The 55423-nt window shown below is 69.5% G+C and carries 53 protein-coding genes, 1 tRNA gene and 1 pseudogene (1 of these 55 cut by a window edge); 13 read left to right on the top strand and 42 right to left on the bottom strand.

From position 1 onward, the window contains the following. Positions 1-16, top strand: partial view of an LOG family protein gene (locus Tther_RS01680; protein WP_143900226.1) — the 3' portion only. Its footprint begins 593 nt before the window's first position; only the last 16 of its 609 coding nucleotides appear in the window; its start codon lies off the left edge, out of view; its stop codon occupies positions 14-16. Between the two features lie 14 nt (positions 17-30). On the opposite strand, the gene Tther_RS01675 is transcribed toward Tther_RS01680, so the two are convergent. Together Tther_RS01675 and Tther_RS01670 are read right to left on the bottom strand one after the other, a co-directional pair. Further along, positions 31-369 (bottom strand): P-II family nitrogen regulator, encoded by a 339-nt coding sequence (locus Tther_RS01675; protein ID WP_143900224.1) that lies wholly within the window; start codon positions 367-369, stop codon positions 31-33. A gap of 129 nt (positions 370-498) precedes the next feature. After that, on the bottom strand, positions 499-2187 hold the full coding sequence (locus tag Tther_RS01670; RefSeq protein WP_143900222.1) for an NAD+ synthase: 1689 nt from the start codon (positions 2185-2187) through the stop codon (positions 499-501). Between the two features lie 10 nt (positions 2188-2197). Between Tther_RS01670 and Tther_RS01665 the strand changes: the two genes are divergently transcribed. Further along, on the top strand, positions 2198-3433 hold the full coding sequence (locus tag Tther_RS01665; protein WP_143900220.1) for a GNAT family N-acetyltransferase: 1236 nt from the start codon (positions 2198-2200) through the stop codon (positions 3431-3433). Here Tther_RS01665 and ppa read toward each other — a convergent pair. After that, entirely contained in the window at positions 3400-3948 is a 549-nt protein-coding gene (gene ppa / locus Tther_RS01660; protein ID WP_143900218.1) for an inorganic diphosphatase, read from the bottom strand. The two genes, Tther_RS01665 and ppa, sit on opposite strands and share 34 nt — an antisense overlap. 253 nt (positions 3949-4201) lie before the next feature. Between ppa and Tther_RS01655 the strand changes: the two genes are divergently transcribed. Beyond that, positions 4202-6256 carry a sodium-translocating pyrophosphatase gene (locus tag Tther_RS01655; protein ID WP_143900216.1) on the top strand — a complete coding sequence of 685 codons (2055 nt, stop codon included), beginning with the start codon at positions 4202-4204 and terminating at the stop codon, positions 6254-6256. Positions 6257-6259: 3 nt separating this feature from the next. On the opposite strand, the gene Tther_RS01650 is transcribed toward Tther_RS01655, so the two are convergent. After that, a complete protein-coding gene (locus tag Tther_RS01650; RefSeq protein ID WP_185974967.1) occupies positions 6260-6802 on the bottom strand; it encodes a TlpA family protein disulfide reductase in 543 nt (180 codons plus the stop codon). A 94-nt stretch (positions 6803-6896) separates the two neighbouring features. Between Tther_RS01650 and moaA the strand changes: the two genes are divergently transcribed. Genes moaA through moeA form a run of 3 tightly spaced genes read left to right on the top strand, consistent with a single transcriptional unit; the run spans position 6897 to position 10038 of the window. After that, positions 6897-8033, top strand: a complete 1137-nt coding sequence (moaA, locus tag Tther_RS01645; protein ID WP_143900212.1) for a GTP 3',8-cyclase MoaA — start codon at positions 6897-6899, stop codon at positions 8031-8033. Then, positions 8030-8707, top strand: coding sequence for a molybdenum cofactor guanylyltransferase MobA (gene mobA / locus Tther_RS01640; RefSeq protein WP_246098865.1), 678 nt, complete (start codon positions 8030-8032; stop codon positions 8705-8707). Before moaA ends, mobA begins: the two co-directional genes overlap by 4 nt. Positions 8708-8748: 41 nt before the next feature. Next, the gene (moeA, locus tag Tther_RS01635) at positions 8749-10038 is read left to right on the top strand and encodes a molybdopterin molybdotransferase MoeA (RefSeq protein ID WP_143900210.1); all 1290 of its coding nucleotides are present in this window, start codon (positions 8749-8751) and stop codon (positions 10036-10038) included. Positions 10039-10091: 53 nt separating this feature from the next. On the opposite strand, the gene Tther_RS01630 is transcribed toward moeA, so the two are convergent. Beyond that, complete coding sequence (locus Tther_RS01630; RefSeq protein ID WP_143900208.1) at positions 10092-10637, bottom strand: YggT family protein; 546 nt, start codon at positions 10635-10637, stop codon at positions 10092-10094. 53 nt (positions 10638-10690) lie between these two features. Beyond that, positions 10691-12970, bottom strand: coding sequence for a ribonuclease R (gene rnr, locus Tther_RS01625; protein ID WP_425472789.1), 2280 nt, complete (start codon positions 12968-12970; stop codon positions 10691-10693). Between the two features lie 56 nt (positions 12971-13026). Between rnr and Tther_RS01620 the strand changes: the two genes are divergently transcribed. Then, positions 13027-13111 (top strand) — tRNA-Leu (locus Tther_RS01620). A gap of 189 nt (positions 13112-13300) precedes the next feature. Here Tther_RS01620 and rimO read toward each other — a convergent pair. Then, positions 13301-14710: a 30S ribosomal protein S12 methylthiotransferase RimO gene (gene rimO / locus Tther_RS01615; protein ID WP_143900204.1), complete on the bottom strand. Its 1410-nt coding sequence runs from the start codon at positions 14708-14710 to the stop codon at positions 13301-13303. Positions 14711-14811: 101 nt separating this feature from the next. Then, positions 14812-15285 carry a polyhydroxyalkanoate synthesis repressor PhaR gene (gene phaR / locus Tther_RS01610; protein ID WP_425472790.1) on the bottom strand — a complete coding sequence of 158 codons (474 nt, stop codon included), beginning with the start codon at positions 15283-15285 and terminating at the stop codon, positions 14812-14814. Positions 15286-15479: 194 nt separating this feature from the next. Between phaR and Tther_RS01605 the strand changes: the two genes are divergently transcribed. Both Tther_RS01605 and Tther_RS01600 read left to right on the top strand, forming a co-directional pair. Continuing rightward, a complete protein-coding gene (locus Tther_RS01605) occupies positions 15480-16079 on the top strand; it encodes a chromate transporter (protein WP_143900200.1) in 600 nt (199 codons plus the stop codon). Then, the gene (locus Tther_RS01600) at positions 16076-16690 is read left to right on the top strand and encodes a chromate transporter (protein WP_143900198.1); all 615 of its coding nucleotides are present in this window, start codon (positions 16076-16078) and stop codon (positions 16688-16690) included. Before Tther_RS01605 ends, Tther_RS01600 begins: the two co-directional genes overlap by 4 nt. A gap of 26 nt (positions 16691-16716) precedes the next feature. Here the strand turns inward: Tther_RS01600 and rlmB are convergent, their stop codons facing one another. After that, positions 16717-17505 (bottom strand): 23S rRNA (guanosine(2251)-2'-O)-methyltransferase RlmB, encoded by a 789-nt coding sequence (gene rlmB / locus Tther_RS01595; protein WP_143900196.1) that lies wholly within the window; start codon positions 17503-17505, stop codon positions 16717-16719. Between the two features lie 9 nt (positions 17506-17514). Next, entirely contained in the window at positions 17515-18201 is a 687-nt protein-coding gene (locus Tther_RS01590; RefSeq protein WP_143900193.1) for an ABC transporter ATP-binding protein, read from the bottom strand. Positions 18202-18242: 41 nt separating this feature from the next. On the opposite strand from Tther_RS01590, the gene Tther_RS01585 reads away from it, so the two are divergent. Next, a complete protein-coding gene (locus Tther_RS01585; RefSeq protein WP_143900299.1) occupies positions 18243-18869 on the top strand; it encodes an arylesterase in 627 nt (208 codons plus the stop codon). Positions 18870-18937: 68 nt separating this feature from the next. Here the strand turns inward: Tther_RS01585 and Tther_RS01580 are convergent. The 20 genes and pseudogenes from Tther_RS01580 to Tther_RS01485 all read right to left on the bottom strand — a co-directional run bounded on the left by Tther_RS01580 (position 18938) and on the right by Tther_RS01485 (position 39287). Then, positions 18938-20119: pseudogene (locus tag Tther_RS01580) on the bottom strand (cystathionine beta-lyase). Positions 20120-20139: 20 nt separating this feature from the next. Next, the gene (locus tag Tther_RS01575; RefSeq protein WP_143900191.1) at positions 20140-20664 is read right to left on the bottom strand and encodes a phosphoribosyltransferase; all 525 of its coding nucleotides are present in this window, start codon (positions 20662-20664) and stop codon (positions 20140-20142) included. Between the two features lie 32 nt (positions 20665-20696). Further along, entirely contained in the window at positions 20697-22085 is a 1389-nt protein-coding gene (locus tag Tther_RS01570; protein ID WP_143900188.1) for an adenylosuccinate synthase, read from the bottom strand. A gap of 65 nt (positions 22086-22150) precedes the next feature. Beyond that, positions 22151-23329 (bottom strand): ATP phosphoribosyltransferase regulatory subunit, encoded by a 1179-nt coding sequence (locus Tther_RS01565; RefSeq protein WP_143900186.1) that lies wholly within the window; start codon positions 23327-23329, stop codon positions 22151-22153. A gap of 71 nt (positions 23330-23400) precedes the next feature. Further along, positions 23401-24300 (bottom strand): protease modulator HflC, encoded by a 900-nt coding sequence (gene hflC, locus Tther_RS01560; protein ID WP_143900184.1) that lies wholly within the window; start codon positions 24298-24300, stop codon positions 23401-23403. A 14-nt stretch (positions 24301-24314) separates the two neighbouring features. Further along, entirely contained in the window at positions 24315-25613 is a 1299-nt protein-coding gene (gene hflK / locus Tther_RS01555; protein ID WP_143900297.1) for an FtsH protease activity modulator HflK, read from the bottom strand. Positions 25614-25675: 62 nt separating this feature from the next. Next, positions 25676-26890, bottom strand: a complete 1215-nt coding sequence (hflX, locus tag Tther_RS01550) for a GTPase HflX (protein WP_246098863.1) — start codon at positions 26888-26890, stop codon at positions 25676-25678. Further along, on the bottom strand, positions 26887-27141 hold the full coding sequence (hfq, locus tag Tther_RS01545) for an RNA chaperone Hfq (RefSeq protein WP_143900182.1): 255 nt from the start codon (positions 27139-27141) through the stop codon (positions 26887-26889). The genes hflX and hfq overlap by 4 nt, the downstream gene beginning before the upstream one ends. A gap of 77 nt (positions 27142-27218) precedes the next feature. Beyond that, the gene (gene der / locus Tther_RS01540) at positions 27219-28559 is read right to left on the bottom strand and encodes a ribosome biogenesis GTPase Der (protein ID WP_143900180.1); all 1341 of its coding nucleotides are present in this window, start codon (positions 28557-28559) and stop codon (positions 27219-27221) included. Further along, complete coding sequence (bamB, locus tag Tther_RS01535; RefSeq protein WP_246098862.1) at positions 28556-29734, bottom strand: outer membrane protein assembly factor BamB; 1179 nt, start codon at positions 29732-29734, stop codon at positions 28556-28558. The genes der and bamB overlap by 4 nt, the downstream gene beginning before the upstream one ends. Continuing rightward, positions 29731-30396 carry a YfgM family protein gene (locus Tther_RS01530; protein ID WP_143900178.1) on the bottom strand — a complete coding sequence of 222 codons (666 nt, stop codon included), beginning with the start codon at positions 30394-30396 and terminating at the stop codon, positions 29731-29733. Before Tther_RS01530 ends, bamB begins: the two co-directional genes overlap by 4 nt. 124 nt (positions 30397-30520) lie before the next feature. Beyond that, a complete protein-coding gene (gene hisS, locus Tther_RS01525; protein WP_143900176.1) occupies positions 30521-31831 on the bottom strand; it encodes a histidine--tRNA ligase in 1311 nt (436 codons plus the stop codon). Between the two features lie 66 nt (positions 31832-31897). Next, a complete protein-coding gene (gene ispG / locus Tther_RS01520; RefSeq protein ID WP_143900174.1) occupies positions 31898-33196 on the bottom strand; it encodes a flavodoxin-dependent (E)-4-hydroxy-3-methylbut-2-enyl-diphosphate synthase in 1299 nt (432 codons plus the stop codon). A gap of 5 nt (positions 33197-33201) precedes the next feature. Further along, positions 33202-34131, bottom strand: a complete 930-nt coding sequence (locus Tther_RS01515) for a helix-turn-helix domain-containing protein (RefSeq protein ID WP_143900172.1) — start codon at positions 34129-34131, stop codon at positions 33202-33204. Then, positions 34124-34948, bottom strand: coding sequence for a type IV pilus biogenesis/stability protein PilW (gene pilW, locus Tther_RS01510; RefSeq protein ID WP_143900170.1), 825 nt, complete (start codon positions 34946-34948; stop codon positions 34124-34126). Before pilW ends, Tther_RS01515 begins: the two co-directional genes overlap by 8 nt. Then, positions 34945-36099, bottom strand: a complete 1155-nt coding sequence (gene rlmN / locus Tther_RS01505; RefSeq protein ID WP_143900168.1) for a dual-specificity RNA methyltransferase RlmN — start codon at positions 36097-36099, stop codon at positions 34945-34947. The genes pilW and rlmN overlap by 4 nt, the downstream gene beginning before the upstream one ends. Before the next feature lie 7 nt (positions 36100-36106). Continuing rightward, a complete protein-coding gene (gene ndk, locus Tther_RS01500; protein ID WP_143900166.1) occupies positions 36107-36532 on the bottom strand; it encodes a nucleoside-diphosphate kinase in 426 nt (141 codons plus the stop codon). 39 nt (positions 36533-36571) lie between these two features. Beyond that, complete coding sequence (rluB, locus tag Tther_RS01495; RefSeq protein WP_143900164.1) at positions 36572-37585, bottom strand: 23S rRNA pseudouridine(2605) synthase RluB; 1014 nt, start codon at positions 37583-37585, stop codon at positions 36572-36574. Next, complete coding sequence (gene scpB, locus Tther_RS01490; protein WP_143900162.1) at positions 37582-38208, bottom strand: SMC-Scp complex subunit ScpB; 627 nt, start codon at positions 38206-38208, stop codon at positions 37582-37584. Before scpB ends, rluB begins: the two co-directional genes overlap by 4 nt. Then, positions 38205-39287 carry an RluA family pseudouridine synthase gene (locus Tther_RS01485; protein ID WP_143900160.1) on the bottom strand — a complete coding sequence of 361 codons (1083 nt, stop codon included), beginning with the start codon at positions 39285-39287 and terminating at the stop codon, positions 38205-38207. The genes scpB and Tther_RS01485 overlap by 4 nt, the downstream gene beginning before the upstream one ends. Positions 39288-39323: 36 nt before the next feature. On the opposite strand from Tther_RS01485, the gene Tther_RS01480 reads away from it, so the two are divergent. After that, a complete protein-coding gene (locus Tther_RS01480) occupies positions 39324-40148 on the top strand; it encodes an outer membrane protein assembly factor BamD (RefSeq protein WP_143900158.1) in 825 nt (274 codons plus the stop codon). A gap of 148 nt (positions 40149-40296) precedes the next feature. Here the strand turns inward: Tther_RS01480 and rplI are convergent, their stop codons facing one another. From rplI to Tther_RS01455, 5 genes are all read right to left on the bottom strand, one after another. Continuing rightward, positions 40297-40749, bottom strand: coding sequence for a 50S ribosomal protein L9 (rplI, locus tag Tther_RS01475; protein WP_143900156.1), 453 nt, complete (start codon positions 40747-40749; stop codon positions 40297-40299). 14 nt (positions 40750-40763) lie between these two features. Further along, entirely contained in the window at positions 40764-41045 is a 282-nt protein-coding gene (gene rpsR / locus Tther_RS01470) for a 30S ribosomal protein S18 (RefSeq protein ID WP_143900154.1), read from the bottom strand. A 9-nt stretch (positions 41046-41054) separates the two neighbouring features. After that, positions 41055-41372, bottom strand: coding sequence for a primosomal replication protein N (gene priB, locus Tther_RS01465; protein ID WP_281280146.1), 318 nt, complete (start codon positions 41370-41372; stop codon positions 41055-41057). Beyond that, on the bottom strand, positions 41369-41731 hold the full coding sequence (rpsF, locus tag Tther_RS01460) for a 30S ribosomal protein S6 (protein ID WP_143900151.1): 363 nt from the start codon (positions 41729-41731) through the stop codon (positions 41369-41371). The genes priB and rpsF overlap by 4 nt, the downstream gene beginning before the upstream one ends. A gap of 63 nt (positions 41732-41794) precedes the next feature. Further along, positions 41795-43888, bottom strand: coding sequence for a sodium:solute symporter family protein (locus Tther_RS01455; protein ID WP_143900149.1), 2094 nt, complete (start codon positions 43886-43888; stop codon positions 41795-41797). Positions 43889-44001: 113 nt separating this feature from the next. Here Tther_RS01455 and Tther_RS01450 point away from each other — a divergent pair, with 113 nt between their 5' ends. Beyond that, positions 44002-45462 (top strand): putative nucleotidyltransferase substrate binding domain-containing protein, encoded by a 1461-nt coding sequence (locus tag Tther_RS01450; RefSeq protein WP_143900147.1) that lies wholly within the window; start codon positions 44002-44004, stop codon positions 45460-45462. A gap of 29 nt (positions 45463-45491) precedes the next feature. On the opposite strand, the gene Tther_RS01445 is transcribed toward Tther_RS01450, so the two are convergent. From Tther_RS01445 to ppsA, 6 genes are read right to left on the bottom strand one after another with little or no spacing between them, the layout of a single operon-like run. Continuing rightward, positions 45492-47705 carry a 3'-5' exonuclease gene (locus Tther_RS01445; protein WP_246098861.1) on the bottom strand — a complete coding sequence of 738 codons (2214 nt, stop codon included), beginning with the start codon at positions 47703-47705 and terminating at the stop codon, positions 45492-45494. Beyond that, positions 47702-48076 carry a response regulator transcription factor gene (locus Tther_RS01440; RefSeq protein WP_143900145.1) on the bottom strand — a complete coding sequence of 125 codons (375 nt, stop codon included), beginning with the start codon at positions 48074-48076 and terminating at the stop codon, positions 47702-47704. Before Tther_RS01440 ends, Tther_RS01445 begins: the two co-directional genes overlap by 4 nt. Beyond that, positions 48048-50420 carry an ATP-binding protein gene (locus Tther_RS01435; protein WP_246098860.1) on the bottom strand — a complete coding sequence of 791 codons (2373 nt, stop codon included), beginning with the start codon at positions 50418-50420 and terminating at the stop codon, positions 48048-48050. The genes Tther_RS01440 and Tther_RS01435 overlap by 29 nt, the downstream gene beginning before the upstream one ends. Then, positions 50387-50848: an SLC5/6 family protein gene (locus tag Tther_RS13400; protein ID WP_246098859.1), complete on the bottom strand. Its 462-nt coding sequence runs from the start codon at positions 50846-50848 to the stop codon at positions 50387-50389. Before Tther_RS13400 ends, Tther_RS01435 begins: the two co-directional genes overlap by 34 nt. Positions 50849-50870: 22 nt before the next feature. Beyond that, complete coding sequence (locus Tther_RS01430) at positions 50871-51080, bottom strand: hypothetical protein (RefSeq protein WP_143900143.1); 210 nt, start codon at positions 51078-51080, stop codon at positions 50871-50873. Positions 51081-51110: 30 nt separating this feature from the next. Next, on the bottom strand, positions 51111-53504 hold the full coding sequence (gene ppsA, locus Tther_RS01425) for a phosphoenolpyruvate synthase (RefSeq protein WP_143900140.1): 2394 nt from the start codon (positions 53502-53504) through the stop codon (positions 51111-51113). Between the two features lie 218 nt (positions 53505-53722). Here ppsA and ppsR point away from each other — a divergent pair, with 218 nt between their 5' ends. After that, positions 53723-54541 (top strand): posphoenolpyruvate synthetase regulatory kinase/phosphorylase PpsR, encoded by an 819-nt coding sequence (gene ppsR / locus Tther_RS01420; protein ID WP_143900138.1) that lies wholly within the window; start codon positions 53723-53725, stop codon positions 54539-54541. Between the two features lie 33 nt (positions 54542-54574). Here the strand turns inward: ppsR and Tther_RS01415 are convergent, their stop codons facing one another. Then, positions 54575-55195, bottom strand: a complete 621-nt coding sequence (locus tag Tther_RS01415; RefSeq protein ID WP_143900136.1) for a lytic transglycosylase domain-containing protein — start codon at positions 55193-55195, stop codon at positions 54575-54577. Positions 55196-55423: the final 228 nt, after the last annotated feature.

Here is a 55423-nt window from a genome sequence, read left to right as displayed (position 1 = left end):
CTGGCGGGCCGTCTGAATCGCGGCCGCCGCTCAGATCGCGGCGTCGTCTTCCTCGCCGGTGCGGATGCGGATGACCTTTGCCACCGGCGTGACAAAAATCTTGCCGTCGCCAATCTTGCCGGTGCGCGCCGCGCGCACGATCGCGTCGATGCAGCGCTCGACATCCTCATCGCGCACCACGACGTCGATGCGCACCTTGGGCAAAAAGTCCACCACGTATTCCGCACCGCGGTAGAGCTCGGTGTGGCCTTTTTGGCGGCCAAAGCCCTTGACCTCGGTCACCGTCAGGCCCGTCACGCCCTGCTCGGCCAACGCCTCGCGCACTTCTTCCAGCTTGAACGGCTTGATGACGGCGGTGATCTGCTTCATGCGTAGGAGCTCCGGGGTTGCAACGTCGTGGGTGGGTCGCGCCATGGGGGCGGCAGGGGCCCGGCGCCGCGCCACAGCCCAACGAATCTACCACATGGCGGCCGGGGTATGCACGGGTGCCCCCTGCGCTCAACCACGCCAGCGGTTGGTGTTGGGGTAGCGCCAGTCCTTGCCAAAGCTGCGGTGCGTCACGCGGATGCCCACCGGCGCTTGGCGGCGTTTGTATTCGTTGCTGCGGATGAGGCGCACCACCTGCTCCACCGCCGCGGCGGGGAACCCCTCGGCGATGATCTCGGCCGGGCTGCGGTCGTTTTCCATGTAGCGCTCGACGATGGCATCGAGCACCTCGTAGGGCGGCAGCGTGTCTTGGTCCTTTTGGTCCGGTCGCAGCTCGGCGCTGGGCGGCCGGGTGATGATGCGCTCGGGTATGGGCTCGCGCCCGCGCCCAAACGGATCGTGCGCATTGCGCCAGCGCGCCAGCCGCCAGACCCAGGTCTTGGCCACGTCTTTGATGACCGCAAAGCCACCGGCCATGTCGCCATACAAGGTGCAGTAGCCGGTGGCCATCTCGCTTTTGTTGCCGGTGGTCAGCACGATATCGCCCCATTTGTTGGACAGCGCCATCAGCAGCGTGCCCCGGATGCGCGCCTGCAGGTTTTCCTCGGTGGTGTCGGCCGGCCGGCCCTCGAACAACGGCGCGAGCGTGGCCAGGTAGCGCTCGAAGATCGGGCCGATGGCGATTTCGTCGTAGCGCACCCCCAGACGCGCCGCCATGTCACGCGCGTCCAGCCAGGAGATGTCGGCGGTGTAGGGCGAGGGCATCATGACCGCGCGCACGCGCTGCGGCCCCAGCGCATCGACCGCGATCGCCAGCACCAGCGCCGAATCGACGCCGCCGGACAGCCCGATGATCGCCCCCGGAAAACCGTTTTTCTCCACATAGTCGCGCGTGCCCAGCACCAGCGCATGCCACAGGTCCGACTCGGTGGAGGTTTCGGCGGCCAGCGGCCCGCGCGCGGCCCCGCCCGCTTGCCCGGCCTCCAGCTCGACGACCAGCAGGTCTTCCGCAAAACTCGGTGCGCGCGCGGCCAGCGCACCACGCCCGTCGAGCGCGAAGCTGCGCCCCTCGAAGACGATTTCGTCCTGCCCGCCCACCAGGTGGGCGTACACGAGCGGGCGGCCGGTTTCGAGCACGCGCGCGCGCATGGCCTGCTCGCGCTCGTCGCCTTTGCCAATGTGAAACGGCGAGGCGTTGATGACACACAGCACCTCCGCCCCCGCGGCCACCGTCTCGGCCGCGGGCTGGGTGTACCACGCGTCCTCACAAATCAGCAGGCCCAAGCGGTGCACGCGCGCGCCGTCGGCCACCTCGAACACGCAGGGCTGCTGGCCCGGGAGGAAGTAGCGCCGCTCGTCGAACACCTGGTAGTTGGGCAGCTCGCGCTTGGCGTAACGGTGGGTGATGCGGCCTTCGCACAGGACGCTGGCGGCGTTGAGGCAGGGCGTGCGCCCGACGCTGCGGCCGGCGGCGGCTGGCGCATGGGGGGCCGCAAGCGGCTGTCCCACCACGATGTGCAGGCCCTTGAGGTGTGCGGTCTGCGCCGCCACCGATTGCACGGCATCATCGCAGGCGGCAACGAACGCCGGCCGCAAAAACAGGTCTTCGGCCGCGTAGCCGCAAATGGCCAGCTCCGGCGTCAGCAACACATGCACGCCCTGGGCGTGGGCCGCGTGCGCCGCCTCGACGATGCGGCGGGCGTTGCCGTCGAGGTCACCCACCACGAAATTGCACTGTGCCACCCCGATTTTGATCGCCATGGATGCCCCAATGTCCCCGCAAAGCGCGGATTATGTCACCCGGGTCGTGCACGACCCGCACGCCGTGCCGGCCGACGCCTGGGACGCGCTGCTGCGCGCGCATCCAGCGGGCGCTGCCAGCGGCCCCTTCATGCGCCACGCCTACCTGGCGGCGCTGCACGACAGCGGTTGCGCCACCCCCGCCACCGGCTGGTCGCCGCATTGGGTCACGCTGTGGACACGCGGCGATGGCGCGCTGGCCGCTGCCGCACCGCTATACGTCAAAACCCATTCCTTTGGCGAGTACGTGTTCGATTGGGCCTGGGCGCAAGCCCACCACCGGCACGGGGTGCGCTACTACCCCAAAGGCGTGGTGGCCGTGCCCTTTACCCCGGTGGCGGGGCCGCGCCTGCTGGCGCGCGACGCCGACGCCCGCGCGGCGCTGGTCCACGCCCTCATCGCCCATGCCCGCGCCCAAGGGCTGTCGTCGCTGCACATCCTGCTGGGCCGTGACGCCGACTGGGCCGCCACCGACGCCAACCCGGCGCTGGTTCTGCTGCCGCGCGACACCGTGCAATTTCACTGGCACAACCGGCACCCGGTGCGCGGCACGCCGTTTGCCGACTGGGAGGACTTGCTGGCCAGCCTGAGCCAGGACAAGCGCAAAAAAATCCGACAGGAGCGCCGCAAGGTCGCTGCGGCGGGCGTTACCTTCGAAGCGCGCCGTGGCGCGGACATCACAGCCGCCGACTGGGCGTTTTTCACCCGCTGCTACACCCAGACCTACGTCGAGCACGGCAACCCGCCGTATTTGAACGAGGCGTTCTTTCGCCAGGTGGGGCAGGCCCTGCCGCAGCAGTGGCTGATGTTCATCGCCCGGGATGCCCAGGGCACGCGCATCGCGGCCAGTCTGGTGGCCCTCAGCGACGACGGTGCATCACCCGCGGCCGCCTACGGCCGCTATTGGGGTGCCCTGGCGCGCGTGGATTGCCTGCACTTCGAGGCCTGCTATTACCAGCCGCTGGCCTGGTGCGTGGCGCATGGCGTGCAGCGCTTCGAGGGCGGCGCGCAGGGCGAGCACAAGATGGCGCGCGCCCTGCTGCCCACGGTGGTGCACAGCCGCCACTGGCTGGCCCACCCGGCTTTTGCCGACGCCGTGGCCGATTACCTGGCGCGCGAGCGCGCCGCAACATCCGACTACCGCACGGCGCTGCAGGCGCACGCGCCGTTTCGTCAGGCGCCGTCCGCGCCCGACTGCGCGCGGTAGGCTTGGACGCCGGCCAGGATTTCCTGGCGGGCCTCCTCGACCGAACCCCAGCCCAGGACCTTGACCCACTTGCCGGGGTCGAGATCCTTGTAGTGCTCGAAGAAGTGCTCGATGGTCTTGAGGCGCACGGGGTTGAGGTCCTCGTACGTCTTCCAGCGCGAGTACAGCGGCAGCACTTTGTCGGTCGGCACCGCCAGCACCTTGCCATCGACGCCGCCTTCGTCCTCCATCTTGAGGATGCCCAGGGCACGGCACGGCACCACCACGCCCGGCGGCAGCGGCACGGGCGTGATGACCAGCACATCCACCGGGTCGCCGTCGCCGGCGATGGTCTTGGGCACGTACCCGTAGTTGGTCGGGTAGTGCATGGCGGTGTTCATGAAGCGGTCGACGAAGATGGCGCCAGAGGCCTTGTCCACTTCGTACTTGATCGGCTCGCCGTGCATCGAAATTTCGATGATGACGTTGAAGGCGTCGGGCACTTTGTCGCCCGCAGAGACTTGATCCAGAGACATGTCGATGCGCTGTAGTGGGTAAACCGTTGCAGTGTCGCCGATTTTACTGGCGCGAGGCTGACGGCCCGACGCAACACAGCCCCGGCCGGGGCGTGCATTTCGGCGCACCTTGCGCTACAGTGCACGCGTTGGCCAATCACCGCGTGCGCGCGCACCTGCGCCGTGTCCGCGGTGAGGAAGCAACGCAGCGGAAGCCGACGGCTCGGACTGCGTTGGCTTCCTCCAAGTCGAACCTTTTCGAGGAGACATTGGTATGGTTGGTCAATCCGCCCTACTCTTTGCCATCGTTTGCGCCTTGGTGGCCGTCGCGTACGGCGTCTGGGCGCGGGGATGGATCCTGGCGCAGGATCCGGGCAATGCCCGCATGCAGGAAATCGCCGCCGCCGTGCAAACCGGCGCAGCGGCCTACCTGGCGCGTCAATACAAAACGATTGCGCTGGTCGGGGTGGTGCTGGCGGTGCTGATAGGCGTCTTCATCGACAGCACCACGGCGCTGGGCTTCGTGGTGGGCGCGGTGCTCTCGGGCGCCTGCGGCTTCATCGGCATGAACGTCTCGGTGCGCGCCAATGTGCGCACGGCGCAGGCGGCCGCGCGCGGCATCGCGCCCGCGCTGGAGGTGGCCTTCCGCGGTGGCGCCATCACCGGCATGCTGGTCGTGGGCCTGGGCCTGCTGGGCGTGGCGGGTTTTTACTGGCTGCTGGTGGGCAACGGCCAGCTCACGCCGGATCGACCGCTGACCGCGCTGCTGCACCCGCTCATTGGGCTGGCGTTTGGCGCGTCGCTCATTTCCATCTTCGCGCGGCTGGGCGGGGGCATCTTCACCAAAGGGGCGGACGTGGGTGCCGACCTGGTCGGCAAAGTGGAAGCCGGCATCCCCGAGGACGACCCGCGCAACCCGGCCGTGATCGCCGACAACGTGGGCGACAACGTGGGCGACTGCGCGGGCATGGCGGCCGATTTGTTCGAAACCTACGCGGTCACCCTCATCGCCACCATCGTGCTGGGGGCGCTGCTGGTCAAGGCGGCGCCGGTGCAGGCCAGTCTGTACCCGCTGGCGCTGGGTGGGGTGTCGATTCTGGCCTCCATCGTCGGGGCGTTTTTCGTGCGCGCCACCCCGGGCATGAAGAACGTGATGCCGGCCCTGTACAAGGGCCTGATCGTCGCGGGGGCGCTGTCGGCCGTGGCGTTTTACGGCGTGACGGTGTGGCTGATCCCGGATGACGCCATCGTCGCCAGCGGCACGCAGTGGCGCCTGTGGGTGTCGGCCCTGGTCGGGCTGGCGCTGACCGCGGCCATGGTCTGGATCACCGAGTACTACACCGGCACCGACTATGCGCCGGTGCGCCACGTGGCCCAGGCGTCCACCACAGGGCATGCGACCAACATCATCGCCGGCATCGGTGTGAGCATGAAGTCCACCGCCTGGCCGGTGCTGGCGGTGTGCGTGGCCATCGTCGCGTCGTACGCGCTGGCGGGGCTGTACGGGGTGGCCGTGGCCGCCACCGCCATGCTGAGCATGGCCGGCATCATCGTCGCGCTGGACGCCTATGGCCCCATCACCGACAACGCTGGCGGCATCGCCGAAATGGCCGAACTGCCCTCCAGCGTGCGCGACGTCACCGATCCGCTGGACGCGGTGGGCAACACCACCAAGGCGGTCACCAAGGGGTATGCGATCGGCTCGGCCGGCCTGGCCGCGCTGGTGCTGTTTGCCGACTACACGCACAAGCTGGAAAGTGCCGGGCAGGCGCTGCGCTTTGATCTTTCGGATCCGATGGTGATCGTGGGCCTGTTCATCGGCGGCCTCATCCCCTACCTGTTTGGCGCGCTGGCCATGGAAGCGGTGGGCCGCGCCGCGGGCAGCGTGGTCGAGGAGGTGCGCCGGCAGTTTCGCGAGATTGCGGGCATCATGGACGGCAGCGCCAAGCCCGAGTACGGCCGCGCCGTGGACATGCTGACCACCGCCGCCATCAAGGAGATGATGCTGCCCAGCCTGTTGCCGGTGGCGGTGCCGATCGTGGTGGGCCTGGCGCTGGGGCCGGTGGCCCTGGGCGGGCTGCTCATGGGCACCATCATCACCGGCTTGTTCGTGGCCATCAGCATGTGCACCGGCGGTGGCGCCTGGGACAACGCCAAAAAATACATCGAAGACGGCCACCACGGCGGCAAGGGGTCGGATGCGCACAAAGCCGCCGTCACCGGCGATACCGTGGGTGACCCCTACAAAGATACCGCCGGCCCCGCCGTCAACCCGCTGATCAAGATCATCAACATCGTGGCGCTGCTGATCGTGCCGCTGTTGGTCTGAGGGTCAGAAAAACCGCGCGATCTCCTCGATGTCCTCGGCAAACAGCTGCCCCGCCTCGGCCATCGCGATGCGGCCGTCGCGCCCGCGCACGAGTGTGATGGGCAGCCCCTTGGGCTTGGGCATCGCGCGGTGCACGTCGCGCGTCACCCAGACGCAGTCGAACGCGTAGCGGCGCTGCTGCAAATAGCGCAGCGCCGCCTCGCGCGTGCGGTCGATCGACAGGGTCAGCAACCGCCACCCGGGGCGGCTCCGGTGGCGCTGCCAAAAGGCATCCAACAGCGGCGTGGTGACGGCGCAAAACGGACAGGTGCTGGCCCACCAGTACAGCACCAGCACCTCGCCCGGCGCGGGCTCGAAGCGCCGGCCGTCGATGAGCTCCATCGCCGGCACGGGCCAGGGCGTGCCCAGCGCCGGCAGCGGCGGCGCCTTGGCCTCGGCGGCCGCCGCATCCGCCGGTTGCGCCCATCCGCTTGGCGCCATGGCCGTGGTGGCGACCGTCGCGGTCCATGCCAGCCAGCGCCGGCGTGTGCAAGCATCCAACACCATGATCCCATCCCCTGCCCCGACACCGCAGGGTGCCCCCTGCAGGTAACAACCCCGACACCGATGCGGTAACCGCATGGCGATAATCTAGCGCACCATGGCTGAACGCGTCATTCCCCTGTTCGATCAGCGCGTCGCGGCGCTGGCCGCCCCCCGACCGCAGGCTGCCCAACCGCCCAGTGGACACGTTGCGGATACGCGCGGCCGCCCGTTGCGGGATTTGCGCATCAGCGTCACCGACCGCTGCAACTTTCGCTGCAGCTACTGCATGCCCAAAGAGGTGTTCGACAAGGACTACCCGTATTTGCCCCACAGCGAGCTGCTGACCTTCGAAGAAATCACGCGCGTGGCGCGGCTGTTTCTGGCCCATGGGGTGCGCAAAATCCGTCTGACCGGTGGCGAGCCGCTGCTGCGCAAGAACATCGAACGCCTCATCGAGCAGCTGGCCGCCTTGCGCACGGTGGACGGCACGCCACCCGAGCTGACCCTGACCACCAACGGCAGCCTGCTGGCGCGCAAGGCGCGCGCGCTGCGCGACGCCGGGCTGCAGCGCGTGACGGTCAGCCTCGACGGGTTGGATGACGCGGTGTTTCAGCGCATGAACGATGTTGGCTTTCCGGTGGCCGAGGTGCTCCGCGGCATCGAGGCCGCACAGGCGGCGGGTTTGGCCCCGATCAAGGTCAACATGGTGGTCAAACGCGGCACCAACGACGATCAAATCGTGCCCATGGCGCGGCACTTCCGCGGCAGCGGTGTGACGCTGCGTTTGATCGAATACATGGACGTGGGCAGCTCCAATGGCTGGTGCATGGACGAGGTGCTGCCCAGCGCCGAGGTGCTGGCGCGCTTGCAGGTGGCGTTTGCGCTCGTCCCGCTGGAGGCCAGTGCCCCCGGCGAGACGGCCGAGCGCTGGGGCTACGCCGGCTCCGACGGGCGGCACGACCCCGCGCTGGGCGAAATCGGCTTGATCAGCAGCGTGACCCGGGCCTTTTGCCGCGACTGCAACCGCGCGCGCCTGTCCACCGAGGGGCGGCTGTACCTGTGTCTGTTCGCCGAACGCGGCTACGACCTGCGCGCGCTGTTGCGCGGCGGCGCCAGCGACGCCGACATCGCCGCCTCCATCGCCGCCATCTGGCAGGGGCGCGCCGACCGCTACTCGGAGATCCGCGGCCAGCTCCCGCCAGAGACGCGGCAGCGCGCGCGCCGCATCGAGATGAGCTACATCGGGGGATGAGCGCGATGGGCGATCCGTTGCCGACCCACGACACGCCCCTGCCGGCGCCCGGTAGCGTCACGGGCGTGGTGCTCGCCGGCGGCCAGGGCAGCCGCATGGGGGGTGTGGACAAGGGCCTGCAACCCTTCCACGGCGTGCCGCTGGCCTTGCACGCGCTGATGCGCCTGCGCATGCAGCGCGGCGACTGGCTGGCGCACAGCATGATCAACGCCAACCGCAACCTGGGGGCGTACGAGAGCTTTGGCGTCCCGGTGTGGCCCGACACCCTGGGCGGCTACGCCGGCCCGCTGGCCGGGATGCTGACGGCACTGACGCACACCGAAACGCCCTTCCTGCTCACCGTCCCCTGCGACTCGCCGCGCTTTCCGCTCGACCTGGCGGACCGCCTGTGCCGCGCCCTGATCGAGGCACGCGCCGAGCTCGCCATGGCCGCCGGCCCCGAAAGCGACGGCCGGGTGCGCCCACAACCGGTGTTTTGCCTGCTCAGCACCCACCTGATCGAAAGCCTGGAGCGCTTCCTGCAAGCGGGTGGGCGCAAAATCGACGCCTGGACGGCACAGCACCGTGGCGTGGTGGTGCCGTTCGACCGCCCGGACGACGACCCGCTGGCCTTTGCCAACGCCAACACCTTGGCCGAGCTGCACGCCCTGCAACAGGACCGTGTCCCCGGCTAACCCCCGATCCGGCGCATCCCGGCATGCGCCAACTGCACCGCATGAAAACCCTCGACCAGATTGCCGCCGAACTGCAAGGCTACGACCCCAACGCCCTGCCCGCTGCGACCGTGGGCGCGTTTCTCGAGCGCCTCGTCGCCCCCCTGCGCGACGCCGAAGAGGTGGATGTGTTCGACGCACTCGATCGCGTGTTGGCGCAAGATGTGATCTCGCCGATGAGCGTTCCCCCACACGACAACGCCGCCATGGACGGCTACGCACTGCGTGGCAGCAGCCTGGCCGCCGCGGGCGAGACGGTGCTGCGCGTGGTGGGCACCTGCTACGCGGGTGAGGCTGGCTGGCGCGCCGACGTCCCACCCGATGGCTGCGTGCGCATCATGACCGGCGCCGTCATGCCACCGGGATTGGACACCGTGGTGCCCATCGAATTCGTCGCCCCGGCCGGGCCCGACCTGGTGCGCATCCCGGCCGGCGTGGTGCACGCGGGTGACAACCGCCGCCTGCGCGGCGAGGACCTGATGGCCGGTCAGCCCGCCCTGCGCGCGGGCCAGCGGCTGGGCCCCGCCGCGCTGGGCCTGATCGCCAGCCTCGGCATCGCGCGCGTGCCCGTGGTGCGCCGGCTGCGGGTGGCGTATTTTTCCACCGGCGACGAAATCCTGTCGCTGGGCGAGCCGCTGCGCGACGGGGCCATCTACGACAGCAACCGCTACACCATCTACGGGCTGCTGCGCCGCCTGGGGGTGGAGGTCCTCGATCTGGGCGTGGTGCGCGACGACCCGGCGGCGTTGGAAGCCGCTTTTCGGCAAGCGGCCGCGCAGGCCGACGCGGTGATCACCAGCGGCGGCGTGAGCATGGGCGAAGCCGATCACACCAAGGCCATGATGCGGCGTCTGGGTGACGTGGCGTTTTGGCGCATCGCCATGCGCCCGGGACGCCCGATGGCGGTGGGGCGTCTGGCCGATCCCGCGACGGGCCGCGACACGGTGCTGTTTGGCCTGCCCGGCAACCCGGTGGCGGTGATGGTGACGTTCCTGGCCTTCGTGCGTCCTGCCCTGCTGCGCATGATGGGCGCACGCGACACCACCGCGCTGCTGGTGCGGGCGCGCAGCGCCGAGGCGATGCGCAAAAAGCCCGGGCGCACCGAGTACCAGCGCGGTATCGTCACGCGCGCTGCGGACGGCAGCCTGCAGGTGCGCACCACCGGCCACCAGGGGTCGGGCGTGCTGCGCTCCATGGTGGAAGCCAACGCGCTGATCGTGCTGGGCCACGATCAGGGGTCGGTGGCCGTGGGCGACGAGGTGGACGTGATGCTGTTCGACGGCGTGATCTGACGGATCCGCATCCCGCGCCCTAGGGTGGTGCCGCCAGGAATGGGCCGCGCGCGTCAGCCCAGCAGCATCAGGCCGATCTGGATCAGCACGAGCAGCACGAGCACGGACAGATCGACACCGCCAACGGTGGGGATGACCCGGCGCACCGGCGCCAGCAGCGGGTCGAGCAGCCGGCCCAGGCTGCCAATCAGCGGCGAAAACGGCTGCACCCAGGTCAGCACCGCATACACCAGCAACAGCAGCATCAGGCCCTGCAACATCGTGCGCAGCAGCAGTTGCAGCGCCAACAGGGGCACGGTCAGCCAGTAGGCACTCTCGAGCCCCGGCAACGCGCCGCCCCAGACCAGGTGCAGCAGACCGGCGTGCGCCAACGCCAGCACCACCGCCGCCAAAAAACTGCCCCAGTCGGCGTTGGCCTGCGCCAGCGCACGCGGCAGCGTGCGGCGCAGCGGTTGCACGATCCAATCGGTCAGGGCGATGACGAACGGCCCCGGCTGGGCCGTCATGCGCAGGCGGCGCGTGTTCATCCAGCCGCGCAGCAGGGCAGCCCCCACCAAAAAGAAAAACAGCGTGTCGAGCAAGAACACCACGATGCGCATGACGACTCCCGCAGACGTCGGACGGCCATTGCCGCGGATAGGGCCTCGAGTCCTCAGCCGCGCGGCCGGCGACCGCGCCCTGACCCCGGCGATTGTGCCCCAGCCGCCTTGCCGGCGCCGCGCGTGGCCCTGGCGGGTGTGGCCTTGCCGGTGCCAGACTTGCCGCTGTTGGCCTTTGGGCCGGCGCGCTTGGCGCTGCGCAGGGACGATGCGGCCATGCCACGCCGTGCGGAGGGCTCCCCCGTGCCGGCGCCGCTCGGGCGCGCTTCGCCCGCCGCATCGTCGCGCACCAACCGAAAATCGATGCGCCGACCGTCGAGGTCCACCCGGCTGACCTGCACCGCCACCTTCGAGCCCAGGGTGTAGCGCACGCCGGTGCGCTCACCGCGCAGCTCCTGCCGGCGCTCGTCGTGGCGGAAATACTCGCCGCCCAGTTCGGTGATGTGCACCAGGCCCTCGACATAGAGGCTGTCGAGCGTGACGAAGAGCCCAAAACTGGTGACCGCGGTAACGGTGCCGGTGAATTCTTCACCCAGGTGCTCGCGCATGTACTTGCACTTGAGCCAGGCTTCCACGTCGCGGCTGGCCTCGTCGGCGCGGCGCTCGTTGGCGCTGCAGTGCAGACCGGCGGCTTCCCACCCCAACACCTCCTGCGATGGCCGCCCGCGCGAGCGCGTCATGGCTTCCGAGGTGCCGCGCTCCTGCAGGCGCTTGGCCAGCTTGGCCAGTGCCTCACCCGGCACGGGCAGCACCGGCAGGTGGTAGCGCCCGTCCTTGAGCAAGGCCTTGATCACGCGATGCACGAGCAAATCCGGGTAGCGCCGGATGGGGCTGGTGAAGTGGGTGTAGGCTTCGTAGGCCAGCCCGAAGTGGCCCACGTTGTGCGGCGAATACATGGCCTGCTGCATCGAACGCAGCAGCATCTGGTGGATTTGCGGCGCATCGGGTCGATCGGCCGTCGCCTTGGAGATGGCCTGAAAGTCCCGTGGACCGGGTGCGTCGGGCACGGTCAGCGGTACACCCAGGGCCTTGAGGAATTCCCGCAGCAGCTCGACCTTGTCGGCCGAGGGGCGCTCGTGCACCCGGTACAGGCAGGGGTGGCGGTGGCTGGCGATGAACTCCGCCGCGCAGACGTTGGCGGCCAGCATGGCCTCCTCGATCATGCGGTGGGCGTCGTTGCGGGTGCGCGGCTCGATGCGCAGGATGCGCCCGGCCTCGTCGCAGACGATTTGCGTCTCCACCGTCTCCAAATCGACGGCGCCGCGCGCCTCGCGCGCGGCCAGCAGCGCCCGAAACACATCGTGCAGATTGAGCAGATGCGGCACCAGCGCGGCATGGCGCTGCGCCTCCGGCCCGCGCGTGTTTTGCAGGATGGCGGCCACCTCGGTGTAGGTGAAGCGCTGGTGGCTGTGCATCACCGCGGGGTAGAACTGGTAGGCGTGGATCTCCCCCTTGGCGTCGATGAGCATGTCGCACACCATGCACAAGCGGTCCACGCCCGGGTTGAGCGAGCACAGGCCATTGGAGAGTTTTTCCGGCAGCATCGGGATGACGCGGCGCGGGAAATACACGCTGGTGGCGCGGTCGTAGGCGTCGATGTCGAGCGGCGCGCCGTTGCGCACGTAGTGGCTGACGTCGGCGATGGCCACCAGCAGCCGCCAGCCCTTGCCGCGCCCGACGCGGGCCGGCTCGCAATAGACCGCATCGTCGAAGTCGCGTGCGTCCTCGCCGTCGATGGTGACCAGCGGCACATCGGTCAGGTCCACGCGGCCACGGCGGTCCACGGCGCGCACTTTGTCCGGCAGCGCGCGCGCTTCGGCCAGCGCCCCTTCGGAAAACTGGTGCGGCACGCCGTACTTGCGCACGGCGATTTCGATTTCCATGCCGGGGTCGTCGATGTCGCCCAGCACTTCCTTGATCCGCCCCACCGGCTGGCCAAACAACGCCGGGGGCTCGGTGAGTTCGACCACCACCACCTGGCCCGGCTGGGCGGTGCCCGTCGCGCCTTTGGGGATCAGCACGTCCTGGCCGTAGCGCTTGTCCTCGGGGGCCACCAGCCAAACGCCGTTTTCGTAGAGCAGACGGCCGATGATGGGGGTTTCCGAGCGCACCAGGATCTCGGTGACGCGGGCTTCCGGGCGGCCACGCCGGTCGTGGCGCACGATGCGCGCGCGCACGCGGTCCTTGTGCAGCACGGCGCGCATCTCGTTGGGGGGCAGGTAGAGGTCGGGCTGGCCGTCGTCGCGCACAATGAAGCCGTGGCCGTCGCGGTGACCGACGACGACGCCTTCGATTTCGTGGAGGGAAATGGGGGTTTTTTCTTTCACAGGCAAGGTGTTGGCGGCGGGGCGAGGCCCGCCTCGGGTATATAATATTGGCTTCCTGAAGCGCCCAGGTGGCGGAATTGGTAGACGCACTAGTTTCAGGTACTAGCGCCGAGAGGCGTGGAGGTTCGAGTCCTCTCCTGGGCACCAACGTTTTGCGCCAAAATTGGCGCAATCCGACAAGCCACTTTCCACACGCGGGATGCGTGCTTAGGTTTGGTAAAACGCAAGAGCCGGTCATCGACCGGCTTTTTGTTTTGGCGCAGCTTTTGATCAAGGCGCCGCCCATGCGGATCCACGCCGGCCAGGCGCCGCTGCGCTGCCGCATGTCGCGGCGCCTCAGACCGGCATCCCCACCAGGTCGTGCCCCTCGGCGGCCACGATGCGCGCGCGGATGAACTCGCCCGTTCGGTAGGTCTTGCTGGCCTTCTCCGGGGGCAACAGGCGCACGGTGCCGTCGATCTCGGGTGCATCGGCGTACGTGCGCCCCACCCCGCCCTTTTTGCCCAGCCCCTGCGCATGGTCCACCAGCACCTGCATGGTGGCCCCAACGCGGCGTTGCAGGCGTTGCACGGCCACCGATTCGGCCACGGCCATGAAGCGTGCGCGGCGCTCCTCGCGCAGCGCATCCGGCAAGGCACCCGGCAGCGCGTTGGCGGCCGCCCCCTCGACCGGTGAGTAGGCAAAACAGCCGGCGCGGTCGATCTGCGCCTCGCGCACAAAGTCCAGCAGGTGCGCAAACTCCTCCTCCGTTTCGCCGGGAAAGCCGGCGATGAAGGTGCTGCGCACCACCAACTCGGAGCACATCTCGCGCCAGCGCCGAATGCGCTCGAGGTTGCGCTCGCCACTGGCCGGGCGCTTCATGCGCCGCAGCACGTCGGGGTGGCTGTGCTGGAACGGCACATCCAGATACGGCAGCACCAGCCCCTCGGCCATGAGCGGGACGATATCGTCCACATGGGGATACGGATAGACGTAATGCAGGCGCACCCAGGCGCCGTGGGCACGCGCCAGCGTCCCCAGCTCACGCACCAGGTCGAACAGGCGTGTGCGCACCGGACGCCCATGCCAAAACCCGGTGCGGTACTGCACATCGACGCCGTAGGCGCTGGTGTCCTGGCTGATGACGAGCAGCTCCTTGACCCCGCCTTCGAACAGGCGCTGCGCCTCGGTGAGCACGTCGCCGATCGGGCGGCTGACCAGATCGCCCCGCATCGACGGGATGATGCAGAACGTGCAGCGGTGGTTGCAGCCCTCGCTGATCTTGAGGTAGGCGTAGTGGCGCGGCGTGAGCTTGACGCCCACCCCTTCGATGGCGTTGCTGGGCGGCGGCACCAGGTCCACGAACGGGTCGTGCGGCTTGGGCACGTGCGCGTGCACGGCGTCGAGCACCTCGTCCGTGGCATGCGGGCCGGTGACCGCAAGCACCGCCGGGTGCAGCGATCGGACCAGGTTGCCACCCTGCGCGTCGGCGCGCGCGCCCAGGCAGCCGGTGACGATGACCCTGCCGTTGGCGGCCAGCGCCTCGCCAATGGCGTCGAGGCTTTCCTTGACCGCGTCGTCGATGAAGCCGCAGGTGTTGACGATGACCAGGTCCGCGCCTTCGTACTGGCGGCTGGTGCGGTAGCCTTCGGCGCTCAGGCGCGTGAGGATCAGCTCCGAGTCGGTCAGCGCCTTCGGGCAGCCGAGGCTGACAAAGCCGATGGTCGGCGCCTGGGCATGGGGTGAGACGGGCGTTTGCGTGGCCATCCCGCTATTGTCTCAGGTTGGCGCGCACCGGCTGGCATGGCGGCGCGGCCGACCACGCACGCTCGGACGCGCGCGGACACGCGGGCCCGCTGAGGCAGGTGTCAGTGCGGACGCTTGACGCCCAAGGCCCCCAGCATTTGCTCCTGCATCTGGGCAAACGCTTTTTGCGACTGGGCAAAAAAATGGCCCATGAGCAGCGGTGTTTGCGCGGCCATGAACTGCTGCCACAGCTCGGGCGTGAGTTCCTTGGCCTGCTCGGCCATTTTTTGCTGCAGCTCCATGAAGATTTGCAGGTTGCGCTCGAGGTACGAGCCCATGAAATCCTGCATGGCGTGGCCATAGAATCGAATGATGTTGGCCAGCATCTTCTCGGAAAACAGCGGCACGCCCGCGGTCTCTTCCTCGAGAATGATTTGCAGCAGGATCGAGCGCGTCAGATCTTCGCCCGTCTTGGCATCGCGCACGATGAAGGGCTCGGCCCGCATCACCAGCGCCTTGACGTCGCTGAGCGTGATGTACGACGAGGAGTCGGTGTCGTAGAGGCGGCGGTTGGGATACTTTTTGATGACGCGCACGGCACCATGCCCCGTTTCGGGCGGCTGGCTGGATTCGGTTGCATCGGCCTTGGTCTTGGTGGCAGGCACGAAACGAACTCCTACGAGAGACATGCAATGGCGCACGGACGACGACTGCCCGACACCCCGCGGGGCATTGTAGAACGCCTATCCCGCGGCGGCGGACGGGGATTTCCCGGCCTTGGAGCCGCGCCATGGTGACCCCGCCGGACAGCGAACCCGCGCCGGCCGCCCCGCGCTCGCCGGCTGCGCTGTTTTGGGCCTGCACGGCGCTGGCCTTGCAGGGCTTTGGCGGCGTGCTGGCCGTGGTGCAGCAGACCTTGGTGGAGCGCCGCCGCTGGCTGACGCAGGCGCAATTTCTGGAAGACTGGGCGGCGGCACAGCTGCTGCCCGGCCCCAATGTCGTCAACCTGGCGTTGATGATCGGCAGCCGCCACTTCGGTTGGCGCGGGGCGGTCGCGGCGTTGGCGGGCATGTTGCTCGCGCCGCTGGCGCTGTTGCTGGTGGTGGCCATCGCGTTCGCGCAGGTCGCGGCGCACCCGGCGGCACAGGGTGCGTTGCGCGGCATGGGGGCGGTCGCGGCGGGCCTGATCATGGGGACGGCGCTGCGGCTGCTCGCGCCGCTGCGCGACAACCTGTTGGGACCACGCGCGTGCGCGGCGCTGGCGGCGGCGACCTTCGTCGCCGTGGCCTGGATGCGGCTGCCGCTGGCCTGGGTGCTGGCGGCAACGGGCAGCCTGGGCTGGGGGCTGGCTGCATGGCGGCTGCGCCGCGAGCGGGGCGCGCAGCCATGAGCGCGGCCGCCAACACCCTGGGCAGCCTGACGGCGGCGGACTGGCTGGCGGTTTTTGCGCACTTTTCGTCGCTGTCCTTGCTGGCGATTGGGGGCGCCATCACCACCGCCCCCGACATGCACCGCTACCTGGTCACCCAGCACGGCTGGCTCACGGAGGGGCAGTTTGCGGCGTCGATTGCGCTTGCCCAAGCGGCGCCTGGCCCCAACATCCTGTTCGTGGCGCTGATGGGGTGGCATGTCGGCCTCAACAGCGCGGGAGGGCCGGCGGCCGGTCCGGGCGCATGGGTGTCGGGACTGCTGGGGGTGGGCGTCTGCCTGGGGGCCATGCTGCTGCCATCGTCCCTGCTCACCTACGGCGTGGCGCGCTGGCTGCACGAACGCCGCGCGTGGTGGCCCGTGCGGGCGTTTCGGCAGGGGCTGGCGCCGGCGGTCGTGGCGCTGCTGTTCGCCTCGGGCTGGCTCATGGCGCGCGCCAGCGGCGACTGGCGCCACGACGGTGGGCTGTGGGCGCTGACGGCTGCGAGCGCGCTCATCGTTTGGCGCACGCGCGTGCACCTGCTGTGGCTGCTGGGTGCCGGTGCACTGCTCGGCGCACTCGGCTGGGTCTGATGCGCGGCGCCGCTACGGGCCAGGGCTCAACCCGTGGACGACGGCGCGGCGGCAAGCCGCTGCCGCACGGCCTCGTAGAGGCAAACCGCACTGGCCACCGAGACGTTGAGGCTTTCCACCGCGCCGCGCATGGGGATGGACACCAACACGTCGCAGGTGCGGCGCACCAGCGCGCGCATGCCCTTGCCTTCGGAGCCGAGCACCACCGCCACCGGGCCGCGCCAGTCGTGCTGGTACAGACTCACGGGCGCGTCATCGCTGGTGCCCACCACCCAGATGCCGCGCGCCTTGAGCGCCTCGAGCGTGCGCGCCAGGTTGGTGACCATGAAGTACGGCACGGTCTCGGCCGCGCCGCTGGCCACCTTGGCCACCGTGGCGTTGAGACCGCACGCGTGGTCCTTGGGGGCAATGACCGCGTGTGCTCCGGCGCCATCGGCCACGCGCAGGCAGGCGCCCAGGTTGTGGGGGTCGGTGATGCCGTCGAGCACCAGCAACAAGGGCGGGTCGGCCTGGCGTTCGGCCGCGCTGCGGGCGTCGAGCTGGTCCAACCGATCGTCGAGCGTGCGCGCCTGCTCGATCTCCTGCACGCGCGCCACCACCCCCTGGTGATGCGCCCCACCGGCCAGCTTGGCCAGCCGTGGGCCGTCGGCCTCGATGACACGCACACCCGCCGCCTGCGCGCGCAGCAAAAACTGTCGCATGCGGGCGTCGCGCCGCGTGGGATCGGCGTAAACCTCGAGGATGGACGCGGGCGCCGTCTTCAGACGCACGCCGACGGCGTGAAACCCAAACAGTATCTTGGTCGCAGCGGACATGGGGCACGATTATGCGCCGTGCGCCAGCTCGCGGGCGCGTCCGGCCTCGATCGCGAGGCGGCGTTCGCACCGCCGGGCGATGTGCATGTCGTGCGTGACCAGCACGAGCGTGGTGCCATGCTCGCGGTTGAGATCGAACATGAGCTGCATGACGCGCTCGCCGGTGGCATGGTCCAGGCTGCCGGTCGGCTCGTCGGCCAACAGCACCGCGGGCTCGACCACAAAGGCGCGCGCGAGCGCGACGCGCTGCTGCTCGCCACCCGAGAGCACGCGGGGATAATGCCCCAGCCGCTCGCCCAACCCCACGCGTTCGAGCATGCGGCGTGCGGCCGCGCGGGCGTCGCGCCGGCCCGCCAATTCCAGCGGCAGCATGACGTTTTCCAGCGCCGTCAGGTTGCCCAGCAGCTGAAAGCTTTGGAACACGAAGCCCACCTTGCGCGCGCGCAGCGCCGCGCGCGCGTCCTCGTCGAGCGCGAAAATGTCGGTGCCGTCCAGGTGAACCGTCCCGGCCGTGGGGGTATCCAAGCCGGCAAGCAGCGACAGCAGTGTGCTCTTGCCCGAGCCCGAGGCACCGACGATGGCCAGCGTCTCGCCCGGCGCGACGGCAAACGTCACGTCGTGCAGGATGCCGAGTGTGCCGGTGGCGTCGGTCACCGATTTGGACAACCGGTGCACGGCGATGATGGGTGTGGACATGAAAGGCTTTCGAATTGAAGCGCAGAAACTGTAACGCCGCGATGCTCGCGGCGGTGGCGTTGGCGTACCTGCCCATCAGAGCTGGGGCGGCCGAGGCAGGTTCCGCGCCCGTGATCCTGGTGGTGGGCGACTCGCTCAGCGCCGAGTATGGCTTGGCGCGCGGCAGCGGCTGGGTGGCGCTGCTCGAGCAGCGGCTGCGCGAGCGCGGGCGTGCGGTGCGCGTGGTCAATGCCAGCATCAGCGGCGACACCACCGCGGGCGGCCGCGCGCGCCTGCCGGCGTTGCTGGAACGCCATCGCCCCGCGCTGGTGATCCTCGAGCTGGGCGGCAACGACGCGCTGCGCGGCCTGCCGCTGTCGGGCACGCGCGACAACCTGCGCGCCATGATTCGCGCCAGTCAGGCCGCGGGTGCGCGGGTGCTGCTGCTGGGCATGGACATGCCGCCCAATTACGGCGAGCGCTACCGGGCGCAATTTCGCGCCGTCTATGCCGAGCTGGCGCGGGACGAAAAAGTGGCCCTGGTGCCGTTCTTTCTGGCCGGTGTGGCCGATGGGCCGCAGGCGGCCGCCCTCTTCCAGCCCGACCGCATCCACCCCAACGAGCGGGCCCAGCCGATCCTGCTGGACAATGTGTGGCCGCAGCTCAACCGCCTGCTGCCGCGCGCCTGAAGGGCACCCGCGCACACAGCAGCACCGCCACCGACGGTGCGTGCCGCCACCGGCAGAGCGCGGCGCGTTCAGGGCGCGAGCACGCGCAGCGCCTGCGCGAGGTCGGCCTGCAGATCCGCCACGTCCTCCAAGCCCACGGCCAAACGCACGATGCGCGGCGCGTGCGGCCAGGGGCGCGTGCGCATCGCCGGCACGTCATACGGCACGCACAGGCTGACCGGACCAGCCCAGCTGTAGCCCAGGCGAAAGAGGCGCAGCGCGTCGCAAAACGCGTCCACCTGCGCGGGCGTGACGTCGGCGTCGAAGGCTACGCTGAACAAGCACGCGGCGCCGCGCGCATCGCGGCGCCAGGCGGTATGCCCCGGTGAATCCGGCAGCGCCGGATGAAACACCCGCGCCACGCGCGGCTGTTCGCGCATCCACGCCGCCAGCGCGCGTGTGGCGGCGTCTTGCGCGCGGTAGCGCAGCGGCAGGCTGGGCAGGCCACGCAGCACGGCCTCGGCGTCGTTGGCGCCCACCCCCAGCCCCAGCCGCATGTGCGTGAGCAGCAACTGCTGGTGCAGCGCCTCGTCACGCGTGACGACGGCGCCCATGAGCACATCGGCGCCACCGCTGGGGTATTTGGTCAGGGCTTGCATGGCCACATCGACGCCCAGCGCAAAAGGCGCCAAGGCAATGCCCGCGCCCCAGGTGTCGTCCAGCGCCGTCCGTATCGGCCGCTGCCGCCCCTGGTTGGCTGCGCGCACCACGGCCACGAGGGCTGGCAGATCGGGGAACTCCAGCGTCACCGAACCCGCCGCCTCCAGCCAGACCAGGCGGGTGCGCGGCGTGATGGCCGCGGCCAGGTCGGCCGGGTCCATGGGGTCGTAGATGCGGTGGCCGATGCCCCACTACGCCAGCTCGTGCGTGGCCAGCGCCTTGTTCGGACCGTAGGCGTTGTCGGGCAGCAGCACTTCGTCGCCCGTGCGCAACAACGCCAGATCGACCAGCGCGATGGCGGCCAGCCCGCTGGGCGTCAGGAGGCAATGGCGCCCCCCTTCCAGCGTGGCCAGGCGTTCTTCCAGCGTGAAGGTGGTCGGCGTGCCATGCAGGCCATAGGTGTAGCCGGATTTGTCCTACCACTGGCGCGTGCGCATGGCCGCCACGGTCGGGAAAAACACCGTGGACGCCTTGTGCACCGGGACCGGCACGGCATCAAAGCCGTCGGGCGCCCGGTAGGGGTGGTGGATCAGGCGGGTGGCCGCGCCCAGTGCTCCGCCGTCGTCGGCGCTCAGATCTTCCACTTGGCCAGCAGCTGTTCGGGGCGCAAATGGTCGTAGCACTCAAACGGCTGGTGGATCCAGGGGTTGGTCGGCAAGTGCTCGACGGTGTAGTCCGGCGTGAAAATCGAGACCGCCTTGGTCCACAGCACGGCCGTGCGCAGCTCCGTGATGGGGGTGTAGTGGTTGCGCAACAGCTCGACCACCGCCTGCAGCGTGTGCCCCGAGTCCGCCAAGTCGTCCACCAGCAGCACACGCCCGGCGATTTCGCCCTTGGGGGTCGTGATGTAGCGCGCAATGTCGAGCTGGCCGCGCACCGTGCCACCCTCGGCCCGGTAGGAGCTGGTGGACATGATGGCCAGCGGCTTGTCGAAAATGCGGCTGAGGATGTCGCCCGGCCGCATGCCACCGCGCGCCAGGCACAAAATGGTGTCGAACGTCCAGCCGGAACGGTAGATCTTGATCGCCAGCTTTTCGATCAGATCGTGGTATTCGTCGTAGGAAACGTAGAGGTGCTTGCCGTCTTCGGTGAGCATGGACAGGGTCCTTTGCGGGCGGGGGCCGGCGTTTACGCGGCAAACGGGTGCCGCAGCAGGATGGTATGGTCGCGATCCGGGCTTGTCGAGATGACATGGATCGGCACGCCCGTGGTCTGTTCGATGCGCTCCAGGTAGCGGCGCGCGTTGAGCGGCAGATCCTCGTAGCGCGTGATGCCCACGGTCGGCTCGCTCCAGCCCGGCAGGGTTTCGTAGATCGGCTCGCAGCGCTCGATTTCCTCCGCGCCCAAGGGCAGCAGGTCGATCTCGCGCCCGTCGAGCCGGTAGCCCACGCACAGCTGCAGTTCGGGCAGGCCGCCGAGCACATCCAGCTTGGTGATGCACAGGCCCGACAGGCCGTTGACCTGTGCCGAGCGTTTGAGCAGCGCGGCATCGAACCAGCCGCAGCGGCGCGCACGGCCGGTGGTGGTGCCCTTTTCGGCACCGACGGTGGCCATGTGCCAGCCCGGTGTGCCCTCGGTTTGCCAATCGAGCTCGGTCGGGAACGGCCCGCCGCCCACGCGCGTGCAATAGGCTTTGGTGATGCCCAGCACATAGTGCAGCAGCCCCGGCCCGACGCCCGCGCCCGCCGCCGCGTTGCCCGCGACGCAGTTGCTCGATGTCACAAACGGGTAGGTGCCGTGGTCGATGTCGAGCAGCGTGCCTTGCGCCCCTTCAAACAGCAGGTTGGCGCCGGCACGGTGCGCCTCGTTGAGCTCGCGCGACACATCGGCCATCATGGGCAGCAGCTGCTCGGCGTGGCGCATGGCTTCTGCGTAGACCGGCTCGAAACGCACGCGGCCTTCGTGCAGGTAGGGCCGCAGCGCCTCCGGCCAGGCCAGCTCCTGCGCGCCGAGGTAGGTGACCAGCATGTGGTTGTGCAGATCGAGCAGCTCGCGCAGCTTGGCCGCAAACCGCTGCGGGTGGCGCAAATCCTGCACGCGCAGGGCACGCCGTGCCACCTTGTCTTCGTAGGCGGGGCCGATGCCACGGCCCGTGGTGCCGATCTTGGCTGTGCCGGCCTTTTCCTTGGCGGCCTCGCGCGCCACGTCCAGCGCCGCGTGAAACGGCAGGATCAGCGGGCAGGCCTCGCTGATGCGCAAGCGCGAGCGCACCTCCACGCCGGCGCGCTCCAGGCCGTCGATTTCCTCCAGCAGCTTGGCAGGCGAGAGCACCACGCCATTGCCGATGTAGCAGGTCACGCCCGCGCGCATGATGCCGCTGGGGATGAGGTGCAGCGCGGTCTTGACCCCGCCGATGACCAGCGTGTGGCCCGCGTTGTGCCCGCCCTGAAAGCGCACCACGCCCTGGGCGGTCTCGGTCAACCAGTCGACGAGTTTGCCCTTGCCCTCGTCACCCCACTGGGTGCCCACCACCACCACGTTGCGCCCCGGCTGGGGCTGGAAAACCTTGTCGTTCATGGGAAGATCGCTCGATCGCTGTCGCCTTGAGAGCGGTTGGAAAAACGCGGCCGTCGCGCGCGGTGTCAGGCCGATGACGCGGCCCGCGGCTCGATCACCCAAGCCCCGTCGCGCTCGACCAGCGTGCGGTCGCAGGCAAATTCATCGACTTCATGCTCGTGTCCGGGCAGCACGCAGACCACGGTTTCGCCCTCGGCGCGCAGCCGGGCAATGGCCGCGCGCAGCGCCGCATCGTCGCGCCACGGGGCGCGGATCGCCGGCCGCAGCGGCGGTGTCGGCGCCAGCCGCACCAATTGCTTGAGGTCGAGGCTGAAGCCCGCCGCCGGCCGCCGCCGACCAAAGACGGCCCCCACCTCGTCGTAGCGGCCGCCACGGGCGATTTCGTGCCGCTCACCGCCACCGGCACCAAACAGGCTGAAGCGCACACCGGTGTAGTAGGCGTAGCCGCGCAGGTCGGCCAGGTCAAGACTGACTTCGACGTCCGGATCGCGCTCGCGCAAGCGCTCGGCCAGCCAGGCCAGATCGGCCAGCGCGCGCCGCAAGCGCTCGCTGTCGGGCAGGCGCTGCTGCGCCTGCGCCAGCACCTCGATGCCGCCATAGAGTTCCGGCAGGGCCAGCAACCCTGCGCGCACGGGCGCCGGCAGGCCTTCGGCCAAGGCGGCCAGCGCCACGGCGTCCTTGGCCGCCAGCGCGGCGTGGATGCGCGCCACGCGCGCGCTGGGCAAGGCGCCCCCATCCAGCACCGCATCGACGACGCGCACGTCGCCCAGGTCCACCCCCAGGCGCGTCAGTCCCGCCGCGCGCAGGGCGTCGAGCGCGAGCTCGAGCACCTCCAGATCGGCCTCCAGGCCGGCATGGCCGTAGATTTCGGCGCCGAACTGCAGCGGCTCGCGCGTGCCGTGGGTGGCAGCGCGGGTGTGCACCACCGGCCCGCAGTAGCACAGCCGCGCAATGCCCTGGCGGTTGAGCAGGTGCGCATCGATGCGCGCGACCTGTGGCGTGGTGTCGGCACGCAGTCCCAGCATCCGGCCCGAGAGCTGGTCCACCAGCTTGAAGGTCTGCAGGTCCAGCGCCTCGCCGGTGCCCGTCAGCAGCGACTCCAGGTGTTCGAGCAGTGGCGGGATGACCAGCTCGTAGCCGTAGCGGCGCGCCGCTTCGAGCAGCGAGCGGCGCAAGTCCTCGATGTGGCGCGCCTCGGAGGGCAGCACATCGGCGATGTGATCCGGCAGCAGCCAGGCAGACATGGGTGGTTCGGCAGCAGGCAAAGGCAGGATTTTACCCCGGCCCCGATCCGGAGCCGGCCACGCACACCGCCTCAGCGCGCCCCGGCCGCCGGCGCGCTGCCCTTGAACGCCTTGAAGAACTCGGACGAGGGATCGACCACCAGCACATCGCCCTTGCCGGCAAAGCTGGCCTTGTAGGCCTCGAGGCTGCGGTAGAACTGCGCAAACGCCGGATCTTTGCCAAACGCCTGGCTGTAGATGCGCGCCGCTTCGGCGTCGCCCTCACCCTTGATGCGCTGCGCCTTGCGGTATGCCTCGGCCAAGATGACCTCGCGCTCGCGGTCGGCTTCGGCGCGGATTTTTTCGCCTTCGGCAAACCCGGTGGAGCGCAGCTCGTTGGCCACGCGCTTGCGCTCGGCCTCCATGCGGTCGTAGACGGAGCGGGTGATCGATTCGGCGTAGTCGATGCGCGAGATGCGCACGTCCACCACGTCCATGCCCCAGGGCTTTTCGGCGCCGCGCACGGCCGCCAGCACCTCGCGCTGCACGGCGGCCATGAGCTCCTCGCGCTTGGCCGACAACAGCTCGCGCAGGGTGCGCTTGTTGACCTCCTGCTGGAAGGCGTTGCGCACCACACGGTTGAGCTGGGCCGCGCCGGCGCGCTCGTCGAGCCCGACGTTGCGGATGTAGGCCGACGGGTCCGAGATGCGCCAGCGCACGTACCAGTCGATGACGACGCGCTGCTTCTCGGCGGTCAGCGTCGGCTCGGTGTCGGTGCTCTCCAGCGTCAGCAGCCGCTTGTCGATGTAGGACACGTTCTGAAACGGCGGCGGCAGCTTGACGTTCAGCCCCGGCTCGGTGACCACGTTGCGGATCTGGCCGAACTGAAAGACCACGCCGTATTGCCGCTGATCGACGACGAACAAGGTGGAGCTGGCGATGGCCAGCAGCACCAACACGGTGGAAACGATGAATCCGATTCGTTGGGTCATGGCATCGGCTCCGGTCAGCGGCCCTCTCGGTCACGGCTGCGCGCGTCATCGCGGCTGCGCGGGTCGGCGCTCGGGCTGCCGCCCGCGGGCGCAGCCCCCATCGACCCCAGCGGCGCCGGGCTGGCCGACGCAGCGGCTGATGCGCTGACCTGCTGCATGATCTTGTCCAGCAGCAAATACAACAAGCTGGACTGCTGGCGGGTGTCGATCATGACCTTGGTGACGTTGGCGTAAACCTGCTGCATCGCCTCGAGGTAGAGGCGCTCGCGTGTGACCTGGGGCGCTTTGGCGTACTCGGCCTGGATCAGGGCAAAGCGCTGCGCATCACCCTGGGCCTGCCCGACGATGCGCGCGCGATAGCCTTCGGCTTCCTCGAGCAAGCGCGCTGCCGCGCCGCGCGCGCGCGGCACGACGTCGTTGGCGTAGGCCTCGGCCTCGTTCTTGGCGCGCTCGCGTTCCTGGCCGGCCTTGAGCACATCGTCGAAGGCCGCCTGCACCTGCTCGGGCGGGCGCACACCGCCAGCCTGCAGGTTGATGCCGACGATTTCGATGCCGACGTTGTAGCGGTCGAGAATGGTTTGCATCAGGGTGCGCACGCGCGGCGCGATTTGCTCGCGCTCCTCGGCCAGCGCCGCGTCCATGCGCATCTTGCCAACCACCTCGCGCACGGCGGTCTCGGCCGCCTTGACCACGGCCGCGTCAGGGTCGCGGCTGCTGAACAGGTAGGCGCGCGCGTCGCTGAGGCGGTACTGGACCGCGAACTTGATCTCGACGATGTTTTCATCCTCGGTCAGCATCGCCGATTCGCGCAGCCCCGTGGCGCGCACGATCGCGTCGCGGCCGATGTCCACCGAGCGGATCTGGGTGACGAAGACCGTCTCGTGGCGCTGGATCGGGTACGGCAGCCGCCAGTTGAAGCCCGCCCCGACGGTGCTGTGGTAGCGGCCAAACTGGGTGATGACGGCCTGCTGGCCCTCCTGCACGACGAAAAAGCCCGTGCCCAGCCAGATCAGCACCGCCACGCCAACGATGAGGCCAACGCCGACGCCGGCGCCCTTGGGGTCGGGGCGCATCGGCGCACCTTCGTCGCCCCGGCCCCAGCCAGGCCCACCGGGCGGACGCCCGCCCCCACCGCGGCCGCCAAACAGGTTGCCCAGCTTGCGGTTGAAGTCGCGCCAGAGTTCGTCCAGGTCCGGCGGGTTTTGCCCGGACGACGGGCGGCGCGTCCCGCCCGTGTCACGCCGGGACTCGTCGTCATCGCCGCGCCCCCAGCGGGGATCGTTGAGGTTGAACACCGCGCGCAGGCGGTGCATCCAGCCGGAGCCGGGATCGCGCCGGCCGGACCCGGGGGGTCGTGCGCCCAAGGGGAAATCGTTCATGGGTGAAACCGTCGGTCGTTGGATGGCGGCTCAATTGTGCCGAATTGCGGGGCGTCTTCGTGGTGCACGGGCATCGTGGCCGATCCACGCACGGCGTCGGCGAGCACCGCGCGCAACGTCGCCAAACCCTTACCCGTTTGCGCGCTGACGAATACCCGAGTCACGCGGCGGCCTTCGAGTTCCATCGTGTCCTGCGCCTGGTGCGGACGGCGCTGCGGCGGCAGCGCATCGACCTTGTTGAACACCAGCACCTGCGGCACGTCGGCGGCGCCGATCTCGTGCAGCACGCGCATCACGTTGTCGATCTGCTCCGGGTGTTGGGGGTTGCTCGCATCGACCACGTGCAGCAACCCATCGGCGTCGCGCGCCTCCTGCAGCGTCGCGGCGAACGCCTCGACCAGCGTGTGCGGCAAATCGCGGATGAAACCCACGGTGTCGGAGAGCGACACGCTGCAACCCACCTCGCCCAGGTACATCTGGCGCGTGGTGGTGTCCAACGTGGCAAAGAGCTGATCGGCCGCGTAGGCGCGCGCCTTGACCAGGGCGTTGAACAGCGTGGACTTGCCGGCGTTGGTGTAGCCGACCAGCGAGATGTTGAACGTGCCGCGGCGCTCGCGCTGGCGGCGCTGGGTGCGGCGCTGGCGCTTGACGCGCTCGAGCCGCTCGCGCGTGCGGTGAATGGCGTCGGCGATCATGCGCCGGTCCAGCTCGATCTGGGTTTCACCCGGACCGCCACGCAACCCGATGCCGCCGCTTTGGCGCTCCAGGTGCGACCAACGCCGCACCAGCCGGGTCTGCAGGTACTGCAGCCGGGCCAGTTCGACCTGCAGCTTGCCCTCGTGGCTGCGGGCGCGCTGGGCAAAGATGTCCAGGATGAGCAAAATGCGGTCGTTGACCGGCATCTGCAGGTGCCGCTCGAGGTTGCGCTGCTGCGCCGGGCTCAACGCCTGGTCGAACAGCACCTCCTGGGCGCCGTGGGCAGCGGCCAGCGTCCGGATTTCATCGGCCTTGCCACTGCCCACGTAGAGCGCGGCGTCGGGCGCGCGACGTCGGCACACGACCTTGTCGCAGACCCGGTAGCCGGCGGACTGCGCCAGCAGCGCCAGCTCCTCGAGCGTGGCGTCGAAATGCGGTTGCCCGATGTCGACGCCCACCAAAATCACGCCCGGCGCCGGATCACCGGCCGTGGATGCCGGGTCGGTGCGCGTCACGATGCCGACGCGGGCTCGGCCGGCTGCGCCACCGAGAACTGCACCGGACGGCCCGGCACGATGGTGGAGATGGCGTGTTTGTAGACCATCTGGGTGACGGTGTTGCCCAGCAGGACGACGTACTGATCGAACGACTCAATCTGACCCTGCAGCTTGATGCCGTTGACGAGGTAGATCGACACCGGCACGTGCTCGCGGCGGAGCTGGTTCAGAAACGGGTCCTGCAGGAGTTGGCCTTTGTTGTTGCTCACGATATCTTCCGTGTTCGAAAATGAAGGGGACGCCGACCTTACCACAAACCGGCCGGGGCTGCGCCGCCCTGCCCCACTCATGCGTACGGATTGTCCTGCGTCTTGAACTCGATGCGCAGCGGCGTGCCCACCAGGTCGAACGCTTTGCGAAAGCGCGCCTCCAGAAAACGCCGATAGGCATCGCCCACGTGCTCGAGCGAATTGCCGTGTATGACGATGACCGGCGGGTTTTGCCCGCCCTGGTGGGCGTAGCGCAGTTTGGGCCGGAACATCCCGCTCTTGCGCGGTGCCTGAAAGGCCACCGCCTCGTGCAGCAGCCGCGTCAGCACCGGCGTGGGCATCTTGACCATGGCCGACGCATAGGCCCGGGCAATCGACTTCCACAGGGCCTGGATGCCCTGGCGCTTGCGCGCCGAAATGACGTGCAGGGGCGCAAACTTCAGGAAGGCCAGCCGCGCCTCGATCGAGCGCTGCACCTGCTCGCGCTGGTAGTCGTCCACCGCGTCCCATTTGTTGACGGCCAGCACCACCGAGCGGCCACTGTCGAGGATGTAGCCGGCGATGTGCGCGTCCTGATCGGTCACGCCCTGGGTGGCGTCCAACAGCAGCAACACCACGTGCGCGCTCTCGATGGCCTGCAGGGTCTTGACGACGGAGAACTTCTCCACCGCCTGGAACACCTTGCCCTTGCGGCGCAGGCCCGCGGTGTCGATCAACTCGAAGCGGCGGCCCTCGCGCTCGAAGGGCACGCGGATCGCGTCGCGCGTGGTGCCGGGCAGGTCGAACGCCACCAGCCGCTCCTCGCCCAGCCAGGCGTTGATGAGCGTGGACTTGCCCACGTTGGGCCGACCGGCCACAGCCAGCCGAATCACCTCGGCGTCCGGCGTCTGCGCATCCTCGGCGGGTGCCGCGGGCCACTCGAGCCGGTCGAGCGCGGTCTCGATCATCGAGCGCACCCCCTGCCCGTGCGCCGCCGACACCGGAATCACCTCGCCCAGCCCCAGCTCGTAAAACTCGGCCAACTGCGCGCCCTCGCGCATGCCCTCGGCCTTGTTGGCCACCAGCAGGCACGGCTTGGCCAACCGCCGCAGGTACGCGGCGATGTCGTGGTCCTGCGCGCTCAGGCCCGCGCGCGCGTCCACGACGAAAATCACCACGTCGGCCTCGGCCACGGCCTGGCGCGTCTGCTTGGCCATCTCGCGGTAGATGCCGCTGGAGGCGTCGGGCTCGAAGCCGCCGGTGTCGATGACGATGAACTCACGCTTACCCAGCCGCGCGTTGCCGTAGTGGCGGTCGCGCGTGAGGCCGGGCAGGTCGGCGACGATGGCGTCGCGGCTTTTGGTCAGCCGGTTGAACAGCGTCGATTTGCCGACGTTGGGCCGGCCGACCAGGGCGACAACGGGCTTGAACGCGGTCATTCCGGACGCCAGGCAAACACGCCGCCGTTGCGGGTCACGGCGACCAGGGTATTGCCGACCAGCAGCGGGCCCTCGACGATGGGCGAGCCGTCGGTGGCCAGTCGGTTGACGACGCTGCCGTCCGCGCGCGACAGCAGGTGCACGTAGCCTTGCGCATCGCCGATGGCCAGCGACCGTCCCAGCGCCAGCGGCGCCGTCAGGCCACGATGCAGCAGGCGCTCATGGGTCCAGTCGGGCGTGCCGTCGGCACGGCGCAGGGCCAGCACACGGCCGTTGGACTCGACGGCGTACACACGCTCGGCATCGGCCTGCACACCGGTGACGCCGTCGGCGGCGCGCGTCCACAGCGTGCGCCCCTGCGTGGCATCGACGCAGCCGATCGCCGCCTGAAAGGCGCGCACGCACAGCACGTCGCCATCGCGCCCCACGCGCCCGACCAGGTCGACCAAGCGCTCGATTTCGTTGGCGCCGCGCGAGCGGCCCACCACCGCGTCCCAGCGCATGCGGCCCGTGTCCGGATCGAGGCCCACCAGGCGCCCGCCAATCCCCACCACGAGTGTGTTGCCCACCGCCCCGAGCACGCCCGGTTGCTGCAGGACCAAAGGCTCCGTGCCGCGGCTGGACTGGGACCACAGGCGCGCGCCGCTTTGGGCGTCGAAGGCGACCACGCTGCGGTCGCCACCCAGCACGAACACCCGTTCCCCCGCCACCAGCGGCGGCGTAAACGGTCGCGCGGCCAGGCGCTGGCGCCACAGCACGCCGCGCTCGCTCAGCACGGTCAACTCGTTGTCACGCGTGACCAGCGCGACACGCCGGCCGTCGAAGCCAACGCCCGCAGCCATCGGCGCACCGGCCTCGGCGCGCCAACGCACCCGGCCACCGTCGGCCTCCAGCACGGTCACCGCACCCGCGGCGTTGGCCAGTGCGACGGCACCGTCGCGCACCGCGGGCACCAGCAAAGCGTCGACGGGGCCGATCGCCTGCGTCCACACCTGGCGCGCCGGGACGATGGCGGCCACCGGCTGCAGCGGCATGGGCTCGGGCTTGCGCGCCCCCGAGGAGCACCCGGCCAGCACCCCGGCCAGGGCGGCGCCCACCAGCCAGGCGCCAGCGCCGCGGCGCCCCAGGATCCGGGCGGCAAGGGTCAACGGGAAAGCGGAAAGTGGGGCGGTCACGGTTTGGCCTCCGGTTGCGCCGTGGGGTCGACCCCCAAGGCGTTGAGCTTGGCCTCGACGATGGCGCGGTAGCCGACGTCCGCCGTCAAGCCACGCCAGGCGTCGAGGTAGGCGGCGCGGGCGGCATCGGCCTGCCCCTGCCGTTGCAAGGCGTCGCCACGCCGATCGGCCTGCCAGGGTCGCAGCGCCTCCGGCACCGCCGGCTCCAGCAGCCGCAGCGCTGCCTCCGGCTGGCCGGCGTCCAGTTCCAGCGCCGCCAGCCGCAGACGGGCAATGGCCGCCAAGGCCTCGTCGCGCCCGGCATCGACCACGAACTGCAACGCCGCACGCGCATCCGACGCCTGATCGGCCTGCGCGAGCGTACGCGCCGCCAGCAGCGCGCCGTGCTGGGCTTGCATGGTGCGCGGGGCCTGCGCCTTCAGGTCGGCCCAGGCGCGGCGCACGCGCTCGACGTCCGACGCGCGCGCGGCCTGCTCCAACTCGTCCAGGAGCGCGGCAGCCTGCAGCGCCTGGCGCCGCTCCCAGTACTGCCACCCGTTGTAGGCCGCGTAAGCACCCAGAGCGGCCACCAGCACCCAGGTGATGAGGTTGCCATACCTGACCCAGAAGGCCTTGAGCTGGGCGATTTGTTCCTGTTCTTCGAGATCGTAATGAGAGGCCATGCGCGCGCGTGTGTGGATCGACGTTGCCGGATTGTAGAGGGCGACCGCCACGCCGCCGCGATGGGCGCCGGCGCCGGTTCGCCCGCTCCGAGGACGCCTGGCGGCGCCGGGCGTCTTGGGCGCGTCAGCGTGGGGCGTGGGCCGGGCGCAGCCGTGCCGCCCAAGCGGCGGCCTCGGCCAGCGGCAGCGTCACTTGGTGCGTGACGTCCCCGGCCAGGCCCTCACGCAGCGGCTTGACCGCCACCTGCGCGGCCGCCAGCTCATCGGCACCGAAGATGAGCGCGTAGCGCGCGCCGCTGGCGTCGGCTTTTTTGAATTGCGATTTCATGCTGCCCAGCCCGTCGGGCGTGCTCGCGTGCATGAGCACCTGCAGGCCGGCGGCGCGCAAGGTCCGCAACACCGGCAGCACGGTCGGCCACGCCTGCGCGTCGGGCACGATGGCGTACACGTCGGGCACGGGGGCGGCGGGCAAGCGCTGCTGGGCCTTGAGCAGCTCCAGGATGCGCTCGACACCCAGCGCCCAGCCCACCCCCGGCGCAGCCTTGCCGCCGAGCTCGGCCACCAGCCCATCGTAGCGCCCCCCGGCGCACACCGTGCCTTGCGCACCCAGCGAGGTGGTGACGAACTCGAACACCGTGTGGTGGTAGTAGTCCAGGCCGCGCACCAGGCGCGGGTTGACCCGGTAGGCGATGCCCTGGGCCTGCAGCAGCGCGCACACGGTCTCGAAGTGCGCGCGCGAGTGGGCGCCCAGGTGGTCGAGCAGCTTGGGGGCCGCCTCCACCAGCGCCTGCATCTGCGGGTTTTTGGTGTCCAGGATGCGCAGCGGGTTGGTGTAGAGGCGCCGACGTGCGTCCTCGTCGAGCTGGTCGCGGTGCTGCTCGAAATACGCGATGAGCGCCTGCCGGTGCGCCTGCCGCTCGGCCGGCTGCCCCAGGGTGTTGAGCTCCAGCGTTACGTCCTGCAGATCCAGCTCGCGCCACAGGTCGGCCGCCAGCGTGATGAGCTCGACATCCGCCTCGGGGCCTGCCAGGCCCAGTGCCTCGACGCCGATTTGATGGAACTGCCGGTAGCGCCCCCGTTGCGGGCGCTCGTGCCGAAACATCGGCCCCATGTAGTACAGCCGCTTGGGGCCATCGTAGAGCAGGTTGTGCTCCACCACCGCGCGCACCACACCGGCCGTGCCTTCCGGCCGCAGCGCCAGCTGCTCGCCGTTGAGGCGGTCCTCGAAGGCGTACATCTCCTTCTCGACGATGTCGGTGACCTCGCCCAAGCCGCGCACGAACAGCGCCAAGGGCTCGACGATGGGTGTGCGAACGTTGCGGTAGCCATAGCGCGCCAGCAGCGCGCGCACGCGCGCCTCCAGCCACTCCCAGTGCGCCGAATCCGGCGGCGCGATGTCGTTCATGCCTTTGACGGCGGTGATTCTTTCGGTCATATTGGTCTCGGGAAATGCCACCGCGCCAGCGCGCGGGGCCGCAATCGCGATCGGGTGACGGCTGGCTCAACCAGCGCCGGTACCAAAGCGCCGCGCCACATAGTCCTCGACGATGTGGCGAAACTCCTCGGCAATGCGCTCACCGCGCAGTGTGGCGACCTTTTGGCCGTCCACGTACACCGGAGCGGCCGGGGCCTCGCCGGTGCCGGGCAGGCTGATGCCGATGTCGGCGTGCTTGCTCTCGCCCGGCCCGTTGACGATGCAGCCCATGACGGCGACTTTGAGCCGCTCCACGCCCGGGTAGCGGCTGCGCCACACCGGCATCGCCGCGCGCAGGTGGTCGTCGATCTGCTTGGCCAGCTCCTGAAACACCGTGCTGGTGGTGCGGCCGCAGCCGGGACAGGCGGTCACGCTGGGCACGAAGGCGCGCAGCCCCAGCGCCTGCAAAATCTCCAGCGCCACCACCACCTCCTGCGTGCGCGACTCGCCCGGCTGGGGGGTGAGGCTGACCCGGATGGTGTCACCGATGCCCTGCTGCAACAGCACCGCCAGCGCCGCCGTCGAGGCCACGGTGCCCTTGGTGCCCATGCCCGCCTCGGTCAGCCCCAGGTGCAGCGGATGGTCGCAGCGGCGCGCCAGCTCCTGGTAGACGGCAATCAGGTCCTGCACCTGGCTGACCTTGCACGACAACACCACATCCTCAGGGGCCATGCCGAGCTCGACCGCGCGCTGCGCCGAGGCCAGGGCCGAGGTGATCAAGGCCTCGTACATCACTTGGCGCGCATCCCAGGGCTGGCGGCGGCGGGCGTTGGCGTCCATCAGATCGGCCAGCAGCTCCTGGTCCAGACTGCCCCAGTTGACGCCGATGCGCACCGGGCGCCCCCAGCGCAGGGCAGCCTCGATCATCTGCGCAAACTGCCGGTCTTTTTTGTCGCCGCGCCCGACGTTGCCCGGGTTGATGCGGTATTTGGACAGCGCCTGCGCCATCGCGGGGTGGTCGGCGAGCAAGCGGTGCCCGTTGAAATGGAAGTCGCCAATCAGCGGCACCGACACGCCCATGCGGTCGAGCTGCTCGCGAATGTGCGGCACGGCCCGCGCGGCCTCGTCGTCGTTGACGGTGATGCGCACCAACTCCGAGCCGGCCAGCGCCAGTTCCTTGACCTGGATGGCCGTGGCGATGACGTCGGCGGTTTCGGTGTTGGTCATCGACTGCACCCGCACCGGCGCGTCGCCGCCCACCGTGACCCGGTGGTCGCCCCACGCCACCACACCCTGGCGTGAGCGGCGTGGCGCCGCCGCCCCCAACGGGATCGGCTGGGCGTCGGCATCAGCCGTCGTCGGCGGCACAGGATCAATGGCATTCATGGCGATCAGCGAACCTCGAAACGGGCCACGTTGTTGCGGGTCACAGGCGCCAGGTCGAACGGTTGCCCGCGCACCACGACCTGGGTGGCATCGGCGCGCCCCACCGTCACGGCCAGTGGCAAGTCGGCGTCGAACCGCACCGCCTCCCCCGGTTGCACACTGCGCTGCAACCAGACCTTGCCGGACGCGCCGACGACCTGGATCCAGCTCGGCGCGCTGGCGCGCAGCTCCAGCACGCCGTTGGCAGCCGCCGGGGCGTCGGCACCCGCCGTGCCAGCCGTTGGGCCGGTGGCCGCGCCGGGCGCAGCCTGCGCCGGGGCCGGCATCGTGCCAACCGACGCAGCGCCGCTGTCGGGGGCCGCTGGCGGCGCTGGCGTTGGCGTTGGCGTGGCGGTGGGCGCGTCCGGCGCGGCCCCACCCAAGCCCTGCGCCGCCGCAGGTGCGGTGGACGTGCTTTCCTGCGCCGCGAGTGGCGCTGTCACCGCCACCGTGGCGGCCTCCTGCGGCTCGGCAGGGGGCAAAACGAACCACAGCACGACGGCCAGCGCGATGAGCGCGAGCGCGATCAGCACCGGCACGGAGGGAAGCCCCGCCCGGCGCTCCCCCAGCATGGGCGCAGCGGCCTCGCGCGGCAGCGGGGCGTCCAGCGAACCACTGGCCGGCTGCAGGCGCGGCGCTGGGCCCGCCGGCAAGGCCTCGAGCACCGGCGCCGGATCGACCTTGAGCACCCGGCACACGCTCAGGGCCAGCGCGCGCGCAAACGGCACACCGCCGGGCAGGGCATCGTGTTGGCCGGCCTCGAGCGCCTCGAGCCGCTGCACGGGGACCTTCAAGGTCGCGGCCAAGGTGGCGATGTGCAGCCCGGCGGCCTCACGCGCCTGGCGCAGCTGGGCGCCGGCGGTCTGCGCGCTGGTCGATGCCTCTGGCTCACTCATCGAACGCCCCCCGTTCGTATGCCCCCGCCTCGCGCGAACCGGGGAAGCGGCGCTTGAGCTGCTCGCCCAACTGGTCGGCCGCCACCCGGTTTTGCAACCGGTTTTCGATCTTGATGCCCAGCCACAGCGATTCGGCGTTGGCCCACTCCGAATTGTTGAGGCGCCGGATGAAGAAACGCGCCCGCTCTGCATCGCCGCGCTGATACAGCAGCAGCGCCAGGTTGTACAGCACCACCGGATGGCCAGGGTCGAGCTCGAAAGCGCGCAGCAAACTGCGCTCGCCCGCGTCCGCCTGTCCGGCCCGCGCCTGGCACACGCCCATCGCCATCCAGGTGCGCGCGGGCGAGCGGTAAGCCGGGGCGTCCAACGCGCGCCGGAAGGCGTCGATCGCCGCCGGGTAGCGTGCGTCCTGGCAATACATCCAGCCCAGGTTGTGCCACGTGTCGCCGTCGCGCGGGTCGAGCCGCAGCGCCTGCTGAAAACTCTCCTCGGCCAGCGGCAGGTCGCGCAACTGGGTGTAGATCAAGCCGCGCAGGTTGAAGGCCGCGGCATAGGTGGGATCGATCTGGATGGCCTGCTTGACCTCGTCCAGGGCGACGGTGACCTGGCCCTGCTCGAAATAGCCGGCAGCCAGTTCGAGCCGCGTGCGGGCGCGCTTGCGCGCCTGCGGCTCGTCCGATTCGGTGACCCAATCGCGGCCCCCGGTCGCACCCGTGGCGGGCAGACCACCCGCGCAACCGCCAAGGAGGCTGCCCAGCACCAGCGCGGCCCAGGCCACGAGCAGCGCGCGCGTCCCCCAGCCGGGCTGTCCCGTCATGCCTGCCCCTCCACGGTCCGCTCGGCGCGGTGCACGCGCACCACCGCGAGCCGCTCGCGCCGCCGCGCCAGGCGCTCGGCGGCGCGGGTGCGGTCGAGCACGTCACCCGCGAGCTGCCCGCACGCCGCATCGATGTCGTCGCCACGGGTTTTGCGGATGGTGGTGACGATGCCCGCCGCGTTGAGCTGGTCGGCAAACGCCTTGACCGCAGCGCGGGGGGAGCGCTTCAGACCCGACGCGGGAAACGGGTTGAACGGAATCAGGTTGAGCTTGCACGGCACCCCCCGCCCGGCGTGGCCGCGCAGCAGCGCGATCAGCTCCTGGGCGTGTTGTGGCGTGTCGTTGATGCCGTCGAGCATGCAGTACTCGAAGGTGATGAAGTCGCGCGGCGCCGCCGGCAGGTAGGCCAGGCAGGCGTCGAGCAGTTCGCGCAACGGGTATTTGCGGTTGAGCGGGACCAGCTCGTCACGCAACGCATCGCTGGGCGCATGCAGCGACACCGCCAACGCGACCGGGCAGTCCTGCGCCAAGCGCTCCATCATCGGTACCACGCCCGAGGTGGACACCGTCACGCGCCGCCGCGACAGACCGTAGCCGTGATCGTCGAGCATCACGCGCAGCGCCGGCACGAGGGCGTGGTAGTTTTGCAGCGGCTCGCCCATGCCCATCATGACGACGTTGGAGATGACGCGCTCGCCCGTGCCCCGGCGGCGCCGCAGCTCGTGCTCGGCGTACCAGAGCTGCGCGACGATTTCACCCGTGGTCAGGTTGCGGCTAAAGCCCTGGTGGCCCGTGGAGCAAAAGCGGCAACCGATGGCGCAACCCGCCTGGCTGGACACACACAGCGTGCCGCGGTCGTCTTCCGGGATGTAGACCGCTTCGACGGCATTGCCGTCGCCGACGTCGAACAACCATTTGATGGTGCCGTCGGCAGAAGCCTGCTCGGCCAGCACCGGCAGGCCCTGGATGCGCGCCACGGTCGGCAGCCGCTCGCGCAGGTCGCGCGCGAGGTCGGTCATGTCCTCGAAGCGCGCGACGCCTTTCTGGTGAATCCAGCGAAAGAGCTGGACGGCGCGAAAGCGCTTGTGTCCGAGCCGCTCGCAAAAGGCGGCCAACCCCTCGAGGTCGTAATCGAGCAAATTGGCCGTCATGGCATGGTCAGCGCGCGTAGATGTTCATGCCCGGGAAGAAGAACGCCACTTCGACAGCGGCGGTCTCGGGCGCGTCGGAGCCGTGCACCGCGTTGGCATCGATGCTGTCGGCGAAATCGGCGCGGATGGTGCCCGGGGCGGCTTTCTTGGGGTCGGTGGCGCCCATGAGTTCGCGGTTCTTGGCGATGGCGTTTTCACCTTCGAGCACCTGGACCATGACCGGGCCGGACACCATGAAGTCCACCAAATCCTTGAAGAACGGGCGATCCTTGTGCACGGCGTAGAACTGCTCGGCTTCGCGGCGCGACAAATGCACCATCTTGGCCGCGACGATCTTGAGACCGGCGGCCTCGAAGCGGCTGTAGATCTGGCCGATGACGTTCTTGGCAACGGCGTCGGGCTTGATGATGGACAGGGTGCGTTCGATGGCCATGATGAAATTGGATTGGGATGATAGACAAAACCTGCGATTTTAGCCGTTGCGGCGCCGCGTTGGTTGCGGGGCGCGTGCGCCCGACGCACGCGCCCCGCGTTCGGGAGCGGGCGGTCGGCTCGGGCGCGGGCCGGCGCCCCGTGGCGGGCCGGCGCGCCGCCGGGGGGGTGTCGGGGGCAACGGCAGCGGCACGCCCGCGGCCTGCATCAGCTCGACCACGGCGCGCGGCTCGAGTTCCACGAAAGCGCCGCGGCGCAGGCCGCGCGGCAGCGCCACCGCCCCGTAGCGCACCCGTATCAAGCGGCTGACCGCGTGGCCCACGGCCTCGAACATGCGCCGCACCTCGCGGTTGCGCCCCTCGGCAATCGTCACGCGGTACCAGCGGTTGGCGCCGTCGCCGCCGCCCTCCTCCAGTGAGCGAAATTGCGCCGGGCCGTCCTCCAGCGCCACGCCTTCCAGCAGGCGCTGGCGTTCTTCCGCGGACAGCGCGCCCAGCACGCGCACCGCGTACTCGCGCTCGAGCCCAAAGCGCGGGTGCATCAGGCGATTGGCCAGCTCACCAGAATCGGTGAACAGCAGCAAACCCTCGGTGTTGATGTCGAGCCGGCCCACCGCCATCCACTTGCCGCTGCGCAGCCGCGGCAGCTGCCGAAACACCGTGGGACGGTTGTCGGGGTCGTCCAGGGTCACCACCTCACCCGTGGGCTTGTGGTAGGCCAGCACCCGCGGCAGCCGGGTCGGCTGGGCCTGCCAGCGCACCAGCCGCCCGTCGAACTTGACCACGTCGCCGGCGCGGACGCGCTGGCCAATGTGCGCCGCGTCGCCATTGACGGTGACGCGGCCAGCGGCAATCGCCTGCTCCATGTCGGCGCGCGACCCCAGCCCCGCCTGCGCCAGCACGCGTTGCAGCTTGACCGAGGCGGGCGCGGCGGCCGTACGGGGGGGCACGGCGGTGGGCGCCGCCGCGCCGCGCCGGGCCGGGGGTCGGCGCGCCGAGGTCGGCGTGGCGGCGTCACGCCGGGGCGGTCGGTCGGATGGGGGGGCTTTTTTCATGCAGGTCTTTCGTTCGCGGCGGCGTCGGGCGCCGCCTCAGGGGTGGCGGTTGCGGGCGGGCTGTCGGCCTGTGCCTCCAGCGCCAGCGCGATCGCGCCGGGCGCCTCGGCGCCGGCGTCCTCGAGCGCCGGCAGCTGATCGAGCGAGGCCAGCCCCAGGTCATCGAGAAACTGCCGCGTCGTCGCATACAGCGCCGGCCGGCCCACGGTTTCGCGGTGGCCGATCACCTCGATCCAGCCGCGGTCTTCGAGCTGCTTGAGGATTTGGCTGCCGATCGTCACGCCGCGGATTTCTTCCATGTCGCCACGCGTGACGGGCTGCCGGTAGGCGATGATCGCCAGCGTCTCGAGCACGGCGCGGCTGTAGCGCGGCGGCTTTTCGGGGTTGAGCCGCTCCAAAAAGGGCCGCATCTGCGGCCGGCTTTGAAAGCGCCAGCCGCTGGCCACGCACACCAGCTCCAGGCCGCGGTCGGCCCAGGCCCGTTGCACATCGGCCAACAGCCGCCGCAGCGTGTCGGGCGCCACGGCGCCATCGAACAGCGCGCCAAGCTCGCGCAGCGACAGGGGCTGCGCCGCGCACAACAGCGCGGTCTCCAGAATGCGGCGCGCGTCGCTCGTGTTCATTCGCTCTCGTAGACAGGCTCCCCGCCGTCGGGCCGGGCGGCCCACAGGAGCGCGGGATTGTAGTGCAGGCCCGCAGCCGCGGTGGCCGCGGCCATGTCGGCCGGCAACGCGCTCTCGAACGCCAGCCAGCGCCCGTCCAGCGGGTGCTGCAGCCCAAGGCGCGTCGCGTGCAGGGCCTGCCGCCGCAGGCCCAGCGCCTCGCACCCCCCGTAGAGGGTATCCCCCACCAGCGCATGCCCCAGCCACGCCAGGTGCACGCGGATCTGGTGCGTGCGGCCGGTGTGCAGCCGACACCCCACCAGCGCCCAGTCGGGCTGGGCGCCGGCGCCGCCATCCAGGCGCCGGACGTCGGTGCGCGCCGGCTTGGCCGCGCCGCTGGCGGCCGTGTGCACCGCCATGCGCAGCCGGTTGCGCGGGTCACGCCCGATCGGCTGGTCGATGCACACCGCATCGGCATGGCGCCAGGGCCCGCGCACCAGGGCGACGTAGATGCGCCGTACGGTGCGCTGCGCGATCATCGCCACCAGCTGATCGTACGCCTGCGGGGTCTTGGCCACGACCATCAGGCCGCTGGTGTCCTTGTCGAGCCGGTGCACGATGCCCGCGCGTGGCAGCCGCGCGGCCGCCTCGTGGTGCGCCAGCAGGCCGTTGAGCAGCGTGCCCGACCAGTTGCCGGCGGCCGGGTGCACCACCAGGCCCGCGGGTTTGTCGATCACGAGCAGGTGCGCGTCCTCGTAGACGACGTTCAGCGCCATCGGCTGCGGCACGAAGGCGCGCGCATGCGCCGTGGGGCGCAGCTCGACCGCCACCGACTCGCCCACGCGCAAGCGCCGCGCCGCCTTGGCCAGCGGCACGCCATCCAGGCACACCGCCCCATCGGCAATCAGCTGTTGCAGGTAGCTGCGCGAGACCTCGGGCACGCGCGCCGCCAGCCAGCGGTCGAGCCGCTCGCCGTGGCCGTCGGCACCGACGTCGAAGCGACGCCACTCGGCGCCGGCCTCGGGCTCGCCGCCATCGTCGTCAGGCAGGCCAACGGGCGCGGCGGTATCGCCATCGACCTCTATAATTTTTGACACCATGTTTGCTGCTGCGGCAGCGCGCCTGAGGGGCGCCCAATGAAGACCCAACGATTATCCGCCGATCGCCTGCGCGCGCCCACCCTGTCCGCCCTTGCGCTGGGCCTGGCCCTGTTGGCAGGCTGCGCCAGCGGCCCCGAAAAAGACGTCACCGCGGGCTGGAGCCCCAACAAGCTCTACGCCGAAGCGATGGACGAGCGCAACGCGGGCAACTACGACAAGGCAATCCAGCTGTTCGAAAAACTCGAGGGCCGCGCCGCCGGCACCCCACTGGCGCAACAGGCGCAGCTGGAAAAGGCCTATGCCCACTACAAAAACGGCGAGCAGGCCCAGGCCATCGCCACGCTGGATCGCTTCATCAAGCTCCACCCGGCCAGCCCGGCGCTCGATTACGCGCTCTACCTCAAAGGGCTGGTGAACTTCAACGACAACCTGGGCCTGTTTGGCTTCATCTCGCAGCAGGATCTCTCCGAGCGCGACCAAAAGGCGGCCAAGGACTCGTTTGAAGCGTTCAAGGAGCTGGTCGAGCGCTTCCCCGATTCGCGCTACGCCCCCGACGCCCGCCAGCGCATGACCTACATCGTCAATGCCCTGGCGCAGTACGAGGTGCACGTGGCGCGCTACTACTACCGGCGCGGCGCCTACGTCGCCGCCATCAACCGCGCACAAACCGCGCTGCAGGACTACCAAAACGTCCCCGCGGCAGAAGAAGCGCTCTACATTCTGATGAAATCGTACGAAGCGCTGGACATGGCCGACCAGGCGCGCGATGCGCGCCGCGTGCTCGAGGCCAACTTTCCGGCCAGCGGCTTTCTCACGCACGGCTTGCGCCGCGACAGCGGGCCGTGGTGGAAGCTCTGGTAAGCGCCGTCCACCGCGTAATCGCCCACAGGCGCGCTGTCCACCCAGTGCGCTTGCCGCCCAAGCGACGAGGGCCGCCCAACGGCGGCCCTGCGTCTTGGATGGGCGCGTGTAGGTGCGCGCAGAGCGGCCCCGCGGGGGGCCGGGGTGATCAGACGGTCTCGCCCAACACCTGGACGTTGACGTCCACCACCACATCGGTGTGCAGCGCCACCGACACGGTGTAGTCGCCCACCATCTTGAGCACACCGTTGGGCATGCGCACCTGGGCCTTGGCCACGGGGAAGCCGGCCTTGGTCAGCTCCGCGGCGATGTCGTGGTTGGTGACCGAGCCAAACAGCCGGCCGTCCACACCCGCCTTTTGCGACAGTTTGACCGTGTAGCCCTGCAATTTTTCGCCCAACGCCTTGGCTTCGGCCAACTTGGCCGCGGCCACACGCTCGAGCTCGGCGCGGCGCGCGTTGAACTCGTCGATGGCCGCCTGGGTGGCGCGGCGCGCACGACCGGTGGGAATCAGGAAATTGCGGGCGTAGCCGTCCTTGACCCTGACGATATCGCCGAGGTTGCCGAGGTTGACGACCTTATCGAGCAGAATGACTTGCATGTTCTCGGGCTCCTTCAGACGCGGTGCTGGTCGGTGTAGGGCAGCAGCGCCAGGAAACGGGCGCGCTTGATGGCGGTGGCGACTTGGCGTTGGTAAATCGCGCGCGTGCCGGTCAGGCGGGCCGGAATGATCTTGCCGTTTTCGGCAATGAACTCTTTGAGCGTGTCGATGTCCTTGTAGTCCACCTCTTCGACGCCGGCGACGGTGAAGCGGCAGAACTTCTTGCGCTTGAACAGCAGGTTGTTGCTGGCGCGCTTGGTGCGGTTGCCTGGGTTGTTGCGTTGCGGTGCAGCCATGATGGTTTCCTAAATCGGTTTGAAATCCTGGACGTGAAAGACGACCCCGTTGCCTCGCCGGGCGGACGACATGAACCCCGTCCACCACAGCGCCGTCCCCAGCGCTTGGGCAGCCAGGCGTTCGGCTTGCGCGCCAAACGCGACCGCCTTCAGACGCAGGGCCACCTGCCTGGGGTAGCCGGCTTCGACCTGCTCGGACGCATGTTCCAGCCACAGGTCCAGCGCCGGGATGCCGGCCGGCGTGTAGCGCATGGGCGCGCATTGCGCCAGCGTGGCCACGAGCTCCAGGCGATTGACGGGTGACGCGATCGCCCCGAACAAGGTCAAGCAGCGGCTTCCTGCTGCGCCTTGCGGGCCTCTTCGCGCTCGACGGCCTTCATCATCGGCGACGGGCCAGTCTCCGCCTTCTTCTTGTGGACCACCAGGTGACGCAGCACGGCGTCGTTGAAGCGGAAGGCGTGCTCGAGCTCGTTCATGACCTCCTGCCCGGCCTCGATGTTGAGGCACAGGTAGTGGGCCTTGGACAGCTTGTTGATCTGGTAGGCCAGCTGGCGACGGCCCCAGTCTTCGACGCGGTGGATGATGCCACCGCCGGCCGTGATCATGCCCTTGTAGCGCTCCAGCATGGCGGGCACCTGCTCGCTTTGATCCGGGTGGATCAGCATGACGATTTCGTAGTGACGCATGAACTCTCCTTATGGAACAACTGCCACCCCAGCGTCGCTTGGGTGTGGCAAGGAAGCCAAGCATTATAGCTTTTCGGCCGCCGCCGTTGCGGGCGAGCGCAGCCGCCGCACCCAGGCCCGTTGCGCCGGCGGGGGCGCCGGCGTCATCAGGCTGACCAGCACCATCACCGCCGCTCCCACGGGGACGCCAAAGACGCCCGCCGCAATGGGCTGAATGTCCCACCACAGGCGCGGCTCGCCCGCCAGCCCCAGCACCGCGCGCAGCCACGGCTGGGTGGTGGCCATGTAGTACAGCGTCACCCCCAGCCCCGCCGCCATGCCACACAGCGCCCCGGCTGCATTGATGCGCGACCAAAAAATGCCCAGCACCAGCGCCGGGAAAAACGCCGCCGCCGCCAGCGAAAACGCCGCGGAGACGAGAAACAATATATCGGCCGGCTTTTGCGCGGCGATGTAGGCCGCCAGCAGCGCCACCACCAGCAGCAGCACTTTGGAGAGCGTGACGCGCCGCGCGGTGTCGGCATGCGGGTCGAGGGTTTTGTAGTACAGATCGTGGCTGAGCGCGCTGGTGATGGCCAGCAGCAACCCGTCCGCGGTGGACAGGGCCGCGGCCAAGCCGCCCGCCGCCACCAGCGCTGCCACCACGTAGGGCAAGCCCGCGATTTCGGCCGCCGCCAGCACGATGATGTCGGGGCCGATGCTGATTTCACCGAGCTGCACCACCCCATCGCGGTTGAGGTCGCGCACCGACAGCAGCCCCGGATCGACCCGGCTCCACGCACTCACCCATGACGGCAGCGCGTCGAAACGGGTCCCGACCAAGCCGGCGAGCACCTCGTACTTGACCAGCACCGCCAACGCCGGGGCCGTGAGGTAGAGCAACGCGATGAACCCAGCCCCCCAGGCCACCGACAGGCGCGCCTGGCGCACGCTGGGGACGGTGTAGAAGCGCACCAGCAGGTGCGGCAAGGCCGCGGTGCCCACGACCAAGCAAAACACCAGCGCCAAAAAATTGCGCCGCGCACGCTCATCCGGCGGTGCCTGCGCGCCCGCAGCCGCGATCGCGGTGGTGTAAGGCTCGGCATGCGACGGCATCCCGCCCAGCGTGGCGGCCATGGCCTGCGCGTGTTCGAGCTGCTGCATCCACAGCGCGCGCGCACTCGCCACGTCGCGCGGCAGGCGCGACAGCGCCCGCTCGGCCTGCGCAAGATCGGCTGGATCCGCATCGATGCGGCGCAGCGCCTCGAGGTGCTCTTCGGCGCGCGCGCGCTCGCGCTCCAACGCTGCGGCCGGGTCGCGCAAGCGTTCGCGCAACACCTGCGCCTGGTGGCTCCAAATGCGCTGAACGTGCACCTCCTCCGGGGTGGCGGCCAGCGCCCGCTCGCGCTCGGTCACTTTTTGCAGCTGGGCGCCATACGACAGCTGCGGCAGCAGCCAGCCGGTCTGCTTGACCGACAACCACACCACCGGCGTCACAAAAGCCACCATGAGCACGATGTACTGCGCCACCTGGGTCCAGGTGATGGCCCGCATGCCGCCCAAAAAGGAGCACACCAATATGCCGCCCAGGCCCAGAAACACGCCCACCTCGAACGCCAGCCCGGTCAGACGGGAGGTGATCAACCCCACGCCGTAGATTTGCGCCACCACGTACACGAACGAGCACAGCAGCAGCGCCACCACGCCGAACACGCGCGGCAGCGCGCCGCCGTAGCGCTCGGCCAAAAAATCGGGGATGGTGAACTGGCCAAACTGCCGCAGGTACGGCGCCAAAAACAAGGCCACCAGCACAAAGCCGCCCGTCCAGCCCAGCACGAAGGCCAGCCCGTTGAAGCCCTGCAGGTACAGCGTCCCGGCCAGCCCCAGGAACGACGCGGCCGAGAGCCAGTCGGCCGCCAGCGCCATGCCGTTGTAAAACGCCGGCACGCGCCGCCCCGCCACGTAGTACTCGATGGGGTCGATGGTGCGGGTGATGATGCCGATCGTCGCGTACACCGCAAGCGTGGCGAGCAAAAACGTCAGTCCGATGGCCGTGCGCGACCACCCCAAGCGTTCCAGCCAGCCCAACAACAGCACGAAGGCGACGAAGCCGAGCGCAAACCGCAGGTAGGCGCGGTCCAGAAAGCGGCGCAGCGACGACTCGGGCGACGTGGACATGGACGAGGGCAGCGGCGGGGCTTGACGTAACGCAACAACACGCTCCCGTGCCGTGGTCGGGAGGACGTAAGCCCGATTTACCATGCGATGGTAGCGGTTTTTGCGCCCGGCCCATGGATACCTCCAACACCTCGCGACCCACCGACGACTCCCTGTCATGGACGGCGACGCCGGTGCGGGCACTGCTGCGGCGCCCCCCGGTCATGGTCGAGCCCGAGCTGTCGATACACGCCACGGCGCGCATCATGCGCGAGCAGCGCGTCTCCTCGGTGCTGGTGGGGCGTGATGGCATCCCGCTGGGGCTGGTCACCGACCGCGATCTGCGCAACCGCGTGCTGGCCGAGGGCCGCGATCCGGCGCAGCCGATCATGGCCATCGCCACCACCACGCTGCACACGGTGGACATTGGCGACCACGCCTTCGATGCGCTGCTGCTCATGGCGCGCCTCAACATCCACCACGTCCCGGTCATGGACGGACCGCGGGTGGCTGGCGTCATCACCAGCACCGATGTGCAACAGCAGCAAAGCAATTCGGCAGTCTACCTGGCCGGCGCCATCTACCGGCAGGACACCGTGGACGGCCTCGTGGCCACGGCGGCGCGCATCGGTGCGTTGCAGCGCCAGCTCGCCGCCGCGCATGCCAGCCCGCACGCCACCGGACGCCTGGTGTCGGCCATGACGGATGCGCTGACCTCGCGCCTGCTGCAGCTGGCCGAGGCGCGCTTTGGGCCGCCGCCGGTGCCCTACGCCTGGGTGGCCGCGGGATCGCAGGGCCGCAACGAGCAGACCGCCAAGTCCGATCAGGACAACTGCCTGGTGCTCGACGACGGCTACGACCCTGCGCAGCATGGCGACTATTTCGAGGCGCTGGCGCGCTTCGTGTGCGACGGCCTCAATGCCTGCGGCTACGTCTATTGCCCGGGCGAGATGATGGCCATGACCGACGCCTGGCGTCAGCCCCATGCACGCTGGCGCGAGTACTTTCATCAGTGGATCGAGCGCCCGGAGCCCAAGGCGCTGATGCTGACCTGTGTGTTCTTCGACCAGCGCTTCGTCTATGGCGAGCGTGCGCTGCTCGAGAGCCTGCGCGCCGAGGTGCTGCGCCGCACACCGGGGCAGCGCATCTTTCTGGCCCACATGGTGAGCAACGCGCTGACCCACCAGCCACCGCTGGGCTGGCTGGGCGGCATCCACACCATCCGCAGCGGCGAACACGAGGGCACGGTCGATCTCAAGCACAGCGGCATCGTGCCCATCATCGACTTGGCGCGCATCTACGCGCTGGCGGGCGGCATCACCGCGGTGAGCACGCGCGAGCGGCTGCAAGCCGCCGCCAGCAGCGGCGAAATCACGGCCGCGCGCGCGCGCGACCTCATCGATGCCCTGGATTTTCTGAGCGGCCTGCGCATCGAGCACCAGGCGCGCCTGATGGCCGAGGGGCGCCCGGCCGACAACTACCTGCACCTGCAAGAGCTCTCCGAGCTCGAGCGGCGCCACCTCAAAGATGCCTTTGCCGTGGTCAAGGATTTGCAGGGCGTGCTGGAAAAGCGCTACCTGGCCGGACGCTTTTGACCCCCAGCGCAACGCCGCAAGTGTGTGTTTCAGTAGGTCAGCCGCGCGTAGTAGGTGCGCTCGGCGGCGCGCCGCGCCTCGCCCAGGGTGCGTATGCCCTGCGCCTGCAGCAGCGGGATCAGGCGCAATAGCACCTCGGCGGTGACGAAGGCGTCGCCCAGCGCCGTGTGGCGACCGATCACCGCAATGCCAAAGCGCGCGGCAATCTCCTCCAGGCGGTGCGACGGCTGCGCCGGATGCACCACCGCCGACAACAGCAGCGTGTCGAGCACCGGGTGGTCGAACTTCAACCCGGTGGCGCGCTCCTTGAGCTGCAAAAACCGCATGTCGAACGCCGCGTTGTGCGCGACCAGGACGGTGTCGCGCGCAAAGGCGTGAAACGCCGGCAGCACCTCGGTGATGTCGGGCTGATCGGCCACCATCTCGGGCGTGATGCCATGGATAGGGATGGACTCGCGCGGGATCGGACGGCGCGGGTTGACGAGTTGCTCGAAGCTCTCGTGCCGCAGCAGCTTGCCGTTGACGATGCGGGTGGCGCCGATTTGGATGATTTCATCGCCCTCGGACGGGTTGAGGCCCGTGGTTTCGGTGTCGAAGACGGTGTAGACCAAGTCGGTCAACGGCACGTCATCGAGCGCCTGCGTCGCGGGCGATGACCGAAACAGATCGAAATCGTAGTATTCGGGCCGGCTTTCCGTGCGCACCAGCGTCGCTGCCATCTCGGCAGGCTCGGCGGGCTCGATGGCCGGCAACAGCAGCCGAAAGCACGCCTCGCCCGCGGCGGGGTTGGCTTCCACCCACAGCGCGCCCCCGTGCCGCTCGACGACATCGCGCACGCTGGCGGCAATGCCCCCGTCGCCCATGTGCATCGGGTCCACCTCCCAGCCCATGAGGCCCGCGATCGACGCCTCGCCGGCGGGCGCCGGCCAGGCCACGTCGAGGTGGACGTGGGCACCGCCGCGCTGCGCCGCGGGCGGCGCGGGCTGCAGCCGCAAGGTGATGGCGTCGATGCCGCATTCGCTGTGCAGCCGCCGCGCCAGGTAGACCACAGCCTGGATGAGGGCGAAGCTCTCGATGCGCAACCAGACCTCGGCATCGACCGCAGCGAGCGTCACGCGCAAACCGGCGCTATCCGCCAGCCGGCGCTCGATCGCGGCAAGCAGGTCAGCCCCCAGCATGTCCTCCATCGGCCACTGGCTGCCCCAGTCCTGTGCGCCCTCGGCAACCGCCCGCTGCACCCGCTCGCCCAGCCCCTGCACCTCGGCGCGCACCACGCCCAACAGGCGCTCGCGCAGCGCCGGCTCGGCGTCGGGCAGCTCCAGCACCTCCAGCGCCGCTTGGACGTTGGCCAGCGCGCGGCGGGCGCCTTCGGTGAGTTCGAGCCAGAGCCGCTCGCGCTGCGCCGCCTGCTCGTGATCGCGCGTGATGTTGTCCAGCACGAGGACGAAGCCGGCGAGCTCCGCGCACGCCCCCTCGCCCCCCTGCCCACCCTCGACCTGCCGCACCGGCGCCACCTGCACGCGCAACAGTTGCCCGCTGCGCGTGGCGGTGACGAACTGCGCGCTCGGATGGGCGGCGCCGCGCCGCAGGCGCTGGCCGATGCGCTCCAGGGCATGGGCGATGAGCGCGCGATCGAGCACGGTGTAGATCGAGCGCCCAAGCCCGATGAGCTCGCTGCCGCCGGCCAGCGTCGGGGCCTGCGACAGGGCGCGAAACTGCAACCGGGCGCGGTTGTTGTAGAGCAGAATGCGCCCATCCAGGTTGCACACCACCACGCTTTGCGTGAGCTCGGCCATCAGCGCCGCCAGGCGTGTCTTTTCCTGCTCGATGCTGCGCGCTGCCTCCCTTACGCGCTCGTTGACCTGCGCGCACCACGCCTCGCGCTGTTGCACGAGCTGGTTGAACAGCCGCGCCACCCGCCGCACCTCGGCTGGGCCGCGCTCGCGCAGGGACGGCGCACCTTCCGCGGTCAGCAACACCTGGGCCTCCTCGGCCAGACGGCGCCACGGGTGCACCCCGACGTCGAAGGCACGCTGCAGGCCCCACGCAATCGCCCCCATGCCCACGAGCCACATCAGCAGCACGAAGCCCCAGCGGTCCCCCAGCAAATCGAGCATGCGCGTGCGTGCCTCGGGCTCGAGCGTGACCGCGATCAGCCCCACCGTCACGCCCAACCACGCGAGCGAGACCGCCGCCGCCCCCCCGAGCAGCCACCACAAGCGCGGGTCGATGCGGCGCCTCACACGGCTTCTCCCACCAGTTCGCGCACGCGGCGCACCAGGTCCTGCGTCGAAAAGGGCTTGGTCAGGTAGGCATCGGCCCCCAGCGCCAGCCCCTTGGCCACATCCGTGTCGCGCCCCTTGGCGGTGAGCATGACGATGCGCACGCCCGCCAGCGCCGCGTCGGCGCGGATCGCCTGACAGACGTCAAAGCCGTTTTTGCGCGGCATCATCACATCGAGCAGCACCACATCGGGCCGCCACGCGGTGGCCAGCGCCAGGCCCTCTTCGCCGTCGCGCGCGACCTGCACCTCATAGCCCTCCCGCTTCATCAAAAATTCCAGCGAAATCAGGATATTGGGCTCGTCATCGACGATCAGGACGCGTTTGCTCATCGGTTCGGTTCTCCTCTGCATGCGGTTGCGGGCTGGCGGGCGGCGCATCAGGCCACAGGGGCAAATCAAAGCCAAAGCACGCGCCCTGCCCGGGCGTGGAGCGCAGCCACAGGCGGCCGCCCAAATGCTCCACGATGCGGCGGCTGATCGGCAGCCCCAGGCCTGTGCCCGGCGGTCGCTCGAGGGCGTCGCCGCCTTGCCGGAATTTTTCAAAAATCACCGCCTGCTCCGCCAGCGGCACGCCCGGACCGTTGTCGTGCACTTCCACCGTCGCCCAGGGGGTGCCATCATCGGCCCGCGTGGGCCGTGCGCACAGGCGTACCTGGCCGCGCCCGGCGGGGACGAACTTGGCCGCGTTGGACAGCAGGTTCATCAGCACCTGCTGCAGCCGGTCGGCGTCGGCGCGCACGGGCAGGGGCTGCGCGGGCAGTTCCAACACCAGCTGCGCGCCGCGCTCGTGCAGCAGCGGCTCGGCGGCACGGGCGGCCTGCTCCACCACCGCCCGCAGATCCAGCGCTTCGTCGCGCCAACTGGCGTGCCCGGATTCGATCTTGGCCAGGTCCAGCACCTGGTTGACCAGACGGCTCAGGCGCTCGCTCTCGGCCACCACGATCCCCAAAAACTGCTCGCGCTGCGCCACGTCCATTTGGGGATCGTCCCGCATGATTTCCGACAGCGCCCTGATCGAGGTCAAGGGCGTGCGCAGTTCGTGCGTGACCGATGACATGAAATCGTCCTTGAGGCGGTCGAGCTCCTGCAGCCGCTCGTTGGCCGCGCGCAACTCGGCAGTGGCGCGCTCGAGCGAACGCGATTTTTCCTCCAAGGCCTGCGACAGCGCGCGCAGCCGCCCGGTTTCGCGCAGGATATCGAGCACGTCCTCCACCCGCAACGGCTGCTCCTCGACCACCGAGGCCACCAGCGAGCGCGCCGACGCGCTGCCCACCGCGCCAGCGAGCTGCGTTTCCACCCAGTGCACGAGAGCGGCATCGGCAGGCAATGCGGCCAACGGCACGCCGCGCGCGCGGGCCTGCTCCTGCAGCAGCTCGTGCGCGCGCTGCGCCCCCAACACCCGCGCCAGCACGGCCTGCAAGGCCGGCAGCGACGCCTGGCCGCGCCAGAAGACCGGCGGCTGATCGCCCGCGCGGTGGCGCAGGGCATCGACGAACAGCAGCGCCTGGCTGGTCTCGGCCGCGCCAGGCGGGCGCGCCAGCGACACCCCCACGTACAGGCCGATGTTGACCAGCAGGCTCCAAAACAGCGCGTGGGTCAGGTGGTCCAGCCCGTGCAGGCCCAGCAGCGCCTCGGGCCGCAGCCAGTCGATGCCCCACGGCCCGGCGGTCACGAACGACGCGGGCAGCCAGCCCGATTTGGCCAGCGACGGCAGCATCAGCGTGTAGGCCCACACGGCAAAGCCGCCGACCAACCCGGCCAGGGCACCGTCGCGGCTGGCCCCGCGCCAGTACATGCCGCCCAGCAGCGCGGGGGCAAACTGGGCCACCGCCGCAAAGCTGATGAGGCCGATGCTGACCAGCGCATACGCATCGCCCGCGACGCGGTAGTAGCCATAGCCCAGCAGCAACAGGACGAGAATGGCGCCACGCCGGATGCGCAGGATCAGGCGCGTGAGGTCCGCCGGGGCGCGTGGGCCGCTGCCGTACCGCAGCCACCCGGGCAGCACCAAGTCGTTGCACACCATGGTGGCCACGGCGATCGTCTCCACGATCACCATCCCCGTGGCGGCCGACAGCCCGCCGATGAAGGCCAGCAGCAGCAAGCCCTCGGCCCCCGCGGCCTGGGGCAGGCGCAGCACGAAAATCTCCGCTTCGGCCGAATCGAGCCCGAACCACAGCAGCCCGGCCAGCGCAATCGGCAGCACGAACAGGTTGATCAGCCACAGGTAGAGCGGAAACACCCAGGCGGCGCGGCGGATGTGCCGCTCGTCCACCGCCTCCACCACCATGACCTGAAACTGGCGCGGCAGCAACAGCACCGACAGCCCGGCCAGCACGGTCAGGGCCAGCCAGCTCGACCAGGCAAAGCCCGCCGCGTCATCCAGGCGCAGCCGCTGCGCCAGCGCCGGGACCTGGTTGGCGCGCGCCACCAGGTCGTCCCACCCGTCGAACAGCCCCCAGGTGACGAATGCGCCCACGGCCACAAACGCCACCAGCTTGACCAGCGACTCGAAGGCGATGGCGGCCACCATGCCCTCGTGGCGTTCGGTGCCGTCCCAATGCCGCACACCAAAGGCCATGGTAAACGCCGCCAACCCGAGCGCGAGGTAGAGCGTGCTGTCGCGCCACCAGGGCGTGTTCAGTGTGGCGTGCGCGGCCCCCTCGGTGACCACCGCGTAGGCACCGCAATCGCCTTGAGCTGCAAGGCGATGTAGGGCACGATCCCCACGACGGTGATGAGCGTGACCCAACCGGCCAGCGCCTGGCTTTTGCCATGGCGGCTGCCGATGAAGTCGGCAATCGTGGTGATGCGGTAGGTGCGGGCGATGCGCACCATCTTGCGCAGCACCGTCCAGCCCAGCACCATGGCCAGCGTGGGCCCCAGGTAGATTGGCAAAAACCACAGCCCGCCGCTGGCGGCGCGCCCGACGCTGCCGAAGTAGGTCCAGGCCGTGCAGTACACCGCCATCGACAGCGCATAGACCCATGCGCTGCCGATGACCGAGCGGCCGCTGCGCGCGCGCGCATCCGCCCAGTGCGCGATGGCAAACAGCAACCCGAGATAGGCAAAGGCGGCGGCGATGACGAGGGCGGGCGACATCGACCGACTCCGCCGCCGGCGCTCAATCCGGCGTGCGCTCCATCATCCAGGCCAGCGCGCCGATGAGCGCGGCCCACACGCCAAACAACGCCACGACGAAGGGTGCCGCCGCCCCGGCCCGCTCGGCCCAAAAGACCCACACCCCCAGCAGCGGGAAGTGCAACGCCAGCGCCCCCAGGGCAAACAGCGCCCACAGCCGCGGCGTCTCGGGCGAGGGGTCAAGGGCACGCATGGCCGTGGGCGCGGGGACGGGCGGCCGTGCTTAGCCGGCCGAGGCCAGCCGGTGCCAGGTATCGACCACCGTGTCGGGGTTGAGCGAAATCGAGCTGATCCCCTTGTCCATGAGCCAGCGCGCAAAGTCCGGGTGGTCGCTGGGGCCCTGCCCGCAAATGCCGATGTACTTGCCCTGCGCGCGGCAGGCGTCGATCGCGCGCTCGATGAGCGCGAGCACCGCCGGGTCGCGCTCGTCGAAGTCGTGCGCCAGCAGCTCCAGGCCCGAGTCGCGGTCCAACCCCAGGGTGAGCTGGGTCAGGTCGTTGGAGCCGATCGAGAAGCCATCGAAGTACTGCAGGAACTGCTCGGCCAGGATGGCGTTGCTCGGGATCTCGCACATCATGATGAGCTTGAGATCGTGCTCACCGCGCTTGAGGCCCATGGCCGCCAGCAGCTCGGTGACGCGCTGCGCCTGCGCCAGCGTGCGCACGAACGGCACCATCACCTGCACGTTGGTCAGGCCCATGTCGTGGCGCACGCGCCGCAGGGCCTCGACCTCCATCGCAAACGCCTCGGCAAAGTCGTCGCTGATGTAGCGTGCCGCGCCGCGAAAGCCCAGCATCGGGTTTTCCTCGTCGGGCTCGTAGCGGCTGCCGCCGATGAGCTTGCGGTACTCGTTGCTCTTGAAGTCCGACAGGCGCACGATGACCGGCCGCGGCCAAAACGCGGCGGCAATGGTCGCCACGCCCTCGGCCACCTTGTCCACGTAGAAGGCGCGCGGGCTGGCATGGCCGCGGGCCGCGGACTCGACCGCGCGCTTGAGGTCCGCGTCGATCTGCGGATAGTTCAGGATCGCCTTGGGGTGCACGCCGATGTTGTTGTTGATGATGAACTCCAGGCGCGCCAGCCCCACCCCGGCGTTGGGGATCTGGGCAAAGTCGAACGCCAGCTGGGGATTGCCCACGTTCATCATGATCTTGACCGGCAGCTCGGGCATCTCGCCGCGCTTGACCTCGGTGACTTCGGTCTCCAGCAGCCCCTCGTAGATGTGGCCGGTGTCGCCTTCGGCGCAGCTGACGGTGACCAGCTGACCGTCCTTGAGCGTCTCGGTGGCGTTGCCGCAGCCGACGACCGCCGGAATGCCCAGCTCGCGCGCGATGATGGCGGCGTGGCAGGTGCGCCCACCCCGGTTGGTGACGATGGCGCTGGCGCGCTTCATGATCGGCTCCCAGTTGGGGTCGGTCATGTCGGTGACCAGCACATCACCGGGCTGCACCTTGTCCATTTCGGTGATCGCGTGCACGATGCGCACCTTGCCGGTACCGATTTTTTGCCCGATGGCCCGGCCGCTGGCCAGCACCGGCCCCTTGGCCTTGAGCTTGTAGCGCAGCTCCACCTGCCCGCTGGACTGGCTCTTGACCGTCTCGGGGCGCGCCTGCAGGATGTAGATGTGCCCGTCCACGCCATCCTTGCCCCACTCGATGTCCATCGGCCGGCCATAGTGCTGCTCGATGATCAGGGCGTAGCGCGCCAGCTCGAGCACCTCGGCATCGGTCAGGCTGTAGCGGTTGCGCAGCTCCACGGGCACATCCACCGTCTTGACCAGCTTGCCACCGGCGGCCTTTTCCTCGGGGGTGGCAAACACCATTTGGATGAGCTTGCTGCCCAGGTTGCGCCGGATCAACGCCTGCTTGCCCGCTTGGAGCATGGGTTTGTGGACGTAGAACTCATCCGGGTTGACCGCGCCTTGCACCACGGTTTCGCCCAGGCCGTAGCTGGCGGTGATGAACACCACGTCCTCGAAGCCGCTTTCGGTGTCGATGGTGAACATCACCCCCGAGGCGCCAAGATCGGAGCGCACCATGCGCTGCACCCCGGCGGAGAGCGCGACCTCGCTGTGCGCAAACCCCTTGTGCACGCGGTAGCTGATCGCACGGTCGTTGTAGAGGCTGGCGAAAACCTCTTTGATCTTGTGCAGGATGTGCTCCACCCCGACGACGTTGAGGAAGGTTTCCTGCTGACCGGCGAAGGACGCATCGGGCAAATCCTCGGCGGTGGCCGAGGACCGCACCGCGTAGCTGGCGTTGGCGCCGCCGTCGAGCCGCGCGTAGGCCTCACGGATCGCGGCCTCCAGCGCCGGCGGGAACGGCTGCGCCTCGACCATGGCGCGGATGTCGGCCCCGGTGGCGGCCAGGGCCTTGACGTCATCGGCGTCCAGCGCCGCCAGCTTGGCATGGATGCGTTCGTCCAAGCCGCCGTGCTTGAGGAATTCGCGGAAGGCGTGCGCCGTGGTGGCAAAGCCCGTGGGCACGCGCACCCCTTGCGGCAGTTGCGAAATCATCTCGCCCAGGCTGGCGTTTTTACCGCCCACGATGTCGACGTCGGCCATGCGCAGCTGCTCGAATGGCACCACCAGGGCGTCGGGAGGGAAACGATCGGACATGGTTGCAGACTCCACGATGTTGAAAAACCGGCTCGCGGCCCGGGGCGCTTGCTTGTCGTTGTGGGTGGCCACCGCGGCAGCGCGTGGCGGACAGCTGGCCGTGCCCGCCCGCGTCATGGCGATAATGCCCCGATTGTAAATTCCCGCCCCGCCCGGCCGGCAGCGCAGCCGCCCGGCGCCGGGGGCCCACCGTCGTAACTGCCCACCGTCCGCCCACCATGCCCAACCGCACCGCATTTTTCGTCTCGGATGGCACCGGCATCACCGCCGAAACCTTTGCCGATGCGCTGCTCAAACAATTCGAAATCCGCCCCAAGCGCGTGCGGCTGCCTTTCGTGGACAACGCGGACAAGGCGCACCAGGCGGTGCGGCAGATCAACCACGCCGCCGACGTCGACGGCAAGCGTCCCCTGGTGTTCACCACCGTGGTCAACATGGAGGTGCTGCAGGTGCTGCGCCAGCACTGCCAGGGCATGCTCATCGACATGTTCGGCACCTTCATCGCCCCGCTGGAGCACGAATTGGGCATGAAGTCCAACCACCGCGTCGGGCGTTTCTCGGACGTGACCAAGAGCCGCGAGTACCACGACCGCATCGAGGCCATCAACTTCACCCTGGAGCACGACGATGGCCAAACCAACGACAACCTGGAAAAATCGGACGTCATCCTGGTAGGGGTGAGCCGCAGCGGCAAAACGCCGACCTCGCTGTATCTGGCGATGCAGTTTGGCCTCAAGGCCTCGAACTACCCGCTGATTCCGGAGGATTTCGAGCGCCGCCAACTGCCGCCAGCGCTGTTGCCGCACAAGAAAAAGCTGTTCGGGCTGACGATCGACCCCCAGCGCCTGAGCGAGATCCGCCACGAACGCCGGCCGCATTCGCGCTACGCCAGCCTGGAAAATTGCCGCTACGAGGTGCGCGAGGCCGAGTCGCTGATGCGCCGCGCCGGCATCCGCATCCTGTCCACCACCCACAAATCGATCGAGGAAATCGCCACCATCATCCGCCAGGACCTGGAGGCAGGCACCGCGCGCTAAGCGCCCCCGGCGCAACCCACCCCGCCCAGAAGGTCACGGCTCCGCGTGGCGGGGCGCACCGTACCACCGCAGCACGCGCTGCACATAGGCGCGGGTTTCCGGATACGGCGGCACGCCGCCGTAGCGCTCCACCACGCCCTCACCGGCGTTGTAGGCGGCACTCACGAGCGCGACGTCGCCGCCAAAGCGGTCGAGCAGCCAGCGCAGGTAGGACAGCCCCGCCCGCACGTTTTGCTCGGGATCGAACGGGTTGCGCACCCCAAAGCGCTCGGCCGTCTCCGGGATCAACTGCATGAGCCCCTGCGCGTTGCGCGCCGATACGGCGTCCGCCTCGAAATTGGACTCGGCCCGCGCCACGGCCAGCGCCAGCCGCCCATCCACGGCAAAGCCCGGCGCCAGGCGCTGAATGAGGCGGGCATGGCGCCGTTTGTGCGTCGGCAAAGCGGCCACGAAATCTTCCACCACCTCGTGCGCAATGGGCTGCGCCACCGGGGGTGCCGGCATCGCATCGGCCAGGAGGGGCGGGTCGCCGCCAGCCAGACACGCCGGCAGATCATCCACCCCCCCAGGCCCCGTCACCGGCGTGGGCCACTGGGCCAACAGCGCCGCCGCGCCCGCATGCCCGCCCTGCGCGGCCAGCCGCAACAGCGCCATGCCGGCTGCGGCAGCGCGCGCAGGATCAAGTTGTGTATCGTTCTTTCTGTAAATTCCATTTTGCCGGTTGTCTGCTGGGCGGGGATCTCCGGCGCTACGCGCCTACGCTCCCCGCCCAGCAGACAGCGCGAGGGTGGGTCTGACGCCATGACTTCGAGAAAGGAGTGTAACCCTCATGGCAATACGAGTCGAAACCAACCCCTTGGAAGCCGCTTATGCGATCTTGCT

This window comes from Tepidimonas thermarum (assembly GCF_007556705.1).
Lineage (GTDB): Bacteria > Pseudomonadota > Gammaproteobacteria > Burkholderiales > Burkholderiaceae_C > Tepidimonas > Tepidimonas thermarum.
Note: the sequence above shows the minus strand (reverse complement) of the source record. Positions and strands in the feature narration are given on the sequence as shown.

What these genes read in the sequence shown, in the direction of transcription:
- hflC (WP_143900184.1), bottom strand. Translation starts at nt 24,300, where the DNA reads ATGACCCAACGAATCGGATTCATCGTTTCCACCGTGTTGGTGCTGCTG.
- Tther_RS01590 (WP_143900193.1), bottom strand. Translation starts at nt 18,201, where the DNA reads ATGTCCACACCCATCATCGCCGTGCACCGGTTGTCCAAATCGGTGACC.
- Tther_RS01430 (WP_143900143.1), bottom strand. Translation starts at nt 51,080, where the DNA reads ATGCGTGCCCTTGACCCCTCGCCCGAGACGCCGCGGCTGTGGGCGCTG.
- ppa (WP_143900218.1), bottom strand. Translation starts at nt 3,948, where the DNA reads ATGTCTCTGGATCAAGTCTCTGCGGGCGACAAAGTGCCCGACGCCTTC.
- ppsA (WP_143900140.1), bottom strand. Translation starts at nt 53,504, where the DNA reads ATGTCCGATCGTTTCCCTCCCGACGCCCTGGTGGTGCCATTCGAGCAG.
- rpsR (WP_143900154.1), bottom strand. Translation starts at nt 41,045, where the DNA reads ATGGCTGCACCGCAACGCAACAACCCAGGCAACCGCACCAAGCGCGCC.
- pilW (WP_143900170.1), bottom strand. Translation starts at nt 34,948, where the DNA reads ATGACGGGACAGCCCGGCTGGGGGACGCGCGCGCTGCTCGTGGCCTGG.
- Tther_RS01650 (WP_185974967.1), bottom strand. Translation starts at nt 6,802, where the DNA reads ATGGTGTTGGATGCTTGCACACGCCGGCGCTGGCTGGCATGGACCGCG.
- Tther_RS01665 (WP_143900220.1), top strand. Translation starts at nt 2,198, where the DNA reads ATGTCCCCGCAAAGCGCGGATTATGTCACCCGGGTCGTGCACGACCCG.
- Tther_RS01605 (WP_143900200.1), top strand. Translation starts at nt 15,480, where the DNA reads ATGGTGACCCCGCCGGACAGCGAACCCGCGCCGGCCGCCCCGCGCTCG.
- rlmB (WP_143900196.1), bottom strand. Translation starts at nt 17,505, where the DNA reads ATGTCCGCTGCGACCAAGATACTGTTTGGGTTTCACGCCGTCGGCGTG.
- ispG (WP_143900174.1), bottom strand. Translation starts at nt 33,196, where the DNA reads ATGAATGCCATTGATCCTGTGCCGCCGACGACGGCTGATGCCGACGCC.
- Tther_RS01485 (WP_143900160.1), bottom strand. Translation starts at nt 39,287, where the DNA reads ATGGTGTCAAAAATTATAGAGGTCGATGGCGATACCGCCGCGCCCGTT.
- rpsF (WP_143900151.1), bottom strand. Translation starts at nt 41,731, where the DNA reads ATGCGTCACTACGAAATCGTCATGCTGATCCACCCGGATCAAAGCGAG.
- moaA (WP_143900212.1), top strand. Translation starts at nt 6,897, where the DNA reads ATGGCTGAACGCGTCATTCCCCTGTTCGATCAGCGCGTCGCGGCGCTG.
- ndk (WP_143900166.1), bottom strand. Translation starts at nt 36,532, where the DNA reads ATGGCCATCGAACGCACCCTGTCCATCATCAAGCCCGACGCCGTTGCC.
- Tther_RS01630 (WP_143900208.1), bottom strand. Translation starts at nt 10,637, where the DNA reads ATGCGCATCGTGGTGTTCTTGCTCGACACGCTGTTTTTCTTTTTGGTG.
- mobA (WP_246098865.1), top strand. Translation starts at nt 8,030, where the DNA reads ATGAGCGCGATGGGCGATCCGTTGCCGACCCACGACACGCCCCTGCCG.
- Tther_RS01565 (WP_143900186.1), bottom strand. Translation starts at nt 23,329, where the DNA reads ATGTCTGCCTGGCTGCTGCCGGATCACATCGCCGATGTGCTGCCCTCC.
- ppsR (WP_143900138.1), top strand. Translation starts at nt 53,723, where the DNA reads ATGCCCAACCGCACCGCATTTTTCGTCTCGGATGGCACCGGCATCACC.
- Tther_RS13400 (WP_246098859.1), bottom strand. Translation starts at nt 50,848, where the DNA reads ATGTCGCCCGCCCTCGTCATCGCCGCCGCCTTTGCCTATCTCGGGTTG.
- Tther_RS01655 (WP_143900216.1), top strand. Translation starts at nt 4,202, where the DNA reads ATGGTTGGTCAATCCGCCCTACTCTTTGCCATCGTTTGCGCCTTGGTG.
- Tther_RS01570 (WP_143900188.1), bottom strand. Translation starts at nt 22,085, where the DNA reads ATGAACGACAAGGTTTTCCAGCCCCAGCCGGGGCGCAACGTGGTGGTG.
- Tther_RS01675 (WP_143900224.1), bottom strand. Translation starts at nt 369, where the DNA reads ATGAAGCAGATCACCGCCGTCATCAAGCCGTTCAAGCTGGAAGAAGTG.
- der (WP_143900180.1), bottom strand. Translation starts at nt 28,559, where the DNA reads ATGACCGCGTTCAAGCCCGTTGTCGCCCTGGTCGGCCGGCCCAACGTC.
- rlmN (WP_143900168.1), bottom strand. Translation starts at nt 36,099, where the DNA reads ATGACGGCCAATTTGCTCGATTACGACCTCGAGGGGTTGGCCGCCTTT.
- hisS (WP_143900176.1), bottom strand. Translation starts at nt 31,831, where the DNA reads ATGACCGAAAGAATCACCGCCGTCAAAGGCATGAACGACATCGCGCCG.
- moeA (WP_143900210.1), top strand. Translation starts at nt 8,749, where the DNA reads ATGAAAACCCTCGACCAGATTGCCGCCGAACTGCAAGGCTACGACCCC.
- Tther_RS01585 (WP_143900299.1), top strand. Translation starts at nt 18,243, where the DNA reads ATGCTCGCGGCGGTGGCGTTGGCGTACCTGCCCATCAGAGCTGGGGCG.
- Tther_RS01415 (WP_143900136.1), bottom strand. Translation starts at nt 55,195, where the DNA reads ATGGCGCTGTTGCGGCTGGCCGCGCAGGGCGGGCATGCGGGCGCGGCG.
- rimO (WP_143900204.1), bottom strand. Translation starts at nt 14,710, where the DNA reads ATGGCCACGCAAACGCCCGTCTCACCCCATGCCCAGGCGCCGACCATC.
- Tther_RS01530 (WP_143900178.1), bottom strand. Translation starts at nt 30,396, where the DNA reads ATGGCCTCTCATTACGATCTCGAAGAACAGGAACAAATCGCCCAGCTC.
- rluB (WP_143900164.1), bottom strand. Translation starts at nt 37,585, where the DNA reads ATGAAAAAAGCCCCCCCATCCGACCGACCGCCCCGGCGTGACGCCGCC.
- Tther_RS01600 (WP_143900198.1), top strand. Translation starts at nt 16,076, where the DNA reads ATGAGCGCGGCCGCCAACACCCTGGGCAGCCTGACGGCGGCGGACTGG.
- Tther_RS01480 (WP_143900158.1), top strand. Translation starts at nt 39,324, where the DNA reads ATGAAGACCCAACGATTATCCGCCGATCGCCTGCGCGCGCCCACCCTG.
- Tther_RS01515 (WP_143900172.1), bottom strand. Translation starts at nt 34,131, where the DNA reads ATGAGTGAGCCAGAGGCATCGACCAGCGCGCAGACCGCCGGCGCCCAG.
- Tther_RS01455 (WP_143900149.1), bottom strand. Translation starts at nt 43,888, where the DNA reads ATGTCCACGTCGCCCGAGTCGTCGCTGCGCCGCTTTCTGGACCGCGCC.
- scpB (WP_143900162.1), bottom strand. Translation starts at nt 38,208, where the DNA reads ATGAACACGAGCGACGCGCGCCGCATTCTGGAGACCGCGCTGTTGTGC.
- Tther_RS01670 (WP_143900222.1), bottom strand. Translation starts at nt 2,187, where the DNA reads ATGGCGATCAAAATCGGGGTGGCACAGTGCAATTTCGTGGTGGGTGAC.
- Tther_RS01575 (WP_143900191.1), bottom strand. Translation starts at nt 20,664, where the DNA reads ATGCTCACCGAAGACGGCAAGCACCTCTACGTTTCCTACGACGAATAC.
- rplI (WP_143900156.1), bottom strand. Translation starts at nt 40,749, where the DNA reads ATGCAAGTCATTCTGCTCGATAAGGTCGTCAACCTCGGCAACCTCGGC.
- Tther_RS01450 (WP_143900147.1), top strand. Translation starts at nt 44,002, where the DNA reads ATGGATACCTCCAACACCTCGCGACCCACCGACGACTCCCTGTCATGG.
- Tther_RS01440 (WP_143900145.1), bottom strand. Translation starts at nt 48,076, where the DNA reads ATGAGCAAACGCGTCCTGATCGTCGATGACGAGCCCAATATCCTGATT.
- hflK (WP_143900297.1), bottom strand. Translation starts at nt 25,613, where the DNA reads ATGCACCGCCTGCGCGCGGTGTTCAACCTCAACGATCCCCGCTGGGGG.